The 57,671-nt window shown below is 45.5% G+C and carries 50 protein-coding genes (2 of these 50 cut by a window edge); 11 read left to right on the top strand and 39 right to left on the bottom strand.

What is annotated here, in order from left to right; genetic code table 11:
- The 6 genes in view from IGI69_RS00510 to flgB are tightly spaced (at most 27 nt apart) and all read right to left on the bottom strand, a layout consistent with a single transcriptional unit that may run on beyond the window.
- A protein-coding gene (locus tag IGI69_RS00510; RefSeq protein WP_438739328.1) for a hypothetical protein crosses the window boundary here: on the bottom strand, positions 1 to 715 show its 5' portion. Its footprint begins 44 nt before the window's first position; the window shows 715 of its 759 coding nt (coding positions 1–715); its start codon is at positions 713 to 715; its stop codon lies beyond the left edge, outside the window.
- The gene (fliG, locus tag IGI69_RS00505) at positions 699 to 1,703 is read right to left on the bottom strand and encodes a flagellar motor switch protein FliG (RefSeq protein ID WP_005226586.1); all 1,005 of its coding nucleotides are present in this window, start codon (positions 1,701 to 1,703) and stop codon (positions 699 to 701) included. Before fliG ends, IGI69_RS00510 begins: the two co-directional genes overlap by 17 nt.
- 10 nt (positions 1,704 to 1,713) lie before the next feature.
- A complete protein-coding gene (fliF, locus tag IGI69_RS00500) occupies positions 1,714 to 3,336 on the bottom strand; it encodes a flagellar basal-body MS-ring/collar protein FliF (protein WP_438739326.1) in 1,623 nt (540 codons plus the stop codon).
- A 27-nt stretch (positions 3,337 to 3,363) separates the two neighbouring features.
- Positions 3,364 to 3,687 carry a flagellar hook-basal body complex protein FliE gene (gene fliE / locus IGI69_RS00495; RefSeq protein ID WP_438739324.1) on the bottom strand — a complete coding sequence of 108 codons (324 nt, stop codon included), beginning with the start codon at positions 3,685 to 3,687 and terminating at the stop codon, positions 3,364 to 3,366.
- A gap of 7 nt (positions 3,688 to 3,694) precedes the next feature.
- Positions 3,695 to 4,111, bottom strand: a complete 417-nt coding sequence (gene flgC / locus IGI69_RS00490) for a flagellar basal body rod protein FlgC (protein ID WP_003129038.1) — start codon at positions 4,109 to 4,111, stop codon at positions 3,695 to 3,697.
- 21 nt (positions 4,112 to 4,132) lie between these two features.
- Complete coding sequence (gene flgB / locus IGI69_RS00485; protein ID WP_074535599.1) at positions 4,133 to 4,492, bottom strand: flagellar basal body rod protein FlgB; 360 nt, start codon at positions 4,490 to 4,492, stop codon at positions 4,133 to 4,135.
- Between the two features lie 620 nt (positions 4,493 to 5,112).
- Between flgB and motA the strand changes: the two genes are divergently transcribed.
- The gene (gene motA / locus IGI69_RS00480; RefSeq protein WP_221692625.1) at positions 5,113 to 5,877 is read left to right on the top strand and encodes a flagellar motor stator protein MotA; all 765 of its coding nucleotides are present in this window, start codon (positions 5,113 to 5,115) and stop codon (positions 5,875 to 5,877) included.
- Positions 5,878 to 5,890: 13 nt separating this feature from the next.
- Positions 5,891 to 6,655, top strand: a complete 765-nt coding sequence (locus IGI69_RS00475) for an OmpA/MotB family protein (protein ID WP_194193638.1) — start codon at positions 5,891 to 5,893, stop codon at positions 6,653 to 6,655.
- A gap of 146 nt (positions 6,656 to 6,801) precedes the next feature.
- Here the strand turns inward: IGI69_RS00475 and IGI69_RS00470 are convergent, their stop codons facing one another.
- Complete coding sequence (locus tag IGI69_RS00470; RefSeq protein ID WP_115231519.1) at positions 6,802 to 8,847, bottom strand: methyl-accepting chemotaxis protein; 2,046 nt, start codon at positions 8,845 to 8,847, stop codon at positions 6,802 to 6,804.
- Between the two features lie 285 nt (positions 8,848 to 9,132).
- Positions 9,133 to 9,942, bottom strand: coding sequence for an aldo/keto reductase family protein (locus IGI69_RS00465; protein WP_005226570.1), 810 nt, complete (start codon positions 9,940 to 9,942; stop codon positions 9,133 to 9,135).
- 172 nt (positions 9,943 to 10,114) lie between these two features.
- Here IGI69_RS00465 and IGI69_RS00460 point away from each other — a divergent pair, with 172 nt between their 5' ends.
- Positions 10,115 to 10,507, top strand: a complete 393-nt coding sequence (locus IGI69_RS00460; RefSeq protein WP_194193640.1) for a YbaN family protein — start codon at positions 10,115 to 10,117, stop codon at positions 10,505 to 10,507.
- A gap of 81 nt (positions 10,508 to 10,588) precedes the next feature.
- On the opposite strand, the gene ppdK is transcribed toward IGI69_RS00460, so the two are convergent.
- Positions 10,589 to 13,222, bottom strand: a complete 2,634-nt coding sequence (gene ppdK, locus IGI69_RS00455) for a pyruvate, phosphate dikinase (protein ID WP_438739320.1) — start codon at positions 13,220 to 13,222, stop codon at positions 10,589 to 10,591.
- A gap of 189 nt (positions 13,223 to 13,411) precedes the next feature.
- Between ppdK and IGI69_RS00450 the strand changes: the two genes are divergently transcribed.
- The 3 genes from IGI69_RS00450 to IGI69_RS00440 are packed head-to-tail and all read left to right on the top strand — an operon-like array spanning position 13,412 to position 16,739.
- On the top strand, positions 13,412 to 14,047 hold the full coding sequence (locus tag IGI69_RS00450; RefSeq protein ID WP_005226566.1) for a helix-turn-helix transcriptional regulator: 636 nt from the start codon (positions 13,412 to 13,414) through the stop codon (positions 14,045 to 14,047).
- A 12-nt stretch (positions 14,048 to 14,059) separates the two neighbouring features.
- Positions 14,060 to 14,878, top strand: a complete 819-nt coding sequence (locus IGI69_RS00445) for a pyruvate, water dikinase regulatory protein (RefSeq protein ID WP_005226564.1) — start codon at positions 14,060 to 14,062, stop codon at positions 14,876 to 14,878.
- Entirely contained in the window at positions 14,868 to 16,739 is a 1,872-nt protein-coding gene (locus IGI69_RS00440) for a fructose-1,6-bisphosphatase (protein ID WP_115231516.1), read from the top strand. The genes IGI69_RS00445 and IGI69_RS00440 overlap by 11 nt, the downstream gene beginning before the upstream one ends.
- Before the next feature lie 33 nt (positions 16,740 to 16,772).
- Here IGI69_RS00440 and IGI69_RS00435 read toward each other — a convergent pair whose 3' ends face one another.
- The 7 genes from IGI69_RS00435 to IGI69_RS00405 form a co-directional block, all read right to left on the bottom strand.
- Positions 16,773 to 17,186: a phosphate-starvation-inducible PsiE family protein gene (locus IGI69_RS00435; protein ID WP_010748527.1), complete on the bottom strand. Its 414-nt coding sequence runs from the start codon at positions 17,184 to 17,186 to the stop codon at positions 16,773 to 16,775.
- A gap of 290 nt (positions 17,187 to 17,476) precedes the next feature.
- Positions 17,477 to 18,043, bottom strand: a complete 567-nt coding sequence (locus IGI69_RS00430; protein ID WP_015508723.1) for a hypothetical protein — start codon at positions 18,041 to 18,043, stop codon at positions 17,477 to 17,479.
- A 268-nt stretch (positions 18,044 to 18,311) separates the two neighbouring features.
- Positions 18,312 to 18,815: a general stress protein gene (locus IGI69_RS00425; RefSeq protein WP_010748525.1), complete on the bottom strand. Its 504-nt coding sequence runs from the start codon at positions 18,813 to 18,815 to the stop codon at positions 18,312 to 18,314.
- A 241-nt stretch (positions 18,816 to 19,056) separates the two neighbouring features.
- On the bottom strand, positions 19,057 to 21,159 hold the full coding sequence (locus tag IGI69_RS00420) for an SH3 domain-containing protein (RefSeq protein ID WP_438739317.1): 2,103 nt from the start codon (positions 21,157 to 21,159) through the stop codon (positions 19,057 to 19,059).
- Positions 21,160 to 21,380: 221 nt separating this feature from the next.
- Complete coding sequence (locus IGI69_RS00415) at positions 21,381 to 22,610, bottom strand: L-lactate MFS transporter (RefSeq protein ID WP_438739315.1); 1,230 nt, start codon at positions 22,608 to 22,610, stop codon at positions 21,381 to 21,383.
- A gap of 91 nt (positions 22,611 to 22,701) precedes the next feature.
- Positions 22,702 to 25,128, bottom strand: a complete 2,427-nt coding sequence (locus IGI69_RS00410; RefSeq protein WP_438739313.1) for a flavocytochrome c — start codon at positions 25,126 to 25,128, stop codon at positions 22,702 to 22,704.
- Positions 25,129 to 25,146: 18 nt separating this feature from the next.
- Positions 25,147 to 25,752: an NADPH-dependent FMN reductase gene (locus IGI69_RS00405; RefSeq protein ID WP_438739311.1), complete on the bottom strand. Its 606-nt coding sequence runs from the start codon at positions 25,750 to 25,752 to the stop codon at positions 25,147 to 25,149.
- 263 nt (positions 25,753 to 26,015) lie between these two features.
- On the opposite strand from IGI69_RS00405, the gene IGI69_RS00400 reads away from it, so the two are divergent.
- Positions 26,016 to 26,930 (top strand): LysR family transcriptional regulator, encoded by a 915-nt coding sequence (locus tag IGI69_RS00400; protein WP_086372501.1) that lies wholly within the window; start codon positions 26,016 to 26,018, stop codon positions 26,928 to 26,930.
- Between the two features lie 66 nt (positions 26,931 to 26,996).
- Here IGI69_RS00400 and IGI69_RS00395 read toward each other — a convergent pair whose 3' ends face one another.
- The 3 genes from IGI69_RS00395 to IGI69_RS00385 form a co-directional block, all read right to left on the bottom strand.
- A complete protein-coding gene (locus tag IGI69_RS00395) occupies positions 26,997 to 27,938 on the bottom strand; it encodes an FAD:protein FMN transferase (RefSeq protein ID WP_218193005.1) in 942 nt (313 codons plus the stop codon).
- Between the two features lie 136 nt (positions 27,939 to 28,074).
- Positions 28,075 to 29,283, bottom strand: coding sequence for an NAD(P)/FAD-dependent oxidoreductase (locus IGI69_RS00390; protein ID WP_208788331.1), 1,209 nt, complete (start codon positions 29,281 to 29,283; stop codon positions 28,075 to 28,077).
- Between the two features lie 31 nt (positions 29,284 to 29,314).
- Positions 29,315 to 30,217 carry a prenyltransferase gene (locus IGI69_RS00385; RefSeq protein WP_005226546.1) on the bottom strand — a complete coding sequence of 301 codons (903 nt, stop codon included), beginning with the start codon at positions 30,215 to 30,217 and terminating at the stop codon, positions 29,315 to 29,317.
- 93 nt (positions 30,218 to 30,310) lie between these two features.
- Here IGI69_RS00385 and IGI69_RS00380 point away from each other — a divergent pair, with 93 nt between their 5' ends.
- The gene (locus IGI69_RS00380) at positions 30,311 to 31,291 is read left to right on the top strand and encodes a polyprenyl synthetase family protein (RefSeq protein WP_005226544.1); all 981 of its coding nucleotides are present in this window, start codon (positions 30,311 to 30,313) and stop codon (positions 31,289 to 31,291) included.
- A gap of 54 nt (positions 31,292 to 31,345) precedes the next feature.
- On the opposite strand, the gene cydC is transcribed toward IGI69_RS00380, so the two are convergent.
- The 5 genes from cydC to IGI69_RS00355 form a co-directional block, all read right to left on the bottom strand.
- Positions 31,346 to 33,106 (bottom strand): thiol reductant ABC exporter subunit CydC, encoded by a 1,761-nt coding sequence (cydC, locus tag IGI69_RS00375; RefSeq protein WP_438739308.1) that lies wholly within the window; start codon positions 33,104 to 33,106, stop codon positions 31,346 to 31,348.
- Complete coding sequence (gene cydD / locus IGI69_RS00370) at positions 33,099 to 34,820, bottom strand: thiol reductant ABC exporter subunit CydD (RefSeq protein WP_438739306.1); 1,722 nt, start codon at positions 34,818 to 34,820, stop codon at positions 33,099 to 33,101. Before cydD ends, cydC begins: the two co-directional genes overlap by 8 nt.
- Positions 34,817 to 35,836: a cytochrome d ubiquinol oxidase subunit II gene (gene cydB / locus IGI69_RS00365; RefSeq protein ID WP_005226530.1), complete on the bottom strand. Its 1,020-nt coding sequence runs from the start codon at positions 35,834 to 35,836 to the stop codon at positions 34,817 to 34,819. The genes cydD and cydB overlap by 4 nt, the downstream gene beginning before the upstream one ends.
- Positions 35,833 to 37,263, bottom strand: a complete 1,431-nt coding sequence (locus tag IGI69_RS00360) for a cytochrome ubiquinol oxidase subunit I (protein WP_005226527.1) — start codon at positions 37,261 to 37,263, stop codon at positions 35,833 to 35,835. Before IGI69_RS00360 ends, cydB begins: the two co-directional genes overlap by 4 nt.
- Positions 37,264 to 37,450: 187 nt before the next feature.
- Positions 37,451 to 38,410, bottom strand: coding sequence for a helix-turn-helix domain-containing protein (locus IGI69_RS00355; RefSeq protein ID WP_438739303.1), 960 nt, complete (start codon positions 38,408 to 38,410; stop codon positions 37,451 to 37,453).
- Positions 38,411 to 38,505: 95 nt separating this feature from the next.
- Between IGI69_RS00355 and IGI69_RS00350 the strand changes: the two genes are divergently transcribed.
- The 3 genes from IGI69_RS00350 to IGI69_RS00340 are packed head-to-tail and all read left to right on the top strand — an operon-like array spanning position 38,506 to position 40,613.
- Entirely contained in the window at positions 38,506 to 39,447 is a 942-nt protein-coding gene (locus IGI69_RS00350) for an ATP-binding cassette domain-containing protein (RefSeq protein ID WP_438739301.1), read from the top strand.
- Complete coding sequence (locus IGI69_RS00345) at positions 39,444 to 40,196, top strand: ABC transporter permease (protein WP_005226521.1); 753 nt, start codon at positions 39,444 to 39,446, stop codon at positions 40,194 to 40,196. The genes IGI69_RS00350 and IGI69_RS00345 overlap by 4 nt, the downstream gene beginning before the upstream one ends.
- Positions 40,197 to 40,256: 60 nt before the next feature.
- Positions 40,257 to 40,613: an MmcQ/YjbR family DNA-binding protein gene (locus tag IGI69_RS00340; protein WP_086294328.1), complete on the top strand. Its 357-nt coding sequence runs from the start codon at positions 40,257 to 40,259 to the stop codon at positions 40,611 to 40,613.
- Positions 40,614 to 40,720: 107 nt separating this feature from the next.
- On the opposite strand, the gene IGI69_RS00335 is transcribed toward IGI69_RS00340, so the two are convergent.
- The 15 genes from IGI69_RS00335 to IGI69_RS00265 form a co-directional block, all read right to left on the bottom strand.
- Positions 40,721 to 42,163, bottom strand: a complete 1,443-nt coding sequence (locus IGI69_RS00335; protein WP_438739299.1) for a glycoside hydrolase family 1 protein — start codon at positions 42,161 to 42,163, stop codon at positions 40,721 to 40,723.
- A 222-nt stretch (positions 42,164 to 42,385) separates the two neighbouring features.
- Positions 42,386 to 43,699, bottom strand: coding sequence for a PTS sugar transporter subunit IIC (locus IGI69_RS00330; RefSeq protein ID WP_438739297.1), 1,314 nt, complete (start codon positions 43,697 to 43,699; stop codon positions 42,386 to 42,388).
- Between the two features lie 7 nt (positions 43,700 to 43,706).
- Positions 43,707 to 44,987 (bottom strand): apiosidase-like domain-containing protein, encoded by a 1,281-nt coding sequence (locus IGI69_RS00325; RefSeq protein ID WP_438739294.1) that lies wholly within the window; start codon positions 44,985 to 44,987, stop codon positions 43,707 to 43,709.
- Between the two features lie 46 nt (positions 44,988 to 45,033).
- Positions 45,034 to 45,891, bottom strand: a complete 858-nt coding sequence (locus IGI69_RS00320) for an alpha/beta hydrolase (protein ID WP_438739292.1) — start codon at positions 45,889 to 45,891, stop codon at positions 45,034 to 45,036.
- Positions 45,892 to 45,903: 12 nt separating this feature from the next.
- Entirely contained in the window at positions 45,904 to 47,352 is a 1,449-nt protein-coding gene (locus IGI69_RS00315; protein WP_438739290.1) for an FGGY-family carbohydrate kinase, read from the bottom strand.
- A gap of 1 nt (position 47,353) precedes the next feature.
- The gene (locus tag IGI69_RS00310; RefSeq protein ID WP_438739288.1) at positions 47,354 to 48,295 is read right to left on the bottom strand and encodes a transketolase family protein; all 942 of its coding nucleotides are present in this window, start codon (positions 48,293 to 48,295) and stop codon (positions 47,354 to 47,356) included.
- Positions 48,282 to 49,118: a transketolase gene (locus IGI69_RS00305; RefSeq protein WP_005231740.1), complete on the bottom strand. Its 837-nt coding sequence runs from the start codon at positions 49,116 to 49,118 to the stop codon at positions 48,282 to 48,284. Before IGI69_RS00305 ends, IGI69_RS00310 begins: the two co-directional genes overlap by 14 nt.
- Complete coding sequence (locus IGI69_RS00300) at positions 49,109 to 50,527, bottom strand: L-fucose/L-arabinose isomerase family protein (RefSeq protein ID WP_438739286.1); 1,419 nt, start codon at positions 50,525 to 50,527, stop codon at positions 49,109 to 49,111. Before IGI69_RS00300 ends, IGI69_RS00305 begins: the two co-directional genes overlap by 10 nt.
- 31 nt (positions 50,528 to 50,558) lie before the next feature.
- Positions 50,559 to 50,846, bottom strand: a complete 288-nt coding sequence (locus IGI69_RS00295) for a hypothetical protein (protein WP_005226498.1) — start codon at positions 50,844 to 50,846, stop codon at positions 50,559 to 50,561.
- Positions 50,847 to 51,003: 157 nt separating this feature from the next.
- Entirely contained in the window at positions 51,004 to 52,011 is a 1,008-nt protein-coding gene (locus IGI69_RS00290; RefSeq protein ID WP_086338866.1) for a LacI family DNA-binding transcriptional regulator, read from the bottom strand.
- A gap of 117 nt (positions 52,012 to 52,128) precedes the next feature.
- Entirely contained in the window at positions 52,129 to 54,150 is a 2,022-nt protein-coding gene (gene pulA, locus IGI69_RS00285) for a type I pullulanase (RefSeq protein WP_438739283.1), read from the bottom strand.
- A gap of 40 nt (positions 54,151 to 54,190) precedes the next feature.
- Positions 54,191 to 54,829 carry a DUF624 domain-containing protein gene (locus IGI69_RS00280; RefSeq protein WP_430616030.1) on the bottom strand — a complete coding sequence of 213 codons (639 nt, stop codon included), beginning with the start codon at positions 54,827 to 54,829 and terminating at the stop codon, positions 54,191 to 54,193.
- Between the two features lie 6 nt (positions 54,830 to 54,835).
- Positions 54,836 to 55,723, bottom strand: a complete 888-nt coding sequence (locus tag IGI69_RS00275) for a carbohydrate ABC transporter permease (protein WP_438739281.1) — start codon at positions 55,721 to 55,723, stop codon at positions 54,836 to 54,838.
- Between the two features lie 16 nt (positions 55,724 to 55,739).
- On the bottom strand, positions 55,740 to 56,672 hold the full coding sequence (locus tag IGI69_RS00270) for an ABC transporter permease (protein ID WP_096742014.1): 933 nt from the start codon (positions 56,670 to 56,672) through the stop codon (positions 55,740 to 55,742).
- A gap of 148 nt (positions 56,673 to 56,820) precedes the next feature.
- A protein-coding gene (locus IGI69_RS00265) for an extracellular solute-binding protein (RefSeq protein WP_438739278.1) crosses the window boundary here: on the bottom strand, positions 56,821 to 57,671 show its 3' portion. 820 nt of this gene lie beyond the right edge of the window; 851 of the gene's 1,671 nt are visible here — the last part of the coding sequence; its start codon lies off the right edge, out of view — the gene reads right to left on this strand; its stop codon occupies positions 56,821 to 56,823.

The raw sequence follows: 57,671 nt of genomic DNA, 5'->3' as shown, positions 1-57,671 counted from the left end.
CGATTTCTTTCCTCAGTTCAAAAACCACCAAGGCATTTTCAGATTCGATACAAAAATCGTGTTCCGCCAAGCTGTCATCTGCCATGAGTAAATAGCGAAACCCGCTGATCGTCTGCTTTTTGGTTTCCAACAATTCTCGCAATCCTGTAAGATGCTGCTCTTGGCTGCGAACAGTCACAAATTGATCGGGTTGTTCAAATTGCCATAGCACAGACTCCACAAAAGGCAGGAAGCCTGCTTGCTCGTCTGTAAAACGTTGATTGATCAAGGCTTCAGCGATTGCCGTGCCATAAGCGATCATCTCTTGCTTTTTCTCTGAGCGAAAGGCGTTGATCTCAGAAACGGCTTCAGCGACATTGGCTTGGGCTTGTGCCATCAATGCTTGCGCGGCTTCTTTGCTGGCATTGAGTCCTTCTTGATAGCCTTGTTGAAAGCCGTCTGCTTGTCCTGCTTGAAAGCCTTCCGTTCTCGCTTCTGCTAGAATTTGCGCCGCTTGTTCTTGTGCATCGGTCAAAATCTGCTGCTTCAAGGCTTCCATTTGCTGCAGATGCCGTTCCTGCTCCAACTGGCGTGCACGTCTAGCCGCTTGCAGTTCTGGGTCTAAGCTTGGTTTCTCAATCGGCGCTTTGATGGTCGTATCCGTCAAAATACTGCGCGCAGCTTCGGTCGTTTTGACCGCCTGCTGCTTCAATAAACTGCTATTTGACCACTGCATCTTGGTCGCCCCTTCCGATGTAGATCTCACCGGTTTCATCTAGCCGTCGAATCACAGCCACCACACTTTGTTGGGCTTCTTCTACAGCAGACAAGCGGGTAGGACCCATAAATTGAATTTCTTCTTGCAGATTTTCCACCGCCCGTGATGAGAGGTTGGAGAAAATAAAGTTCTTGATGTCATCGGTCGTGCCTTTAAGCGCTAAGACTAACACATCGTTTTGAACATCTCGTAAGACTTTTTGAACATCCAAGCGATCGAGGGTCACGATATCCTCGAAAGTAAACAAGCTGGATTTCACTTCGTTGGAGAGTTCTGGTTGCCGCTTTTCTAAGTCGTTCAAAATGTTTTTTTCAGTGCTGCGGCTAACTGAGTTCAAGATTTCTACCAGTGTGTGCACACCACCGACATTTTCCGTATCGTTCTCAATGTAATTCGAGAATTTGTTCTCGATTACTTTTTCGATCCGTTCGATCACCAAAGGCGACGTACTGGAGATCGTCCCGATCCGTTCAGCGATCTCCACTTGCAAATGATCGGGAAACTGCGACAAGACGCTGGCCGCTTTGTCCGGCTGCATGTAGCACAAAATCAACGCTACCGTTTGTGGATGTTCGCCGATCAACAGATTGGTCAACTGTTGAACATCGGCTTTGCGAGCGATATTAAAGGGCCGTTCCCGCAGCTGGATCTGAGTCAATACGTCAATGACTTCTTTGGCTTTTTGAGGGCCTAATGCTTGGTTCAGCAAATTTTTGGCATAATCGATCCCGCCGTCTAAGACATATTTGCGGGCCGTGGCGGTATGAGAAAATTCCTCCAATACTTGATCCCGCTCTTCGGGACTGACAAAGTCGATATTGGCGATCTCATAGCTCACCTTTTGTATAAATGATTCTGGCAGCAGCTTCATGATCTTTGCAGAGGTATCTGATCCTAGAGAGATCAGAAGAATCGCTGCTTTTTTTACCCCGTCTATTGTATCCATGGCTGCCCCCTTATTTTTCTTTCATCCAAGCTTTGATCAATTCCGCCGCTACTTCAGGATTGCTTTCGGCATAATTTCTAGCCGTTTGATCCAATGTTGGTTCTCCTGAATGTTCTGCTGTGGCTTCTTGTGTGGATGCTTCTGGCACCGCTGGTTTCGTTTCAGCAGACCGATTGCCGACACCGCCAAAAACGACTTCTTGTGCAACTGACGGACTTGTACCAGTGCTAACTGCTGACGGTTGTGCAAAAGTGACCATTTCCTCCGTCACATCGACTTCCAGCTCGTCTTCTTTACGACGACGTCGGATCACGCCAACGATCATTAAAATCACTAAGAACAAGGTCAACACGATGCCGCCGATGATGGCATACTTGAGATAACCTTTGGCAGCTGCAATCGGTTCATTCCCTTGCGGATCAACGGCTGGATCAACCTCTGCTTGGGCAAAGTCAAATCCTTGGATCGCGATTTGATCACCACGGTCATTGTCATAGCCAACGGCACTAGCAATCAACTGCTGCAGTTCTGCTTGATCCGCTTGCGAAAGGTTCGCATTGATCACGATCGAGCTGGTCATTCGTTCGATCATGCCAGGGGCCGTAATGGTCGTGGTGGTCTCGGTATCCAATTCGTTTTCAACTGAACGGCTGTAGGAATTGTTTCCCTCTCCATCCGTGCCCGTCACATTGGAGACATTGTCATCCACCGTGCCTGTTTGGGCTTCTTGGACGGTCCCTTGCGAACCAGCAGCCTGCACTGTCTCACTCTTGATCTCAGGGTCATCATAGGTGACTTTCTTCCGCTCGATCGAGTCAAAATTCAAGTCTAAATTGATCGACACTTGGAATTTGTCTGCACCATAGATTGGTGTCAGCAGCTTCGCTACTTTTTCTTCTAGCGTTTTTTCATAGGAATCTTTGATGGCAATGTATTTATTGTTTAAGCCACTTAATTGACTGGCTTCATCTTCGGTTCTCGTCAAGGTATTGCCCGCGCTATCAACGACTTTTACATTTTCTGGCTTCAGCTTTTCCACTGCGCCGGAAGTCAAGGTAACGATCCCTTGCACGGACTCGTCTGAGATCTGCTGATTTTTCAAGGTCAACACGATGGAGGCGGTTGGCGCACTTTCCTCAGAAGAAAAGACACTTTCTTCTGGCATCACGAGTAAAACTTTGGCGGATTTGACCGCATCGATCGACTCGATTGCTCGTTGCAGTTCGCCCGTTACTGCCCGCTGATACATGATCTTGCGGTCTTCGTCCGTTGTCATCATGTTGGCATCATCAAATAATTCAAAGCCTGTACTGGTATTTGGTAACTTATTGTCCACGGCAAGATTGATGCGGTATTCATCGACTTGGTCCTTATCGATCAAAATCGTCGTCCCATTGTCGGCTAATTTGTAGGCAATCTGCTGTTCCTCTAAATCCTTGCTGATCGTTCCCGCATCGGCATCGCTTAGATCCGTAAACAAGATACCGTATTCAATTCGCGTATTTAAATAATAAACAGCTGCTGTGATTCCGAGAACGCTGATAACGGAAAGAACAACGATCATTTTCTTTAAAGAGCTTTGCATTTGCCAACGGTCTTTGAGTTGTTCTGTCCATTCTTTCACTTTATCCATCATTTATCCTTATTCCCTCACCCACTGCTAAAACTGCATATTTTTCACGTCATTGTAAGCTTCTAAACACTTGTTTCGTACTTGAACGGCTGTTTGTAACGCCAGTTGCGCCTCCGTCATGCGAATCATCACATTCCCTAGATCGCTTTCATCGCCGGTGATCAAATTTACAGTATCTTGATCCATGACCGCCGTTTTTTGATTCAACTGATCGACCGCATTGGTCAAGTAAGAAGAAAACTGATTTTTCTCGGCGCCTGCAGCACTGGTCTCGTTTGAAGCAGCCCCCGTGCCTAGTGTCCGCAAAACGTTTTGGTAGTCCGTTAATCCTGTCGGTAAAAGTCCATCCATTTTCTCGTTACCCCTTTGATATTTCTAATGCTTTTTTCAAGATCGTTTTATTCATTTCTGAAGCAGAAACATTGGCTTCGTACGTTCGAACCGCTTGCAACATTGCCACCATTTCATCGGCAATATCCACATTTGATTGACCGACATATCCCTCATCGTTGGCAGCGGGATTCGTAGGATCATAGGTCAGTTTTTCCGTTTCATCGGCAGCGATCCCCGTCACTTTGACACCATATGTAGCCGGTGTTCCTTCGCGACTATTTTTTAAATTTTCTGAAAAAAGAATACTCTTTTTTTGATAAGCAGCGGTTGTTTGTGTTTGATTCGTATTTACATTTGCGATATTGCTGGAGATCGTATCTAGTTTTAACCGTTCCAATGCTAGACCGCTCGCGTTGATCGTTAGTCCATTAAACATACCCATTTGTTTTTCCTGCGCTTTCTATCAATTACTCAATACAAGGTTCATCATTTGCAAGCGACCGTTGACTTGTGCGGTCAATGCACTGTAATATAACCCATTGGCTGCTTGATCCAACATCTCCACTTCAAGATCCACGTTATTGCCGTTGTCTTTGATGCTGGTAGTTGCATTTTCAGTGATTTTCGGTTTTACTTGAGAAACTGACGCTTCGGTTGCAGCGTCCGTCCCTGATGAAGTGAGTGCCTGCTTTAATTCGCTTTCAAACACGATGCGTTTTGCCTTGTACCCATCCGTGTTGACATTAGCGATATTAGACGAGATCAATTCTGCGCGTTGGGCAGAAACGTTCATGGCTGTTTTTAATAAATCATAGGTATCCAACAATAATTGCTCCTTCCACCTTCTGTACCAAACGTTTTTTTCAGCGATGGAACAGAAACAAATATATTTATTTATTTTTTTGTTATAGATTAAAAAAACAAGAAGACGTGATGTCATTATAGTAGAATTATTTTTATTTTACAATTTGATTTTTGCAACTTTACGGATATGACATTTAAGTTACAAGCATGTTATGTTATTTGTTAAACACTGTTTCATCGCAATTTCGTCCCCAGTTATAAAAAGCAAACGATCGATATAAAGCGTTTTACAAGCATATCTATGCCTTTTGATCAAAATCAGTTTTTTGATAAAAAAACAAGCATTATTCGAAAAATTGATTAAAACATTTTCATTTGTGCTGAATGACATGACAAACCCTGAGAAACGCTTCACGAAAAAAAACGGTACCATCTATAAATATTCACAAAAATTGCAAGCTGTACCATTTCAAAAATTTGCCGCAACTTGTCCAAAAAACAACAAAAAAAGAAGAAGTTGAAAATTTATTTTAGTTATTTTTAGGATTATTTTTTTTTGCTATTAAGAATGATTTTAATTCACCGATAAAATAAATGAGGGTTTAAAACCTGGAAATAGAATTTAGGAGGACGCAACAAATGGATTTTTTCTTGCTGATCGGTATTATTTTAGGATTGATATCTGTGGTGGTTGGGATGATTGTAAAAGGTGCCAATGTGGCCGTTTTGATCAATCCGGCAGCCGCGATCATCATTTTCGTCGGTGTGATCGCAGCCGTTATCAATTCATTTCCCAGCAGTGATATCAAAAAAATCCCGAAGATCTTCGGCGTTCTGCTGAAAAATAAAGAATACGACTTAAAAACAACCATCAATACCATCGTTGAATTAGCCAACCAAGCCCGGCGCGACGGGTTGTTATCTCTTGAAGGTGCCATCCAAAACTTAGAAGATCCTTTTTTAAAAAAGGGCTTAGAAATGGTGGTCGATGGCATCGCTGCCGAACAGATCCAAGAAATCATGGAGAATGAGATCTATGGGATCGAAGAACGGCATCGCATCGGCTCGGCTATTTTTAAAACCGCCGGCACGAGTTCCCCGACCTTAGGGGTGTTAGGAGCCGTGATCGGGCTGATTGGGGCGCTAGGTAATTTAGAGGATGTAGAAGCACTGGGGCACATGATCTCGGCCGCCTTTGTGGCGACCCTTTATGGTATTTTCTTCGGCTATGTCCTGTTCATTCCCTTTAGCTCACGACTGAATTTGAAATCGGAGCAAGAGGTCCAAATGATGTCGATCATCGTGGAAGGGGTCTTAGCGATCCAAGCCGGGCAATCGCCGAAAAGCATTGAGAAAAAATTATACAGCTTGATCGATCCGAAAAAACGGCAAGAACAATTATAAAGGGTGAAGCGACATGAAGCGAAAAAAGAAACATGAAGAACATGTAGACGAAGCGTGGCTTTTGCCTTACTCGGATATGTTGACCTTGCTGCTGGCTTTGTTCATCGTCATGTTTGCCATGGCAAAAGTCGATGATGAGAAGTTCCAAGAAATCAAAAGCGAATTTGGCACCATCCTTTCCAGCCACCACAGCAATTCATCTGTGATTGGGTCAGTGATCGATATGGGCGAGACCACGCCGCGAAAAAAAGCCGCCACTTCTGCCGAAGCACAAGCGCAAGAAGCAGCGGTTCGGACCCAACTGGAAAATCAGCAACTAGAAAAAATCAGCGACCAGCTGTCACAAGAGCTGGCAGCTTCTGGCTTAAAAGAGCAGACAGAAGTCCGCTTGGAATCCGATGGCTTGCATATCACGCTTGCTAGCAGTATCTTATTTGCCTCTGGCAGCGCCGAGATCACGGACACCACTCGTCAGTCACTGGATCTGCTATCGGACTCACTGAAAAAACTAAAAGCCAACAAAATCGTGATCGCCGGACATACCGATAACGTACCCGAAAAAGGCAATGGCCGCTACCAATCTAACTGGGATCTTAGTTCCGCTCGTGCGATTACCGTTATGGAATACTTCATCAGCAAAGGCGCTGTTTTAGAAAAAAATGCTGCCATCCAAGCCTTTGCCGATACCGAACCGAAAGCCGATAACAACACCCCCCAAGGCCGCTCGGAAAACCGGCGCGTGGAGATGATCATTCAGCGGACTGAAACGACACAATAGCCCGTAATAAGGTTTTATAAATATCATTATGAAAAGCCAAGATGAGCAACATTCGTCTTGGCTTTTTTGTAGTCTCCTATTCACTAAACAAAAATCACTCATCAGCCATTCTTGCGATTAGCTGATAAGTGATTTTTTTGCTTGATTTATTTTTCCACTTCAAACCGATTGGTCAATCGCTTCAACTCTTCTGCAATGTCTCTGAGGTCTGCCACATGGTTGGTAAATTCATCCATGGTTGCCAAGACTTCTTCTGCATTTGCGGAAACTTCTTGTGTACCAGCGGCATTTTCTTCCGTTGATGCGGAAATGTTTTCTAAGTTTTCCAGCACACTGTTTTGAATATTTTCGATACGAGCACTGGCTGCTTCAATATGATGGATGCCTTCGATCATATAGCTACTGCGTTGGAAAACTTCTTTTGAAGACGAGATCGCTTCTTTGATCAAGTTGGTTTGGCGAACGCCGCCTTTGACAGACGCCGACGTTTGTTTGACCATTTGACTAGACTGCTCACGAATTTCTTCAATGATCGCTTCGATCTCTTTGGTAGAAGCCTTGCTTTGTTCCGCCAATTTACGGATCTCAGCAGCCACAACGGCAAAGCCTTTGCCCGACTCACCTGCACTTGCGGCTTCGATCGATGCATTCAAGGCTAGCAAGTTGGTTTGGTAAGAAATATCGTTGATGACCCCAATGATCGAGTTGATGTTTTGGATACTATCATTCATTCCCGTCATGTTCGACATCAAACGCTCCATCTGTGCCAACTCTTGTCGCCAGCTGTCATCGACTTGATCCATGATCGTTAAGTTTTCTTGATTGATCTTCGTAGATTCTTGCGACTTGCTGCTCATGCCGCCAACATTTTCTCGTAATTCTTTCACGACCTGCGACAGATTTTGCATTTGGGACACGCTGTATTCTGTTTCTTGGGCTTGAGCACCGGTCACTTCAGCAATCCCCGTAATGGTTTGAGAGACTTCTTCTGTCGCAATATTGGTTTGTTTTGACAATTCTAATAAAGAATCCGACATTCCTGCGACACTGTTGCTTTCTTTTTGGACTTTTTGGATCAATGCACCCGTGCCTTCGATCATCACATTGTAATTGTCCGCCATTTGCTGGATCTCATTGCCTGCTTTGTCTGGATAAACAACTCGGCGTGCCAGTTGCTCCCATGTCCATTTTTCGCCTTTGGCTCTTTTGGTTTTGCTCATCTTCTCTAGTTTGCCTTCACCGACTTTTCTAAAGTAACGATTGAAGCAATCGATGATCGCTGCAACTACTTTGATCGCGGCATAAGAAACCAGTCCTACAAAGAGCAGCATCAAGATCGTAACGATAATGGTGGTACGGACCAACGCTCCTAACTCTTTGTCTAGATCACTAGCTTTGACTTCGGAGTACGCCCAAACATTGGAATCAGCAGACTTGTCATACAACACATCGTTGACTTTATTCGAGTCGCCTAAACCAACCATGCCTGTCGGGTTTTTAGCTTCTTTGATTTTTTGGAATACTTCTTCTTCTTTGATATTCTTACCGATTTGTTTGGTGTTTTTTGAGGTCACGATGACCCCAGATTCTGAAACTAAGGTGACATTCCCAGTCCGCCCTACGGTAAAGGAAGACAAGATGTTTTGAATGCTTTCATAGGAAACATCGACGCTTAAAACCCCCACTTGATTATGGGAATTTTTGACCCTGATCGAAGCCGACGTCACAAATTGATTCGACACTGTATCTAAATAAGGTGCTGTCCAATAGACTTCTCCTTCGGCTTTTACGGCCCCTTTGTACCATGGCCGAATCGTGGGCTTATAATCATCTGGTAAGGGATTGAAGGTCACATACTCATCATCTTCTGTTCCAAAAGTCACCGCTAAGAAGCTGTTGCTTCCAGCAATCGCTAAAGAAAGATCTGAACGGATGCGTCCCATACTGAATTCTGTTTTCATCGCTGGCAGTTCAGCCATTGATTTCAATTTGCTTTCCGTCGATCGGCGCAAACTCTTTTCTTCCGCCAAGATCAAATTGACGGCACTTTCTTTGTTCAAATCATTTCGTTCAATCAATAAGTTCTTGGTGGTTAAATAGGAACTTGTCAGCATGACAATGATCGGGATCCCCGCAACCAGCATCAAGGTGATCATCACATAAATTCCTATCGTCTTTTTTCTTTTTTTCACAACTGTGCCACTCCTTCATTTCCAATTTCACACGATCCAATGAAGACTCGTCCGTAGACGACCCTTAGTAAGGATAATCGGTTATTTCTTTGAATGATTAAGAGGGTTCATTGGCAGAAACGGCTGCAAGCGCATTTTCTTTTTTGCTAAGGCTTACGGTTGCTGATCTAACGAATAGAAAAGCTCCTCAGTCATGAAGGAGCGTTGCGACTGCATAAAAATAGCCAGCACGGAAGTTTCCGCACTGGCTGTAGGGGCCCCTTTAATGGGACTGCTTTTTATTGCCTATAATTCTTTGATGACGGCTTTTTCTTCCGCCGTCAAAGCGAAATCAAAGAGCGCTAAATTTTCGGCTTGATGTTTTTCTGAATGGGATTTCGGAATCACGATCACCCCACGCTCGATTTGGTAACGCAAGACCACTTGGCTCCAGGTTTTTTGATACGCTTCACCGATTTGGGTCAAGGTTTCCCGAGCCGCTTCTGAAATCCGTGAAAGTGGCCCCCAGGCTTCTGGAACTACCTGATTGGCTAAGGAATAGGCGATGATCGCATCGTTCCACTTGCCTGGATGCGATTCGATTTGATTGACCGCTGGTTTGATCCGACTGTTTGCCAATAAATAGCTAAGTTCTTCTTCTTGGAAATTGGACACCCCGATCGCTTTTAAGACTCCTTTATCGACATAAGCCTCAAGAACCGCCCAGACAGCGGCGATCTCTGCCAAGTTGTCCCACGGATGATGGATCAAATAAAGATCGATCGATTCCGTCTGCAGGGCTGCTAAACTCGCTTCGACAGACGCTTTCACGGCAGCTGCATCTTGCGTATGCTCTGGTTTGCCAGGAATCTTAGAAGTCAGGAAAAATTCGCTGCGGTCGATCCCGCTTTCCTTGATGGCTTTGCCTACCACGGCTTCGTTGCGGTAAGAAATCGCCGTATCAAAATGCCGATACCCAAGCTTGATGGCAGTCAACAGCTCTGTCGTATCATCATTGATCGCACCTTGGTATTCTCGGTTTTCTTTCCCAAATGTATTCGTCCCACTGCCGATCACTGGAATCTGAATGCCGGTATTCAATTCAATCGTTTCCATGCTGCTTCCCCCTTTGTGTTGTTTCTAGTCTATCAAAAAAGCAGGAGTATGGGGAAGAAAAACTCTTATTGCCGCGAAAAAACGGGGAAAAACACAAAACGCATGTTCAAGCTGCCCCTCCTCCGTTATACTGAGGGTAAGACACGAAACACCCAAATAAGGAGAGTTACTTTTGAAAAAAACACTATTTTTTCTTTGTGGATCACTGACATTCGGTCTAGGTACTTTAGGAATCTTTTTACCTTTCTTACCCACAACGGTCTTTTACTTGCTGACGGCTTATTTCTGGCTGCGGAGTTCCGATACCTATTATCAACGCTTGGTTCAATCAGAAAATTATCAAAAATACATTGAAAAACCACTCGTACAAAAACAGCTGAGCACCAAGGGAATGGTTCGGATGTTTGCCATGATGCTGGTAGTCTTTGCCATTCCTGCACTATTGATCCCTAATCTGCTGGTACGTTTCGTCCTCGCTGCCATCTACCTCGCCCATGTCATTGGGATCACTTGGTATTTAAAAGGACGCAAACCTGTGATCCAAAAAACGGATCAGCCCCTGTAAGGCGAAGCTGCACGAACACACCGTAATCCACCAAGCAAGCGAGCCTTGCTAGTGGACTGCGGTGTATTTTTTTCTCCTATTTTAGCGGGAGCCCACTGACGCCTCTTCGATGATGGGGGCTGATTGGGCGATCGCTAACCAGGCAGCAGGGATTCGGTATGGGGAGCAAGAAACATAGTCGATGCCGATCTCTCGCAAAAATGCAATGGAATAGGGATCGCTGCCGACTTCGCCACAAACACCGATCGAGTGCTCTGGCTGACGATCTCTTACGCCAGTGATCGCTTGGCGCATCAAGGTGCCAACACCCGCCTGATCTAAGTGCTGGTAAGGATCTTCTTGTAAGATCCCCGACTGCAAATAGGCTTGAATAAAGCTGCCTGCATCATCCCGCGAAAAGCCAAACGTCATTTGGGTCAAGTCATTGGTACCAAAACTAAAGAACGCCGCCTCTTCAGCACACTCCCCAGCGATCAAGCACGCTCTAGGTGTCTCGATCATCATGCCGATCTCGATGTGCAACGGTTGCTGCAGGGTTGCTTCTGCTTGAGCGATCACCTGCGTCAACGTCGCTTTCAACACCTGCAGTTCTGCTGGCAAACTGATCAGGGGCAATAAGATCGCCGCCTCTACCTCGACTCCTTGCTGCCGCAATTCCACAGCCGCTTCACAAATCGCCGCTGTTTGCATTTCATAAATTTCTGGATAGCTCAGTCCTAAACGGCTGCCGCGATGCCCCATCATGGGATTGACCTCTTGCAGCTCGTCAATTCGCCGCTCGATCACTGCCAATGATTTTTGACTACGGCGAGCCATTTCAAGGCGTTCATGCTCATGGGGCAAAAATTCATGAAGTGGTGGATCCAATAAACGAATCGTGCACTTCTTTCCTTGCGCGGCCTGCAGCATTTCTTGGAAATCGGCTTTTTGATAAGCCTTGATCTCAGCCAACGCCTTCAATCGTTCCGCCTTCGTTTCCGCCAAAATGACTTCCCGCATTTTCCACAAACGCTCTTCTCCAAAAAACATATGCTCCGTCCGTGCCAGACCGATGCCCGCTGCCCCAAAGGCCAGCGCAGCCTCAATGTCATTTTTCGTTTCCGCATTTGCGTAAACCTTTAGATCTGCCTGGCCTTGTGCCCACGTCAAAAGCTGATCCAGCAAGACACGCTCCTGGACACTGGTCATAGGCAGCTGCCCTTGATACAGTTTGCCAGTGCTGCCGTCTACCGAAAGCACGTCACCTTCTTCAATCAGCAGCTCACCACAGCGAGCCTGCTTCAAAAATACATCGACACTTAATGCCTCGCACCCTACCACACAGCAGACCCCCAGACCACGGGCGACCACCGCCGCATGCGAAGTCATCCCCCCACGAGCGGTAATGATCGCTTCACTCACCACCATGCCTTCAATATCTTCAGGTGAGGTTTCTTGTCGCAGCAGCAGGACTTTTTCTCCTGCGCGGTTGGCTTTTTCCGCCGCCTCTGCAGTGAAATAGACATGTCCTGAAGCTGCTCCTGGACTAGCCGGCAAGCCCTGCGCAAAGGCTTTGGCTTGCTGTAAGGCTTCGGGGGCAAATAACGGGTGTAGCAATTGATCGATCATTTCTGGTGTGATGCGATCTAGTGCTTGCCTGATAGTGATCCGACCTTCTGCGACCATATCCGTTGCGATTTGCGCTGCGGCAGCGGCGGTTCGTTTGCCGTTTCTTGTTTGCAAGACAAACAGCTGGCCGTCATCGATGGTAAACTCAATGTCTTGCATGTCTTGATAGTGATCCTCCAAACGCTCAGCCAGTTGCTTTAATTCCTGATAGATCATGGGATGCTGCTGTGCCAACGCTTGGATCGGTTGCGGTGTACGAATCCCTGCAACCACATCTTCCCCTTGGGCACACACTAAAAATTCGCCGAAAAGTCCCGGTTCCCCGGTTGCTGGATTGCGGGTGAAGGCGACACCCGTCCCACTATTTATACCGCTGTTACCAAAAACCATTTCTTGAATCGTTACGGCAGTCCCTAGATCGTCAGGGATGCGATGGAGAGATCGGTAGGTCTTTGCCCGTGGGTTGTTCCATGAGCGAAAAACCGCCGTGATGGCTGCCAACAATTGCTGAAACGGGTCTTGCGGAAACGCTTCTTGAGTATGTTCCATATAAATACTTTGAAACACGCGGCAGATCATTTGCCAATCATTGCCAGTCATCATTTGGTCTGACGCATAATTCTGCTGTTTCTTATAGTCTGTCAAGTAGGCTTCAAAGTGCTCTTTTGCTACACCTTTCACCACATCCCCATACATTTGGATCAAACGGCGGTAACAATCATAAGCAAAAACGGGGTCCCCCGTCTGCTGAGCCAACCCTTGGACGGTTTCATCATTCAACCCAAGGTTTAAGATCGTATCCATCATCCCTGGCATGGAAAACTTAGCACCACTGCGGACAGAAACCAACAACGGCGACTGCAGTCCGCCAAATGTTTTGTTCCTGCGGACTGCCAATTCTTCGATGGCAGCTTTGACTTGCTTGATGATCGCCTCAGGAAGAACCTGTTCTTCTAAATAGGTCAGGCAAATAGTCGCAGGGACGATAAATCCCTGGGGAACAGGCAAACCCAAATTGGTCATCTCCGCAAGATTTGCCCCTTTCCCGCCTAATAGTGCTTTTTGCTCTTTTGTGCCTTCTGAAAACCATACGACTGCTTTTTCCATCATGTTCCTCCTTTTAAATGTTGTATACTATTTCGATTAATTAGCAGTATATAGTATGACACATTTAATCGTCAAGCTGAAAAAAGAAAACTTTTAAGGGATTTATCCTTTTAAAAGAGAAGGATTGCCTTTTTATTCGGAAAATCATATAATCAATAGCGTAGCACATAAAAGAAAGAAGGTGACACATTGGAATTAAGCCAAAGACAAATGAAAATCATTGAGATCGTCAAAGAGCATCAGCCGATCAGTGGGGAGACCATTGCGAAGCAGTTGGGCTTGAGCCGCGCAACCTTGCGGAATGACTTATCGATTTTGACCATGACCGGTTTATTAGACGCCCGACCGAAAGTCGGCTATTTCTATACAGGACAAACCGTTGAGCCTTTGCTTTTCGAAAAACTCTATCATACCAAAGTTGCAGAAATCATGATCCCACCGTTGCTGATCTCACAAACGGTCTCCGTTTATGAAGCGGTCACGACTTTGTTTATGTACGATGTCGGTTCCCTCTATGTCAAAAATGACCAAGACGAGCTGATTGGGGTCCTCTCCCGCAAAGACCTACTGCGCTTTGCGATCAGCAATGCCGCACCAGAAAAAACACCTGTAGCGATGATCATGACTCGCATGCCAAACATCGTGACCATCACACCCGAAGAAACGATTTTGACGGCTGGTACGTTGTTAGGGCGACATGAAGTCGATACCTTGCCTGTGGTCGATCCGCAGGAACCAAAAAAAGTCATCGGCAAAATCACGAAGACACGGCTGATGAATTACTTTATTCAAGCAGGCAATGACAGTGACAACACACACTTTTAGGGGGCAAAAACAATGAAGAACGTTCGAATATATTTGATTTCAGATTCCGTAGGCGAAACGGCACAAAAGCTGATCGCAGCCGTTTCCGCGCAGTTTCCCACGATCGACCTTTCAGACATCCAGCTCTTTCCCTTTACTAATGATGAAGAGAGCTTAGGCGAGATCCTCAAAGATGCCTTGCTAGACAAATCGATCGTCGTTACCACCTTAGTCAATAAAGAGTTAGTCGCCTTTGTTGATGCCTTTGCCAAGCGGACTGGTTTGCAGTATGTCGACTTTATGTCGCCCTTGACCACGATGCTGGAAAAAACATTCGGTGTAGAAGCCGTCCAAGAGCCTGGTGCCTTGCATCGCTTGAACCAAGCATATTTCAGCCGGGTGGCAGCGATGGAATTTGCGGTGAAATACGACGACGGCAAAGACCCACGGGGATTTCTCGATGCTGACTTTGTCCTCTTAGGGGTTTCGCGAACCTCGAAGACACCATTGAGTTTATACATGGCAAACCGCGGCTACAAAGTGGCAAATCTGCCTTTGATTCCTGAAGTTGCTTTGCCAGCCGAAGTGCACCAAGTCGACCCGCGGAAAATGGTCGGTTTGACCACGAATCCAGAATCCCTTACCGAGATTCGGAGATCCCGAATGCATTCATTGGGCTTAAAAGAAGAGACCCATTACACCAATTGTGAACGAATCGAAGCAGAATTAGCTTACGCGAATGAATGGTTCAAAAAGCTGAACATTCCGGTGATCGATGTCAGCAAACGTTCCATTGAAGAAAGCGCGATGCTGATTGAAGAACAAGCCAAAGAACAGGCCCATGTTCAATAAAGACGCCTTGGCAAACCTGACCGAGATCATCAACTTGGAAGCCATCCAGCAGCTGCCGAAAGCCACCGAGCACTTTGTCAGCGATCTGCATGGTGAATACGATGCCTTTGACCATATTTTGCGGAATGGTTCTGGCAGTATCCGAGAAAAAGTCGAGATTTTGTTTACTGGCGTCTTGACGAAAGAAGAACAGACCGAACTTTGTTTTGTCATTTATTATCCAGAGGAGCTATTACAAGAACAGGCATGGACCCCTGCCGATTGGCGCTTAAAGATGGCACAGCTAGTGAAAGTTGCCCGCTTTACTTCCAGTAAATACACACGCTCCAAGGTACGCAAAGCACTGCCGTCTTCTTTTGCTTATATCTTAGAAGAACTGTTGTACCAATATGATGCTGACTTCAATAAAGAAGCTTACTATCGTGCGATTTTTGATAAGATCATTGAATTAGAGGCAGCCCCGCTTTTTTGCCAAGAACTGGCGTACTTGATTCAGCGCTTCGTAGTGGATCATCTCCACGTCTTAGGCGATATTTATGATCGCGGACCAGCGCCAGACAAAATCGTCGATCGCTTGATGACTTTGCCCTCACTGGATATTCAGCTAGGCAACCATGATATTTTGTGGATCGGCAGCTTTTGCGGCTCGCTGCCCTGTTTGGCCAATACGATCCGCATCGCTGCTCGCTACGGCAATCTGGCATTATTACAAGATGGTTATGGCATCGATCTATCAAAAGCACTGGCTTTTAGCCAAAAATATTACACAGAAAATGAAGGCTTTTATCCGCAAAAAACAGTGGACCCTTTATCAAGCCAGCAAAAAAAAGCAGCCATGCTTTTGCAACAGGCGTTTGCCATCATCCAATTCAAAGTCGAAGCAGCCGTGATCCAGCGGCGACCAGCATTTGCGATGGCAGAGCGCTGCTTGTTGCATCGCTTGTCTCAAGATCGGCAACAAATCCAGCTAGACCAGACCTATCCTTTGATCAACGGCTGTTTTCAACTAGTAGATCCCGATGATCCTTACCGTTTGACAGCAGAAGAACATGAGGTACTGCAAGATTTGCTGAGCCAATTTCAACGCTCGCCCCGTTTAGCTGCGCATATGCGCTTTTTAGTTGAGCATGGCACCTTGTACCAGCGCTTCAACGACAACCTGCTGTATCACGGCTGCCTGCCTTGTCAGGAAAACGGCGATTTCCTGGCCTTTACTTTCCAGCAGCAGCCCTTAGCAGGCAAAGCGTTGATGGACTTTTTTCAGCAATGTTTGCAGGAAAGCTTTGCCCAACCAGAAAAGCAAACAGACCTTGCCACCGATATGATCTGGTATCTTTGGTGCGGCGAAGGCTCTTCCCTCTTCGGCAAAAAAGCCATGAAAACCTTTGAGCGCTACTTTATAGCAGATCGCAACACCCATACGGAACAAAAAAATGCCTATTATTCTTTAAGGGAAAACGAAGACTTCTGCTGCCGTGTCCTAGCTGCCTTCGGTCTGCCGCCGACAGGCCACATCATCAATGGCCACACCCCTGTCAAAGTGCGTAAAGGTGAGACGCCCATCAAGGCAAATGGTCGCTTATTGGTGATCGATGGCGGACTCTCTCGCTCCTATCAATCCGTCACAGGCATTGCTGGTTACACGCTGTTGTCAAATTCCTTCGGCATGACCTTAGCAGCCCATCAACCCTTTACAGATCGCCAGCAAGCCATCCAGCAGCGACGTGACATCGTCACTCAGAAAAAAATCGTCGTGCGGCAAACGGAAAGAACAACGGTAGGGCAAACAGATATCGGCAAGCGGCTACAGCAAGAAAGCCGAGTGCTTTTTGAAGAATTAAAAAATCATCCGATCCCTTGACGAGTCATTCGTCAACCAATCGGATGATTTTTTTTACAGTCCTTTAGAACTATGAAAGGCTTTGAGTTTTTCCAACGCCTGCAGCACAATGATCAAGACCAAGATCGCTAAGGCCAAAAAGAGCGTTTCTAACCCTTTTCCTTGTGCCAAAAGTAGCTCTCTTAAAATTGCTGTAATACTGATCAAAATCAAGTAACGCACCGGAATATGGTGACCTTCTTTTACGTAACGCAATAACATCAAAATAATTTCCAGTAAAATAAACAATGTCGCGATCTCTTCGATCAATAAGGAAAGATCGCTAACTTCATGCAGTGGGATCACATGGACAACGATTTTGTAGATCGCTTCCGCCATCACCACCAAAACCAAAAGAACCAACAGTCCTAACATAATATCAACAATCACACTAATCATTTTTTCGAAGTGCTTAAAATACTTTCCCATAACACCCCTCCTCGCACTTATTATAGCGAAACTGTTCAAAATCACTTTACGATATGCTTGCAAGTGCAGCTTTTTTTAGGAAGGAAGGAAATAAACACGCAGGACTGAGGGTAGTCGCTTTGATCATTAGTCAAAAGGGATAGCTGCTTTATGGGGACGCAGCCACGAAAAAGCCTGTTTATGGCAATGGTGGGGCGTGACTCCTTCACGCAAGCAAATAAAAAAGCTAGGCATAAAGCCTAGCTGAAATGGTGCCTTTGGATTGGACTGGTTTTCCTTATAAACTGGGATCAGTTGACCCCTTCGACTGTTAGATCAACGTTTTCACTCGTATCTTCCGCAGCTTCGTCATCGCTATTGGAGGTTTCCGAAGACGGTTCAGTCGTTTCACTACTGGAGCTGCTTGTTGTAGTACTGGTCGAACTCGTAGACGAAGAGCTTGAAGAACTGCTGCTAGCGCTACTGCTGGAGGTATCGCTGGTGGTCGTTGAGCCGCCACTCGGCGCTGTACTCGAACTGCTTTCGCTACTTGCAGAAGTACTGACGCTAGGCTCTGTCTCTACTTCGCTTACAGAAACAGACGTGCCTTCATTTGTCGACGCTTCGATCGAGCGACTAGTCGTTGAAGACGGTGTATACGAACTAACACTGGCTTCATAAAAAATCTGACTGGAATCAGAGGTTTCTTCGATACTGCTGCTTGCGGTCTGGTAAGGTGGCTCGGAGGAACTACTGGAAGAATCTCGAACAAAGGGCGCGGCAACAAAGGCATTGGCATCTTGATTGATCGCCACACTCAAAAAAACCGCAACAAAACAACTGACTAATGCCGACTGCATATTGAACTTGAATTTCATCGCACTCCCCATCCTTTCCCAAAAATATGGTTGGACCTTCCGTCAATGATCTATCTCATTCTTATATTATACAAAAAAAAGCAATCGTCAACAAATTAAGTTTTATTTTCAAAGATGACAAAGACATGAATGCCCGTTGCGCAACAAAAAAAGCCCGAGGGCGACGGTCGATCACCTGCGGGCCCATCCCTTTACTAAGGGTTGGCAGGTGCGACGGATGCTCGTTCCTCTGGCTTTAATAGTTCCTTTACTTAAGAAATTCTTTTACTTATAAGTTTCGCAGATGATTCGGGTCATGGATCGGTGCTTCAATATCACTGTCTCCCATGCGCGGTGTTGGATGAACGGACTCATCGGGCATCGCCGTTTCACCTGGTAACGGTTGATCGATGATTGGCTCAGTATCTGCAGCACGATCCGTTATTTTGTCCATCGGCTGATAATCGTAGACGCCGACAACGAGTTTGTCTCGTTCGATGTCATCTCGGTAGCCGTATAATGGATCATGTTCATCGTCTCTGTGATCTGAATCGCCAAAAGAAAACGCATCTTTGATTTTTTCCCAAAGCGAACGATCTTCGTCTTCACTAGCAGCATGCTCCACTTCCACATCATCGATGGATTCTAACCCAAATTGATCGATGACTGTTTGATTCGCATACAGCACGATATCGTCTTTGCCATAGCCTTCGTTTGTCAATTGCTCAATAACCGGTAATACTTCTGTTCGAGTGTCGTAACTGCCAATAATCGTTAGGTTTCTGTTGTGCATGTGAAATCCTCCTTATTTTGTGTACGCTTCGATTGTTCTGGTTCTGAAGCAATTCTTTTAAAACTAGCAATTTCTATTGCTTCTTTCATTCTAACGCAGGGTTCTATGATTGACCAAATAGTTTGATTGCGCTTACGAAAAACAAGTAGTTTCTTGATAAACCGCTAGCAGCTTAGTGAACGCTTGATCCAGCATAAAAAACCGCGTGAGCCAATGGCATACACGCGGTTGCTTTTGCTTATTATTTGGAAACGATCAGCTTTTGCCCGACATAGATCGTATAGCTGCTGTTGATCTTGTTCCATGATGCGATTTGGCTGATGCTGGTGTTGTATTTTTGTGCCAGTGACCATAGGCTGTCACCTGATTTCACCGTGTGCGTCTTCGTTGAACTACTGCTGGTATTCGTATTAGAAGACCCACTGCTAGCAGCTGTCAAGTAGGCACCGCTGACCCAGCCTTTGCCAGAAACATAATACCATTTGTTCGTGCCATTGACGGTCGTCCCGGTTTTTGTTGCGGTAACCGTGACGGTTGCCCCTTTACTTAAAGAACCAGTAATACTGCTGCTGGTAGAAGCATCGGAACGAACATTTAAAATCTCGGTGGTTTTCATTTTCTGATTTGTCGTCGTTGAACCGCTGTTATTGGAAGAACTGCTGGTTGTTGTCAAGTAGGCACCACTGACCCAACCTTTGCCAGAAACATAGTACCACGTTTTATTGCCTTCCACTGAAGTGCCGTTCTTTTTCGCTGTCACGGAAACGGTCACCCCTTGACCAAGCGTCGTCACGACACGGCTGCTGGTAGAAGCATCCGAGCGGACATTCAATGCGGCCGTCGTCTTCATTTTTTGATTGATGCTTGAACTGTTGTCTTCTTTTTCTGCTTCAGAAGCATTATTGTTGGTCACTTCAGTAAGGTAGGCACCGCTGACCCAACCTTTGCCAGAGACATAGTACCAATTTTTGTTGCCGTTGACTGATGTGCCGGTTTTCATAGAAGTGGCTGTAAAGGTCGTGCCTTTGCTAAGTGATCCTACCACTGATCCGCTAGTAGAAGCGCTGGAACGAATATTCATCGCTTCCGTCGTCTTCATTTTTTTGTTGATCGTCGTGCCAGAATTGCTATTGTCAGAACCGGTGTTGCCTGATCCGCTATTGTTATTTGAAGCATCGGTCGAAACCTTCGTCAAATATGCACCGCTGACCCAGCCTTTGCCAGAAATTTTATACCACGTGGTGTTGCCGTTGACGCTGGTGCCCGTTTTGGTCGCCGTTGCCGTAAACGTCGTATTGGCTGCTAACGAACCAGTAATAGAGGCACTGGTGGAGGCATCCGAACGAATATTCATGGATGACGTGGTTTTCATTTGCTGATTGATCGCTGTTTCATCACTGACGATCGTTTCATTGCTATTGCCGCCGCCTGCATTTGAGCTGCCAGTGTCATATTGCGTTAAATTATACGTACTGATCAAATTGTTTAATTTGCTGGCATAAGAAGTATCGGTTGCATACCGCCCTTGCAGCCAAGCGGTCGCTTGCGTGTAAGAGGTCGTATTGCTTTTCCACGCACCGCTGTAATAGTAGTTGCCGCTAGAAAAACTCGTGTTGCGCAACACATACGCATTGTCTTCAAAAGACTCTTTTAATGATGGGTATTTCCGAAACTTGGCGCTGATCAAATAATAATTGCCTGAACCATCATCTTCATACGTATCCATTGTCACGTATTGGCCATTATAGCTACCTTTGATCCCAAACATATTGTTGGCCGTGGTCGTCAAAGTTGATGCGCCCCAGCCAGATTCCAAAATCGCTTGTGCCATCATAACAGAGGCATACAGATCGTTTGCTGCCGCTACTTCCGTTGCATAGCCGCAAATCTGACTGATAAAGGCAGCCGGATCGATCGTTGCCCGTGAAAATAATGCCCGACTGGTCAAATCCGAAAGGGCTGATGGTACTTCATCTGCTTCTAAGACTTCATCACTAGCGACTGTTGTGCTTTCTGTCGTCGCTGTTTCTGATCCCTCAGTGACTACTTCCGTCCCTGACTCCTCCGTCGTTTCCGAAGTTTCTTCGGTCACAACAGGTGCTGTCGTCGATTCTGTCGTTTCCTCAACCGGTGTGCTGTCGGTTTCTGGTGTAGTGTTTGTTGTTTGTTCAACGATCTTTAGGTCATTGCTAGTTTCTGTCGTTGCCGTTTCAGCCGCATGCCCTAAGGTCGGGATAAACGTTGATCCCGCTACTAAAGTAGTAGCCATCGTAATACTTTTTTGGGTATATTGTGTGCGCTTCAAGCGCTTTTCTAAGCGGCGTCGTTCTTTACGAATTGTCATTTAATCCCTCCGTCGTAATAGCCTTTTTTTATTGTAACACGATTTATTAAAAAATGGGGGGTTAAGATGAAAAAACAGTGAAATCAACGAGATAATTTCTTGCTATGAAACAATTTTCTCTTTTGCTTCATCCGCCAATCCTCTGTTTTAAAAAAAGAAAAAAGAGTGGTTTTGGCACCAAAAAAGCAGCCTTTATCAAAAAGACTGCTTTGGTTGAATTGTTATTTAATAACAGGTGCGGGCTTTTTGGCTTTTTTCAGCATCGCATAGCCAATGTTGAGAACGAGCCCAAAAACCGCCAAGAAAATTGCTGTATAAAAGGCTTTTGTATAATCTCCTTGGTTGCTTTCAGCGATTGCTGCTGCCACTCTAGGCCCAAAGAATGCCGCCGTAGAATAACCAATAAAGACGATTCCATAGTTGACTCCTTGATTGATCGGTCCGTAATTTTCCATAACGATCGATGGGAAAACCCCCATCACGCCCCCGAAGCACAGTCCTAAACCGATGATCCCGACAGTGAAGATCACGGTTGTTTGACCAAGCGTTAATAAGAATAAGGACAATGCCACCACGCCATAGATGATCATCAACGTATTCGTCCGACCAATTTTATCAGAAACGGTGCCCCAAAGGACACGACCAAAACAGTTGCTCAATGAGTACAAGCTGACATAAAAAGCAGCGGCGGCTGCCGTCAAACCGAACATACTTTGCCCGATCACTGATGCGTTAGAAGCAATCATCAAACCTGAGAAAGCCCCTGCCCCTAACATAACGATAATCAAGTAGAAGGTTGGTGTCTTTAGCATGTCCAACCAATTCAGATTGATTTGTGGGCCATTTTTCCCTTGCACCGCTGGTTGCCAACCTGCTGGGCGATAATCTTCTGGTGCCTTGCGAATAAACAGACTAGCCACTAAGACGATCACGATATAGGCGATCCCTAAAATCCGAAACGCTGCTAGTACATCTTGTGATTCGATCAAACGATTTGCAATCGGTGCGGCAATAATCGCTGCCCCACCCATACCTGCTGTGATCAAGCCAGAAGCCAGTCCCCGTTTATCTGGGAATAGCCGAATCGTATTGCTTAAACAAGCCGAATAGGCCAAGCCTTGCCCTAAACCAGCAAAGACTCCATAGGTCAGGTACAGCATGGCGGGTGAGTTGACCAATCCCGTCAGGAAGAAGCCCGCTCCGAACAACACGCCTCCACCAGCGATGACCCATCTAGCGGCTCCTCGGTCTGTCAGCAAACCACCCAAAATCATGGTAATCGGGCCAACTGCGGCATTGATGGTAAAGGCTAACATGATCTCTTCCATGGACCAGCCTTTTAATTGACTAAGAGGTCCTGCAAAAACACTAAAGGCGTAAACAGCGCCCGTACACAGCAATACCGCGGTCGAAGCGATCAGAATCAGCCAACGATTGATTTTTGTTTCCATTTTTTCTCTCCTTTGCTTTAAGCATGTTACTTTATTCACATGTTTTTTTCAAAAGCTAGCGCGCGTGTCGAGACACAACGCGCAAGGCTTTTTATTCGAGATGTTCTGCGACTGCTGTTTTTCCAGCAATTCGGCCAAAAGTAAAGATGTCTGTCAACGAGTTGCCGCCTAAGCGATTGCCAGCATGGATCCCCCCAGCAACTTCCCCTGCTGCATACAGCCCTTCAATGATTTGATCTTCCTTCGTCAACACATGGGTTTGCGGATCGATCTTCAATCCCCCCATCGTGTGGTGAACCGCTGGTTTTCTTGGTGTGGCATAGAAAGGCGCTTTTTCCACTTTCAAGTCGAAGACATCTTTGCCAAACTCTGGGTCCTTCCCAGCATCCACATAGCTGTTGTATTTCGCAACGGTCGCCTCTAAGACGGCTGGATCAACATTGATCTGCTCTGCCAGGCCAGCCAAGGTCTCACTGCGGAACAGCGTACCAGCAGCTACTTGCTTATCGATTTTTTCTTGGCTCGTGTTATAAGCGGTTTTCTTGATCTCTTCATCCGCGATCAAATAGAACAATCCGCCATTATCGATCGCCGCTTGGGTCAATACATCGCGGCTTTCGTATTCATTGACAAAGCGTTCACCCTTTTGATTGACCATCACAAAGTTAGCAGGTGGCACTTGCAGGCCACTGAACAAAGCCCCTGTGTTTGGATCAGATACGGGCATCATTTGCGAAAAGCCCATGCCAACAAGGTCCGCGCCAGCACTTTCCCCTAGTTTGATCCCGTCACCAGTGATCGCTGGTGAATTTGACGTTTTGATATCGTCTTCGATCTCTGTCCAATAGGTATTGTATTGTTTCAACATTTTCGTATTCGCTCCGAACCCACCAGAAGCTAAAATCACTGCTTTGGCATGGATCGTGACTTTTTGACCGTTACGGCCTTCCCCGATGATTCCAGTAACCTTGCCATCTTCGATCAATAATTCTTTGACAGGCATATCGGTTAAGATCGTTCCCCCATGTTCTTTCACGAATTGATGCAAAGCAGAGACAAAGGCATACCCTTCGTTTTTGACTGGTTTATGTCCTCGGCGCCATTTCGCTCCTACTGGCATATCGACATTGTTCATATCAAATTCTACGCCGATTTCTTCTAGCCATTTCACTGAGTCCAATGCTTGATCCGTCAAGATCTTCACTAGCTCGTATTTTCCATAGATCGGTTGACCATTCAAATCTTTGCGTTTTCCGCCTAAATAGGTTTGAATTCGATGCCACAAAGCAGAATCAAACAAGTATTCTTTTTCTGGCGTCGTTTCTGAAAGATACGCAGTGATTTGTGCCTTCAAAGCTTTGAAGTCTGGTAAGTATTCTGCATCGATCTCTTGCTCATCGATCGTCAGCACTTCTTCTAAAGCACTGCGTTCGCCAGGCAATGCGGAAAAGCCGTTTTGCCATTTTGGATCCGCGGCATTCATCGGTCCGCCAGTACGTACAGTATTGCCACCGATCGCTGGGAATTTTTCTACTAAGATCACATCTTTATTAGCTTGCAGCACACTGGCAGCCGCACTCAGACCCGCGCCGCCACCACCTACGACAACGACATCGGTGGTATATGTTTCATCTTCTGTTTGCAAAGCACTGGCGGCTTTTGGACGTTTGCGCAAGACATCTGGGTTCGCACCAGCCATTTTCACGGCTTTTGCTACACCATCAACGACACCGTTACTAGTAACCGAAGCACCAGAGATCGCATCGACATTTAAGGTTTGCCCTTCGATGATCTCTTGAGGAATCCGTACGAAAACGACATCAGCGATCCCTTCGGATTCACCAGAAGTATCGATATCGATAGCTTCGATCCGTTCTTCACTCAATTTGACGACCATTGGTAGATCCCCGTTATGTCCTGGTGCTGTGACGGTGTATTCGCCAGGCTCATAAACGACTTCTTCTGGTACGTTCAACAAATTAGCGACTTCCGTAAACCGAACAAACTTGCGGAAACAGCTTTCCAAAAAATCGACCGTTCGTTGATCTTTTAAATTGCCTTGTTCATCAAAGGCTTGATGCGCACGTCCCAACAAGAACTCATTTCCTGGCATGACTGTCGCATTGACACCCGGTGCATCAAGGATTTGGCGCAAATGAAGCTGTGCTCGCGAAGAGCCTTGTACATCGTAGGATGCACCGACGATCATCACTGGTTTGCCATCAAAGGGATGGAGATTGAAGGAGAGCCATTCCAAGACGCTTTTCAATGCGGAAGGAATCGAATGGTTATGCTCTGGTGTCGCAATGATCACCCCATCGGCTGCTAAAATCTTGCTATTTAACCGTTGGATCACTTCACTATTGGTTTGATCTTGTGTTTCATTGAACATTGGGACATCCTTGATTTCCAGTAGTTCAATTTCTGCTAGGGCAGCAAATTCTCGCTGCATAAACGCCACTAATTGGCGATTGGTGGATTTTTTGGCGTTCGTTCCGATTAGGCCGACAAATTTCATGACTGGTTCCTCTCTTTCTTATGCTTGTTCCCACGAAAATTTCTTTGCTCGTTCTTTAGCCGTTGAATATTCACTGACCAGACGGTTCGTGATTTCGACAAACAAGACAAATTCATTGAAACAATCTTCTAGTTCGGCAACTTTTTCGCTATCGATCAAGTTTCCTTGTTCATCGAAGGCTTGCATGGAGTGCCCTAATAAAAATTCTGCACTCGGCATGATTCGAGCTTTTACTTCTGGCGCATCCAAGATCTGACGCAAGTGGGCTTGGGCTCTCGATGAACCTAATGCACCAAGAGAAGCACCTGTGATCATCACTGGTTTATCGATCAAAGGCCGCGTCGTATAAGAAAGCCATTCAATCATGCTTTTTAGCACCGCTGGGATCGAGTGATCGTATTCTGGTGTACTGATGATCACCCCATCCGCTGCTTCGATCTTCTCTGACAAGGCTTGGACTGCCGCTGGTGCCATCCGATCTTCTGGTTCATTAAATGCCGGCAGATCACTGATTTCGCAAAGTTCGATCTCCGCTTGGTCACTAAAATGGCTTTGAATAAATTGCAGTAAGCGACGGTTGGTCGAACGCGTCGAGTTGGTTCCTACGATTCCAATCAATTTCATTATCATCTCTCCTAATTGTGAATAATTTAACATTTAACAATAAATAAAAAGTTTTTGACCATTGGCTTTGATTTCTTTTTTCAATCGTTTCTCAAGTTGATTTTTACGACCTACTGAGATGAAAGGCTTCTTCCTAAACAAAAAAATCTTCCCCAAGTACCCATTTAGTGTACGACTGAATTCTTTATTTGTGAAATATTTATTTAACTATCTATCGATAACAAATTTGTTATAATGAGAAAAATGACTAGGAGGACCACGCAATGGCACTTAAAGACTCCCATCTGATGCTGCAATACCTCGATACCTTGTTAAAGCATAGCAACTACACCAAAGCCGCCAAAGATCTCTACATCTCACAGCCTTACTTGACGCAAACCGTGAAACGAGCCGAGCAAGAGCTGGGGACCCCCATCATCAATCGGCAGCCGGGACATTTTCAACTGACGGAAGCTGGTAAAATCTATTATCAATATCTGGAAACCTTGGAAACAGAATCTGCCAAATTGAAAAGTCGGCTGTCTTGGTATACCGCGACCGAGAAGCGTTCTTTGCGCTTAGGCATCTTGCCAAGCCTTGGTTCTTACCTGCTGCCGCTCTTTTTGCCTGCGTATTATGAACACTATCCCAACGTGCACTTTTTCTTGCGGGAAGACCTGCCGAAGCACAATGAAAAACGCCTGCTGAATGGGCAGCTGGACTTTTTTATCGGACAAAACCCTGAGACGATCGCACCGAATCTAACGGTCCACAGTACCAATCAAGAACGGTATCTAGCGATCATTCCGCCTTGTTCTTCCCTGTATCAACCAGGGAAGCGGTATTTAGCGCCTGATTCATTGGCCGTCAAAGACTTGCTGCAAAGTCCATTGATTTTGACCGCCAGCGGCTCGGCGATTCGGCGCCAAATCGATCAATTGCTGCAAAAATACAAAGTAGAGGCGACGGTTCTCATAGAAAGCAGCAATATTTATACAGCAGCGGCATTGGCAGAAAACAACCTTGGGATTGCGATCGTACCAGAAAGCGTGCTGCAAGCTGCTACTGCGACCCCTTTTAATCTTTATCCAATGCCAGAGGAACTCTTGTCCCTCACCTATTTTATTGCCCACCAAGCCGAACGGGCATTGTCAAACAGCGAAGCCGCCTTGATCGAGGCCTTTTTGCACCACGTCTAGCTTTCCTTTTTTACAAAAAAAAACAAGCAGCGATCACCTATATTCCTAGGTGATCGCTGCTTGCTTTCATTCTGCTGTTGGCGTTTCGATCAAACGTGCTAATTCTTGCGGATAGATCAATTCACCTTGTTTGGTAATGACTAATCCAGTGATCCCTTCTAACGGCGCCAGCTCCTGCAAGATGGCTGGTGGCTCTTTGCCGAATAAGCGGGTCGTCCAAATCTCTCCATCAACCGATTTGTCGGATAGAATCGTGACACTGGCAATGGCTGACTCTAACGGATAGCCCGTTTCTCGATCAAAGATATGATGATAGGTCTTGCCCGCTACCTGATAGGTTCGTTCATAGATCCCTGATGTAACGACTGACTGATTGTGTACCTTCAACGCGGCGACAAAATTCCCTCTTGGCAAGAAAGGATTTTGGATCCCTATCCGCCAATAGCCATCAGCATGGCTCGGGGCATCGCCGTAAGTCACCACATTGCCCCCAAGATCGATCAAAGCGGCTGTGACACCGACCTGCTTGAAATACGCCATCAACAAATCAGCAAAATACCCTTTCGCAACGGCCCCTAGATCAAGCTTCATGCCGGCAGCTAACCCAACGGTCTGCAGTGTTTCATCCAAAACGATCTTGGCGGGATCAGTCTTTGGCAGCAGTTCAGCGATTTTCTCAGGCGTTGGTAGATGGGCATCTTGAAACCCGATTCGCCATTCCTGCACTAAAGGACCGATGGCAATATTTAAGTAGCTATCTTTTGGCAAGCTATGGGTTTTCCCTAGTGCGATCAATTCAACCAATTCCGGTGTGGCGGCGATCGCTCCTTGTCCTGCCTGCTGATTGATCTGCATCAACTCCGACGTAGGGTCATTGGCACTAAAACGCTGTTCAAAGGCCACGGCTCTTTTCGCTGCTTCCTCTAAGATCACTTCTGGGGTTTCATGCTGCACCCAAATCGTGATCACCGTTCCCATTCCCTGTAACACTCGTTGACCTTCTGCCATTGTCCTTGCTCCTTTGTCCTCTTCTTTTGGCTATCATAGCAGTTTCTGGGAGAAAAAAGTAGTCTGCGGGATGCCGCCACTGCTTTTTTTGAAAAAAAACTGCGAGGTCACCCTCGCAGTCTGCTGTTTCTATTGCTCAATGATAAAAGTCGAAGCGGCCTTTCGCCAATACTTCTTTGACCCCACCGGTTTGGTACAAGGAACGGTCCATAATGGCTTTTTTCACCACGGAAGCGGGATAGCCTTTGATGCCCATTTTCCCTACTAAGCCAAAGGCATGGGTATTGCCGATCGATGCCACTGAACCTAATGATTCAAAGTGGAAATCTGCTGGTTTTTCTCCGTTCATTTGACGTAAGATGTTTTTACCCGCATGCTGCCCCATCTTCAAAGCGATTTGAGCCGTTGTTGGATACGGGCGATTGGTCGCTGGGTCCATGACTGCTGAAACATCACCGACAACATAGACGTTACTATGATCAGGGTCTGTTAGGTCTTGATTGACCATCACGCGACCACGACGAGCAGAAAAGTCTGATTCAGCCATCACATGGCTGCCGCTGACGCCCGTGGTCCAAACGATGGTTTTGGCTGATAATTCTGCTGTTGCTCCTGTATCGGCATCATTTTGATAGACAACGACACCTGGTTTGATTGCTTTGATGGGTTTACCAGTCAGGAAGTTTACGCCCCATTTAACGAGATTTTTGATCCCGTAATCCGATAGTTTTTCATCAAACATCGGTAATAAACGAGTCACTGCTTCGACACAGTACAGTTTGATCTCTTCTGGTTTGACACCTGCTGCTTTCGCGAAGGTTTTACGGTTTTCCACCAATGAACCTAGCAATTCAATTCCAGTGAAACCAGCACCGCAGACAACGATTTTTAGGTAGTCAGGATTTTGTGTTTCTTTGTATGCCTTCATTTGTTTCAACAAATGATGATAGATGTTTTCTGCGGAGTCGACATCCACCATTTCCAACGCATGCTCCTCGACACCAGGGATCCCAAACGATTCTGATTCAAAGCCTAACGCCACGATCAAATAATCATACGTGCACGTGGATTGATCTTTAAAAACGATCACTTGCTGGTTACGATCGATCGACGCCACTTCCTTTTGAACAAAGGTGGTCTTTTGGGGACGAACGACATCATTGATGGGATAGCAAATGCGGTCTCTTGGTTGCGTACCGGCCGCAACTTCATGAAGATCGGTTGCCTCATAATGATAATCGTTTTTGTCGATCAATGTGATGTGAAACGCTTCTTTTGCTCCTTGCAGTACGTGCAATGCTCGCAATCCAGCATACCCTGCTCCTAAAATGACAACTTCCTTCATGTTTCCTTACTTCCTTTCTTTGCTGTAAAAATTATAAAATCAAACCAATCGCAAAACTCAGCACTTGTACGCATGCTCCGACCGCAAGGATCCGAACGGCACAAATGAAGGTCTCTCTTTTGATTTGTTTTTGCATAAATCGTTTTGTCTGTTGCCAGACAAAGGGCGCCGCGAAAAAGGTCAGAACCAGTGACCAAGGCGCAATGTTGAGGGCAACTGAGGCAATGATCGCAACAAACGCCAAGACGTTCATTGTGATAAATAATTTCAACGCACGGGCTTTACCAAGGTAATGCACTAGCGTATAGCGCTCATTTTTTTCATCCTCTTCCAGATCACAAATGTTGTTTGCCAGCATCAAGTTGGCGATCCATAATGTGTTGGGTAATGAGATCAAGAAAATACTGCCAATCGTGGCAATATTCCATTCAAAGGTTTGATAGGCATTAAGGTAGACACAGATCAACGAGATCATAAAGCCCATCGTAAAGCCAGAAAAGAACTCGCCTAAAGGCAAACTAGAAAGCGGCCGTGGACCAGAGGAATAAAAGATCCCGACTAGGTAACAATACAGCCCCATCCAAAAGAGCGGCCAACCAACTACCATTGCCAAGGCGATTCCCATGGCGGCGGAAACGATGATCATGGAGACCATCAACCAAAAAACCAATTTGACAGACAACTGTTCCCGACCAATGATATTGGTTTTTTCTTTGTAGTCATGCCCTTCTGTGGCATGATGGTAATCGTTGTAGTTATCTAAAATATCCACCGCCATATTGAAGATCAGCATGGCAATGAAATACAATAGGACATAGCCAAGATGAATCGTTTGATAATTGTACCAGCTGTAGCAGACACCAATGAAAAATGGCAAAATACTGGCGGTTTTTGCTTTAAATTCGACAAGTTCTAAAAATACAGGTAGCGTCACAACTTCACCTCCTTTAGCGAGTGCATTAAACTAGTCAATCACGCCCCTTTACGCTAGAATAAGGGCTGAATGACTGTTAGAAAGGGTTATACTATGTTTGACTTTTGGATCGATTATCCGACGATCGAACAACGATTGAAAACCGTATGTTCCATCATTGAAGAACACGTTACTGTTCGTAACAAAGAGATACAAGATGTTTTGATCGACTTTACTTATTCAGGTGGAAAAATGCTGCGGCCAGCGCTCTTTTTTTTGTTTGCTGACTTAGGCGATCCCCATTATAAAAAAACCGACCAATTAACAAAAATTGCTGCTTCTCTAGAAATTTTACACATGGCCACTTTGATCCACGACGACATCATTGACGATTCGCCGCTGCGGCGCAGTCAAGTCACTGTTCAAGCCAAATACGGCAAGGATATCGCGGTCTACACGGGTGATCTTTTGTTCACCCAATTTTTTGAGCTTTTGATCGAAAGTATGAATGGCTCCCCGTTTTTAAAAACCAACGCACAAGCCATGAAACGACTCCTTTTAGGTGAACTTGATCAAATGCACACTCGCTACAACATCCATGAATCGATTGACGACTATCTGCAAAGCATCAACGGCAAAACCGCTGAACTGTTTTGGCTCGCTTGTCTCGAAGGCGCTCATTTTGGCGGCCTCGACACAGAAAACCAAGAGCGGGCGGGTGAAATCGGGCGCAACATCGGGATCGCCTTTCAAGTATTCGACGATATTCTCGACTACACCTCTGATAGCGGCACTTTGAAAAAACCGATTCTAGAAGATTTGGCGCAAGGGGTCTATACCTTACCGCTGCTATTTGCCAAAGAACAGGCACCTGCAGCATTCGCTCCTTATTTGAATAAAAAAGCAGCACTCTCCTTGGCAGAAGCCCAAGAAGTTGCGGATCTTGTCGTTCGTTACGGCGGTGTCGAAAAAGCGCGCGCTTTCGCGGTCACCTACACGCAAAAAGCCTTAGACGACATCGATCTGCTGCCCGAAGCACCTAGCAAAGCCAAAATTCGTTCATTAACTGAACTGCTCTTGCAGCGCAATTACTGAGCCATAGAGCAATGAGAAGAAAAGCGTCCATCACTGATTGATGGACGCTCTTTTTTATCGTCGTCCTTGGTCAATGGCCAATAAGTGTTGAAAATGTTTATTTTCTGCTGCCAATTCGGCAGGTGTTCCGCTCATGGTCAACTGACCATCTTCAATAAAGAGCACACGGTCCATCATCGAAATTCCTTGCAAGTGGTGGGTGATCCAAATGATCGTTTTGTTCTCCAGCACTTGGAAAAAGGTTTCGAGCACGCCTTGCTCCGTGATCGGGTCTAAGCCGACGGTTGGCTCATCCAATAAGATGATCGGGGTGTCTTTTAGCAAGATCCGCGCCAATGCCAAACGATGCCGTTCTCCACCAGAAAAACGCAAGCCGGCTTCATCCACCATCGTCGCCAAGCCGTTAGGCAAAGCTGCCACCATTTCTTTCAACCCGACTTGCTCCAGTACGCGCCAGACTTCTTCTTCCGAAGCCGACTCATTGCCTAGCCGAATATTATTCAAGACGGTCGTATGGAAAAGATAGGGACTTTGATTGATGACACCGATCAAGTCACTGATCGACTCACTCAATGCCGTCACAGGCACGTCGTTTAAGGTGATCGACCCTTGCGTCGGTTGCAGATCGCCTCGCAACAAGGAGGCAAATGTACTTTTCCCAGAACCGCTGCGACCAAGGATCGCTAGTTTTTGATGCGCAGGAATCGTTAGATCCAACCCATGAAGCACTTCTTTGCCTTCAGGATACTGAAAATGCAAGTCCTTGACTGTGATCGACACGAGGCCCGTCACTTCAGGTACTGACGGTTGCTCCATGGAGACCTCTTGGCGATTTTCTTCTGGCAGTGCATTGAAGCGATCGATGGAGTCTTTGTAGCGATTGGTTTCTTGAGCAGCTGAAGGTAATGGCGCAAATGCATCAACTAAAGGAAAGACACACAGGACAAAGGCAGCGATCCAGTTGGCTGCTCCTCCGTGGTTACCTGGAAAGCGAATGCTGGTCCAAAGCAGCAATGCGACAGCGATCACTCCAAAGATGCTTTGTAAAAGAAAATCACGCCGGCGATCAAAGGACAGCATCTGTTCATCCACCGCCCGCAACTGCGTTTCCAGTTCCTTATGGGCAGCCACGTACTCGCTGCCTCTTTGAGAGAAGACCCAATCAGAAACCCCTAATACATTATCCGTCAGTGTCGTATACAAGTTGTTTTTCATGTGTTTTTGCTTTTCTTGCCGCGCGCCGTTGATGATCACCGACCAAAGCGGCAAGACAAAGACGATGATTCCTAATAGCAGCAGCATCACCAAAGCAAACCACCAAGAAAAATAGCCGAGTCCGATGATCAAGAACGCATACAAGATCCAAGCGATCACGGTAGGAAAGATCGTGCGCAAATACAGGTTTTGAATATGGTTGATATCTTCTGCCAATAAGCCCAAGATATCCCCCGTGCGATACGCTTGCTTAAAGAAGATCGCATCTTTTTCTACTACGTTATACAATTTCAATCGCAAATTAGAAGTCATGCGCAAGACCCAGCTATGACTGGTCAACCGTTCCAAATAGCGAAAGACTGGACGGCCGATCCCAAACGCTCGGGTCAGTACGATGGGGATGTAAACCAATAGAATGTTTTCTGGGATCGATGCCGAGCGGCTGATCAGGTACCCAGAATTAAACATCAGTGCCCCACCACAGAAAAAGGTCAAGAAGCCTAGGAATAAGGCCAGCGCCAAAACGTTTTTGTATTTTGACAAGAAAGGCTTGACCCACGTATCAGTTTTCAATGAGCGCAATAAGCCGATTTTATTCAAGCTGTTCCCTCCTCATTCCGTTGACTAGTTCTGTAAAAGCACCTTGCTTTTGCTGCAGTTGTGCCAAGGTTCCTTGTTCCACGATTCTTCCTTGATCCATCACGATGATTTCATCCATTTCTTCCATCCAGTGCAAGCGATGGGTTGCAAAAAAGACTAAACGGTTTTCCATCAGCGGCAGCATCCGTTCCTTTAAGGCAACTTCGGTTTCAATATCCAAATGAGCCGTTGGTTCATCAAACAAAAGAATCTTTCGTTGCTGGTCTAAAAAGGCACGGGCTAGAGCGATCCGTTGGGCTTGTCCGCCACTTAGATGCCGTTCCCCTTCTCCTAACATCGTGTCCAACCCTTGCGGCAGCTCTGCTAAAAGCTCAGTCAAGCCTGCCACTTCAATGGCTTTCAGTACGGCTTCTTTGGTAGCTGTCGGCTGATAAAACGCGACATTTTCCTGCAAGGTCAACCGATAGATATAAGGATTTTGCGGAATATAAATCAGCTGTTCTTGCCAGCTTGCTTGGCGAAAGGCCGTGGTCTTGGCCCCTCCGAGAGTGATCTCGCCACTGTCTGGCACGAGAAAGCCACTCAAGGTATTGACCAAGGTAGACTTGCCAGAACCGCTCAAACCGATGATCCCGATCTTTTTGAAGCCAGTCACGTTCAAGTTGATATCCGTCAAAGCCGCTTTTTCCTCGTAGGAAAACGCCAGCTGATCGATCGTTAACTGGGCGTCTTCCTGCCAACGAGGCACCGTTACTGCCGGTACTTGGGCTTCGGGCTGATGCAAGATCTCCGTCACCGCAGTCATCGCATTTTTCCCGTCTAAGGTTGCATGGTAATCACTGGAAAAGTCGCGGATCGGCAAGAAGTATTCTGGTGCTAAAATCAAGATGGTTAACGCTGGAAACAGCAAGATTCCTTCATTGATCAGCCGCAAGCCTAGCAAGACTGCCACGACGGCAATCGATAAGGTCGTGAAAAAGTCTAAGGCGAAGGTCGATAAAATACCGACTTTTAATGAAGCCATCGTCGCTTTCCGAAACCGTTCGCTGGAAGCAAAGATACTCTTGCCATATTTTTTACTGACCCCAAACAATTTCAGCGTGTCGATCCCTCGCAGGGAGTCGATGAAATGATTGGACAGTAATTGAAACGTTCGGTATTGTTTTTCCGCTTTGCTTTGCGCGGCATAGCCCAAGATGATCATAAAAATGATGATCAAGGGGAACACCAACAGCAAGACCAAGCCCGACTCCCAATCCAGATAAAAAACGAGTGCCAAAATGACCCAAGGAATGATCGACATATTCATGATTTTGGCAAGAATCAATTTCAAGTAGTTTTCGACTTGGTTGATCCCTTCCAAGACCATCGTTGTTACATTCCCCGTCCCTTGCTGTTGTGCGATCTGAGGACCGACCCGAAACAATTTCTCCAACAATTGATCCCGCAGATCGGCGGCTTGCTGGTAACTGTAATCATCGAGTCTTTTGGAACGGAAATAGATAACGGCTTGTCGGGCGATAAACGAACAAAAGAACAGCAGAATCCAGCCCCACTGTTCCTCTAATGGTCGTCCTTCCCATAAGCCAGTGATGGCACGTGCCAATCCATACGCCTGCCCAATAATGAAGAGCGCCTGCAGGAACGAAAGTCCCGCAAGCAGCCCTAAAAGTTGTTTCATTCCTGGGAGCTTCATGATTTGTTTATCAATCATTTATACCCCTCCAACGCCTCCGTATGACTGATCCGTTTACGGAAGATATAGTAACTCCAAGCCGTATAGGCCAAGACGAAAGGCAAGATCGTCAGTGAAAGATAACTCATGATCTTCAATGTGTAGCGGCTTGAAGACGCATCAGCGATCAACAGGTCATAGCTTGAATCAATCGAACTGATCAAGACTCTTGGGAATAACCCTGTGAAGATCAATGCCACCAAAGCGATCAACGTCAAGCCGCTCGCAATGAAAGCCATCATTTCTTTGCCTTTAAAGACGCCGATATTTGCAATCAGTGTCAGTACAACGATCACGAGCAACAAACCAAGCGTTGTCGCAAAATGATTTTCGAAGAAATCCGTTTGGAAATAAAGCATCACAGCAAAGACGACTAAGCCTGCATATAAGATGCCATAAAAAATACTTGCATAGTTGCGTGCCCGTGCCCGAATCGGACCTTCCGTTTTCAAAGCGATATAGTTTAATCCGTGCAAGTAGCACAACAAAGTCAACGCGATCCCGCCAACGATTGAAAAGGGATTGACGTAATCCGTAAAGGTTGCCGTCATGTTGCCATCTTCACCCAAAGGCATTCCTTGGATCATGCTGACAAACATCAGACCGAAGAAAAACGGTACGATCGTACTGCCGATCGTCAACGTCCAGTTCCAAATGTTTTTGTGTTCTTTCGGGAAGTTTGCTCGAAACTCAAAGGAAACACCGCGAATGATCAACCCGACTAAGATCAATAACAAAATCAAATAAAAACCGCTGAACAAAGAAGCATACCAGTATGGAAACGAGGCGAACATCGCTCCGCCAGCGGTCAATAGCCACACTTCATTGCCATCCCAGACAGGCCCGATCGTTTTAACGATCTGGTCTTTTTCCTCTTCATTGTGGGCCAATGTCTGCACAGACATCCCCACACCAAAGTCAAACCCTTCTAAGAAGAAGAAGCCAGAAAATAAAAGCCCAATCAACGTGAACCATAGTAATTGCAGACCGGTCATCCTTCAAACGCCTCCTTATCAAATGGGTCTTCGTACCCTTCTTGGTTGTCTCCTTGGCTGATTTCGCCGAAGGCTTCTTTTTCAGGTCCATGATCCATTTCCCGTTTCACCAGATAGACCATCGTTCCGCCTAAGCCAGAGAACAAGAGGAAGTAAACGATGTTTGAGATCAAGAGTGAGGTCACGGAAACGTTTGGTGACACACTATCTTCGATCGTAAACAAGCCGTATACCGTCCATGGGTAACGTCCTAACTCCGTGATCAACCAACCAGCTGTATTGGCAATAAATGGGGTGAACAAAGTGATCGCCACTACCCAAAGCAGCCAGCGTTTTTCAAAGAGCCACGGTTTCTTCTTACGCGTAAAATACAACCCCAGACCAGAAACCAACAGCATCAAGGCACCAAAACCAGCCATGATCCGGAAGCTCCAAAAGAGTGTGTTGACCGGCGGGTAGTAATTACGATCGCCGTAGGTTTCAATCAATTGCTGATTGACCGTATCCATCCCGTCGATGGAGCCGAAGGGTTCATTGAAGGCTAAGATACTCAACATATAGGGAATCGAAATACCGAAGACTTGGTGATGTTCCGCTTCATTCGCCCAAGCAACGACAGTCCAAGCCGCAGGACTCCCGGTATCTTCATAAGTTCCTTCCATTGCGGCAAATTTCATTGGTTGTTCTTCAACCAAGTATTTCATTTGTTCATCCCCAGCTAGCAAGACGGTGAATGAACCGAACAATGCCACCGCAAAACCGATCCGCATTGATTTTTTGAAGAAGTCGCGGTCAATGTCTTTGTCTTTCTTCAACAGACGAAAGGCTGATAAACCAGCAACAATGATCCCACCCATCGTGATGGCAGCGGTGATCACGTGTAAAAACTCATACCACACTTGTGGATTTGCCAATAATGCACCGAAGTCAGTCATTTCTGCCCGGCCATTGTTCAAGGTATACCCCACTGGATGCTGCATAAAACTATTGGCAGCTAAGATCCAAAACGCCGATAGCATCGAACCTAGCGTCACCAACCAGAAAAAGGTGGCGTGCAGCTTGGGACTGACCCGATCCCATGTAAAGATCCACAGTCCTAAGAACGTCGATTCTAAGAAGAACGCCAACAAAGCTTCTAAAGCCAAGGGCGCACCAAAAATATCCCCGACAAAACGAGAATAGTCTGACCAGTTCATCCCAAATTGAAATTCTTGAATGATCCCTGTCACGACCCCGACAGCAAAACTCAATAGAAAAATATTCCCCCAAAACTTCGTCATCCGGCGATATTTTTCATCTTTTTTGATCACATAAAGTGTCTCCATAATTGCAACGACGACACCAGTTCCGATCGAAAACGGTACAAAGAAAAAGTGAAAAATCGTCGTCATCGCAAACTGGATTCGCGCTAGTGTCACAATATCCATCCTACATCCTCCTATTTCATAAAAAGTACATTAAAATAATTCTAAATAAAGAAAAATTCCAACTTCGAATATACTCCTCTAATCAGTAAAAAAGAAGCAAATTGCTTGCATTTACTGATTTTTAATCACTTCCTCTCCGATTCTTAAACATAAGGCGCTTTCATCGGCGGGAAACAGCTTTTTCTAGCTACTCCCAGCCAAAACGGGTTCCTTCAGAAAGCAATGGATCACTCAATAAAATCCCTGGAAACTCTTCCTTCAATACAGATGTGCTTAATAATTGATACATAGCAAACGTGTTCTTCATCCCTAATCTTTCCAGCTGATCTAACGTTTGCTGCATCAAGTCCGCCGCTTGTGCCTTATTTTGTTTTAATAGACATGTCCAGCCTTCAAAAAACGGCATAAAGATCGCTTGTTCAATGTGTTCTTTTTCATAAACATGATCTCGCCATAAATGAAAGGTCTTTTCCGCATAATTCGCCTCGTCGAAAACAGCAAAGACAGAAAATACCGTCTCAAACGTGTTGTACAAAATATCTTCATTGCCAGGAATTTTTGCAAAGCGCTGACTCTTTTTGATGGCGATCGTCAAGCAGCGCCAAAGCAAAGCTGGCTCCATCGAAATTGCTACGCGGGCAAACAGCCGCAGCTCATAAACACCCCATGTATCGGTATTCAGCAAGTAATGCTTGGCAGAGTCCAAACAGTAATTGTGTTTCAGGTAAGCCTCCTCGATGGGCACCCCTTTAAAAAGCTCCTCTTTCATCAAGTAGTCAAAACGGATCAGTTGTAAGAAGTGGTCCAGCTCCAAGGAGTAATGCTGTTGAAAGTACGTGGTCAGCTTTTGATATTTCTTTTTTAATTTAGGTACTTCATCAATGGATTCGATCCCCATCGAACGGACATAGTCAACCATTAGATTTTGAGCCTCCGAATGATGCTCCCCCGTATGCAGCAGCTGAAATTCGGCAAAACTCACTTCCAATTTATCTAGCAAGCGATGAAATCGTTCGCAGGAAATCGTCGTTTTGCCATTTTCAAATTGCGATAGCAAAGACATCGACAATTGTTCATCCACTAATTCCTTCAACAGCAAGCCTTTGCTTTTGCGAAGCTCTTTCACTGTCGCACCATAATTGTTCATTTTTTCACCTTCTTTTTCAATATATTGAAATAAGCAGTTGCTTTTCCCGAAGAGCCTTTATAGTTGAATTATCTTATAGAAACGAGGGAAAAGCTATGGATACCCATATAAAAAAGAAAATGCTTCACGTGAAACATTTACAAAAAAGCTTCAAAGACAAAACCGTTTTGAAAGAGGTCACTTTTGACGTCACTCCTGGCGAAGTATTTGTCTTACTAGGATCAAACGGCGCTGGAAAAACCACTTTAGTCAAAATTTTGTCCACTATCCTACCTTTTGACCAAGGAACCGCGCTGATCGATGGGATCGACTTGACCAAAGATCCAGCAGCGATTCGCGAAAAAATCAGTCTGACAGGGCAATTTTCCGCCGTCGATCAAGAACTGACCGGACGAGAAAACTTGCTGATGATTGCTGCCTTGCGCCATGTCAAAAACAAACAGTTTATCGTCCAACATTTGTTAGAGCGTTTTGATTTGGTGGATGCCAGCAACCGACTAGTCAAAAGTTATTCTGGTGGCATGCGACGACGCTTAGACATCGCCATGAGTTTTATCGGCGAACCTGACCTGCTCTTTTTGGATGAACCAACGACCGGGTTAGACCCGCAAAACCGCTTAGCCACATGGCACATGATCAAAGAGATCGCCGCTCAAGGACGAACGATTTTCCTGACGACTCAATACCTCGAAGAAGCTGAATTTTTAGCAGATCAAGTCGCCATCTTGCATGAAGGGAAAATCATCTTGCAAGGAACACCAACGGAAGTCAAAGCACTGCATCCTTCACAAACGATGGAAATCAGCGTATTGACGAAAGAACACTTGCAGACCGTGCGACAGCATCTGTCTGACTTTCCGCTGCAAGTCAATGAGTCCAGTCTCTCTCTGGCATTTCCCGTCAGTCAAGACTTCCAGCATTCCTTCACGCTGTTGCAGGAACTCAATCAACTACCGATCACCATCACCAGTTTTAATCAAAAGAATGCTTCGTTAGAAGATATTTTTCTAACACTTGTCCAAGGAGGAAACCAATGAAAGCAATTATAGAAACCAACACCTTATTCAAACGCAATCTCTTGCTATCGATTCGCAGTATGGAGACTTTGCTAAGTGGGATTTTGACCCCAGCGATTTTAATGATCCTCTTCGTCTATGTTTTTGGGGGAGCCATGAACGTCGGCGATACCTCTTATGTCGATTTTGTCGTTCCTGGTGTTCTCGTCCAATGTATCGCCCAAAGCGCCTCCTCCGTTGGGGTAACGGTGACGGAAGATTTGAAATCCGGCATGGTGGAACGGCTGATGACCTTGAATATTTCTAACTCAGCCTTTTTAAACGGCCATGTCTTCGCCGCGACCCTTCGAAGTTTGATCAGCACCTTGGTCGTGTTGATCGTTGCCATGGTCATCGGTTTTCGCCCTCAAGCCACAGTTGCAGGCTGGGGACTCGCCTTCCTATTGATCTTTTGCTTCACCTTCGCCTTTACTTGGGTCTCAGTTCTGGTTGGGCTCATCGCCAAAAGCCCCGAGACAGCTACCTTGTTTACTGTCTTGATCACCCTTTTGCCCTACTTAAGCTCTGGTTTCGTCCCTACGGAAACCATGCCGCGTCCGTTAGCCGTTTTTGCTGAATACCAACCAATGTCGCCGATCATCCATTCTTTGCGCGGGCTTTTGTTAAACTTGAAAGATACCACCTTGATCAGTGCCTTTAGCTGGTGCGGCGGTATCGTAGTGGTGAGCTGGTTCTTGGCACGGATGCTTTATCAGAAACGGTTACGCTAGATAAGAGGAACCAGTGGTATAATATAAGTAGTTTTCTATTATGAAAAGGCAGGGATACCCATGGATCTTAAAAACCGTCTGATCGCCTTCGCTCAGACCTTCAATGATGTTCAGATCGACCATCCATTTGCAAAGTTTCCCGAGTACCAAGTCTTGCGGCACCGTAAAAGCGGCAAATGGTTTGGCTTGCTGATGACTATAGAAAAGCAAAAATTAGGCTTGGAAGGAACGGAAATGATCGAAATTTTAGATGTCAAAGCAGCGCCCGAAATGGTTTCGATCATCAATCAAAGTCGCGGCTATTTACCCGCTTATCACATGAATAAAAACCATTGGCTCACCGCATTACTAGATGGCTCTGTATCAGAAAAACAACTCCAATCTTTGTTACGAGACAGCTATGAACGTACCCGTTAAAACCAAATATCAAAAAAAAACGATCAACGATGCGCCTGTATAGGAGCACCGTTGATCGGTTTTCTTTTATAACGGATCCTGTGTCATCCGTGAGTCTAACGAAACACTTAGGCCAACTCTTCTCCGTTTGTTGCAATGACTTGTTTGTACCAATCGAAGGATTTTTTCTTGGAACGATCCATCGTGCCGTTGCCTTCGTCATCAAAGTCAACATAAATAAAGCCATAGCGTTTGCTCATTTCGCCTGTTGAAGCACTGACAAGGTCGATACAGCCCCATGGCGTGTAACCGATCAAGTCTACGCCATCAGCGATCGCTTCGCCCATTGCTTCAATGTGGCGGCGCAAGTAATCGATACGATAATCATCTTCGATCTTACCTTCTTCGTTAAAGGTATCAATGGCTCCTAAGCCGTTTTCCACGATAAACAACGGTTTTTGGTAACGATCATACAGTTCATTTAACGCGATGCGCAGCCCTTCTGGGTCGATTTGCCAGCCCCATTCACTTGCTTCTAAGAATGGATTGCGGACGCCGCCCAACAAGTTTCCTTGCACTTCATCGGCTTCTTCTGTGGTGATATCCACGGCAGAAGACATGTAGTAGCTGAAGCCAACATAGTCAACAGTATGTTCAGCGATCAAGGCTAAGTCTTCTTCGGTAATCTCAAGATCCTCTTTATTGACGCCGTGTTCTTTGTACAAACGATCCGTAAAGGATGGGTATTTTCCACGTACTTGCACGTCGGCACAGTAGTAGTTGAAGGCTTGATTATGGATCATCGTCGCCACTTGGTTGACTGGGTTCGCATCAATGCTGTAAGTCGTTGCATAAATGATCATACAACCGATCTGTAACTCTGGGTTTAATTCATGGCCGATTTTGACTGCTTTACTGCTGGCAACAAATTGATTGTGCCACGCTTGGATCACGTTTGTAAAGTCGCTGGCACCCGTGCTGTTGACCATTCCTTGACTCAATGCGGAGAAATGGAAAGCAGAGTTGATCTCATTAAAGGTCATCCAGTATTTGACTTTGCTGTGGAAACGTTCCAAGACGACTTTTGCAAAACGTTCATAGAAATCGATCAATGCTCGATTTTTCCAGCCACCATATTCTTTGGCTAAATGCAGAGGCATTTCATAGTGGGAGATCGTAACCACTGGCTCGATCCCGTATTTCAAACATTCATCGATCAGCGCATCGTAAAATGCTAGCCCAGCTTCGTTTGGTGTCGTTTCATCGCCTTTTGGAAAAATACGTGTCCATGCGATAGAAAAACGATAGCTCTTGAAGCCCATTTCTGCAAACAACGCAATGTCTTCTTTGAAACGGTCATAATTGTCGATCCCGCGATGATTTGGGTAGGTGTATTTGTCCTCATCGATCGTCCAATCAAACGTATCACTGCCTAAAATCGCTAAACGCTGTTTGCCGCCAGGCATTGCATCCGCCACTGACAAGCCTTTGCCATCGCGATCGAACGCCCCTTCTAATTGATTCGCTGCGGTCGCGCCGCCCCATAAGAAATTTTCTGGAAATTTTGCCATTTGCTCGTTCTCCTTTTGTTTTCTTTTGATAAACCTACCTAGCTGATTACTGAAAAATCCCCGATAAAAAACAAAAAAACCTAAATAAGAGCCGCTGCTAAAACGAGAAGAGCGCTTTCTTATTTAGGTCTTGCCTGATCGAGTCAGTAACAATCCACGTGGGTTTTCTTTCTTTAACTATAGCACTAACTCGTTGGCTTGTCATCATAAAATCGGTTTCTTTTAAACCGTTTCCCCCGTTGCATCGATACTTTCAGTTTGACCCTCAGCTTGCGCAGCTTCTGCTTCGGTTTTTAATTTTCCTTTATCTAAGACTTTAACAAAAGGAATGTACAGCAAGCAGCCTGCCAAAACGCAAACAACTTGTAGAACTGCAATTTGCCAACCACCAGCGATAAAGCCGTTTAAAAAGATCGGTGTACCAAAAGGAACTTGTACCCCACTAAGTCGTGGAACGATACCACTCCAAATGGCTAGATAAGCAACTAGGGTTTGTACCAGTGGTGTTAAAATAAATGGAATCGCCATAATCGGATTTAAAATCAACGGCAATCCAAAAATAATTGGTTCATTGATCGTAAATAAACTAGGGACAGCACTTAAATTCGCTACTGTTCTGGATTGCTTGGATTTTGCTAATAAAAGCAAAACGATTACTAATGATAATGTTCCTCCGGCACCACCAATACCAGAAAATAAGTTATAGAAGGACTGACTTAAAATATTCGGCAGCTCGGAACGAGCAACACCACTAGCTAAAGCATCCATATTTTCCACATCCATTGGTAAGTACAAAGCGGTGACAAAGCTACCCACCACCAACGAACCATGGATACCGAAGAACCATAGCACCATTTGGATCAGTACAATAAATAACAACGAACCTACACTAGAAGACAAGCTTTGCAGCGGCATTGCCAAGATTTGATAGATGAAATCTGAGAATGAGCCATAAGAAGTAAAACTGAATGCCCAGCTAATGACGATCGCGGCAAACCCAGAAATAATTGCTGGAATCAAACCGGCGAAGGTATCCGTCACAAATTGCGGCACGCCTGCTGGCATTTTGATGGCGATATTTTTTTCTAAAATAAAGCAGTACAAACGAGCAAAGACTAAGCCGCAGATCATAGCGGTAAACAAGCCTTGAGCGCCGAGTTTGCTCATGTCGAGGGTCGTTGTTTCCTCTAAGGTAACCATTGGCGTCATCATCAAAAAGGCAAACAGTGAAACGATGCCGGCAGGGACTGCCGACTGCTTAAATTCTGTCGCTAAACGGTGACCGACCAGAAAGGAAGCGTACACTGAGATAACCCCAACGGTCATACTGTAACCGACGGAAAAATAGCCGCCAATATTGATCGAATTGATAAAGTCTGTCCATCCTTGAATCGGCAAAACTGCTAACAATAAGGCGATCGAGCCAATAATGTTGATCGGCAGCGTCGCCATCAACCCGTTTGAAATTGCCTTTAAATACCGATTGTTGGAGATTTTATCTGCAAATACTAACACCTTATCCATATATTTATCCATTTTCTTTTCACTCCTTTATTTGGATGACAAACAATACATCTTCATGACAATTGTGGGGATGGAAAACAGTGATACCATCGGTAACTGTCAGTTTTGGTTTCAAGAAACGATTGGTATTCAAATCGATCAATGTGACGGTCGCTGTAGAAAGATCTCCTTGCAGGCGAACTGTTGTATTGCTTGGCAAGTAAAGCAACGCATCCTTCGATCCTGCGATGGCTGCCATACGAATCTGTTCATCTGCATCGATCAAGCGCTCTTGGCAAGGCACAAGCTCCTGAATATTTAATAATTCGAATAATTGCTTGATAAAGCCATAGTCATCTGCCCCAGGAAAAGATAAAGCTTCTGGCCAAATCATCGGACGATCAAACGCTTCCCCGATTTCTTCCGCAAAGGTCGCCGTCGGGGTTTGCCAACTCCAGATGCCGTGGGCACCGTACGTGATCCCAGCCGAGCCGCCGGCTAAGAGTGATTGCCATGCCGCTTTGCGGACATCCTTTTGACCAAATCGACCATATACATGACGGGCATAGCCCATTTGTTCATAACAAGGTTCTGAGTTGATGATCGGCAGCTGCGGTTCTCGTTGATAAAAACGCTCTGCCAAATAATAAGGCATATTCAAAAAGGCGCTGTTATGACCTGATTGGTATAAAAATAAGTCCAAATGTTCGACGATAGGTTCAGGGATTTCTTCAAAACGTCCCTTGATATGAATCGTTTTCAGAGTATTGGGCGAATGCTTTTCAAAGAAAGCAAAGGCTTCTAGATACGTATCGATGGTTGGCTGCGTTGGGAAATCCGTATCGCCACCAATAAAGTAGATCGGATGGAAGGCATCAAAAGTCGCAATCACTTTTTGATAGTAGGCCTGGCGGCAATCCTCCGGCAACACGTTGCGTTCTTTGTCCAACTGGCTAGCCCACGTGCCGGCGACATAGTTTGACCACAAGACGACCAATGCTAAAGTAAAGCCTTTCTCGTCGGCAATTTTACAAAGACGCTGAGCCCGTTCGAAATAGGCATCCTCCCAAACAGTAAAATCAAAGACGCCCGCATCAACAGGAAACGGCAAGCAGTCAAATTGACCACGGCTGCGATCCCATTGCGGTAACACATTGATTTGTAGGGTATTGAAGCCCTGCTCTTTGCGTTTGTCTAAGTAGGTGATCCAGTCATTTTCTTGAATACTAGTAAAGGCACTCCAGCAAGTATCGGCTAAATAAAAGAAATGCTGTCCGTCTCGCAATAAGGTGCGTTTGTTTTGGCTCACGGTGATTTTCACGGTGGTGCTCTCCTTTCATCGGCACAAGTTGTGCACTGGCGGTTTTTTAATCAATATAACTGCTGAGCCAGCCTTCGCACAGCTCAAACCATTTGGCGACATGGGTATTGAGGTGACTTGGCTTGCGTGCCGTTGTTCGATCCGCTAATGCCAGTCCGTGTTCGCCTTTTTCAAAAATATGCAGTTCAAATGGAATCTCGGCTTCTCTTAATTTGATCGCCAGCTTCAACGAGTGTGCCACATCGACTAAGACGTCTTCCGTCGTATGCCAGAGAAACATCGGAGGTGTCCACTGATCGACATGATGCAAAATGTTCATGGATTGAATGGCTTCTTCCGTCGGTTGTTTACTCCCAAAAAAGCGTTCGTTGGCAGTTAAAGGTGCTTCGATCAGACTAGCAGCAAAGCCTAGCTCATCGATTGGGAAGGCGTGCTCTTGATAAACCAATGGGTAGCCGGCGATCGCCAGATTCACTTTCAATAAGTCACTGCTAACGCCCAACGCTTCTGCCAGCTCAGCATCGTGCCAGCGCGTCGCTAACTGCAACGCTAGATGACCACCTGCTGAAAAACCGCAAACGATGATTTGTTCCTCATCCACCAACCATTCTTGGGCATGCGCACGAATGATTTTGACGGTTTGGGCGGCTTCCATCAAGGCATTATGGGGAACGTTTTTCACTTGGTCACCGGTGGTGTACCATAAAACAACACTATTTAGCCCGATACTATTGAATTTCAAGGCAATGACTTCCGCCTCTCGATCACTGGTAAATGCGTAGCCGCCGCCTGGACAGACGATCACTAGCGGTCGTTTCTTGCCGACATTGTACTCTTTGGATTGGTGCAATAAATAGGTATCCACGTAAGCTGTTTGATTCAATTGGATTCGTTGGGTCTCCATATAGTTCCTCCTTTATCCTTCACTAAAAGCAGCTGATTTCTCAATGAACCGTTTCCATTTTTCATATTTCAAACGGATCACGGCCTGTTCGGCTTGCGGAACGATCGTGGTTTGCTGAATAGCTGGTTCATTCATGGTTGGTTTGGCAACAAGCATTGTGCCGATGGCTGAAAATTCTTCGACTTCGCTGACGATGACGGGTTTATTGATCAAAGTCGCCAATAAGCTCATCAAGGCGCGGTTTTTCGAAACACCGCCATCGATCATTACCTGATTGATCAGTCGTTCAGCGACTTCTTCCATCACATCGATCACTGCTTTGATTTGAAAAATGATGCTTTCTAAAACGGCTTTCAACAGCTCATGAGTCGTCGTTGTGCGTTTCATGCCGACAAAGCTGGCAGTCATCGTATTATCCCAAAAAGGGGCACCCATTCCTTGCAATGCTGGGATAAAATAGATGTCTTCTTGACTGTCACTGGTCAGCACTTCTTGACAGATCTCAGCTACATCTGGCAGCGGAGCCACTTGCTCACTGAACCAGTTGATGGCGTCACCACAGGAACGGATGATGCCTTCTAGCGCAAACGCTGTTTCCTGGCTAGTTTGCCAGCCGACCGTCGTCAAAATGCGGCGATCTCGCAACGTCTGCTCCTGCTGCACTTGCATCATAATCGAACAACCGGTGCCCATCGTGATTTTTACATCCCCAAGGCTTTGACAACCTTCCCCAAATAATGCCGCTTGTGAATCGGCTAAGATCCCTTTGATAGGGATTCCGTGATAGCTACCGAAAACCGTATCAGCAGGTTTGATCGCTGGCAAGTCTGCTAGATGGATGCCAAAAAGTTTGACGAGCTCTGCATCCCAACAGCCCTCTTCAATATTGTAAAACAATGTCCGGCACGCGTTGCTGGCTTCTGTCGCAAATACTGTCCCTTGCGTTAAATTCCACAACAGCCAGCTGTCCATCGTACCGATCGCCAACTCGCCAGTTCCCGACTTTTCTTTGATGGCCGATAATTCTTGGGCCAACCATTTGACCTTGGTACCAGAAAAATACGGGTCTAAGCGCAAACCGGTCTTTTGATTGATCGTCCTTTCCCAGCCTTGTGCCGTCAATTCTTCACAAATCGCGGCGCTGCGGTTGCATTGCCACACGATCGCATTGTACAGGGGATTGCCAGTCAATCGGTCCCATGCAACGATCGTTTCTCGCTGATTGGTCAAGGACAAGGAAACGATTTGATCTGCAGTGATCGCTTGTTCTTGAAACACTTGTGCCAGCAATTCTTGGACATTTTGCCAAATCTCGAGGGGATCATGTTCGACCCACCCGACTTTTGGATAAATTTGGCGGTGTTTTTTATCGTAACGTTGCAGGATTTTCCCTTCTTGAAACAGTAAGAGCTTGGTACCGGATGTACTCTGATCTAAAACCAGCTGATAGGTCTTGTCCATCTTAAGCTCCTAGAAACGCAACCGCTGTTTTCGCTATGGAGGAACCGTCTAAGCCATAATGGGCAAACAGTTCTGACGAAGAACCAGTAATCAAGGCTTCATCCGGAAAAGCAATGATTTTTTGTCGAATGTCCGTTTCTTCTGTCAGTGTTTCCGCCACGGCAGCTCCTAAGCCGTTGCATTGGCTGTGTTCTTCCACAGTGATCACGGTGCCTGTTTCTTTCGCCACTCGTTTGACCGTTTCTGAATCAAAAGGCTTCAAGGAATGAACATTTAAAACGGTAGCAGTGATGCCTTGTTTTTCCAATAGCTCAGCAGCATCCAACGCTTGGCGCACGGTTTCGCCGGTGGCGATCAATGCGACATCTTGGCCGCTTCTCAGCTCAATGGCTTTGCCAATCTCAAAAGGATAATCTGCAGAATCATAACAATCTTCAACAGGATTGCGACCGAGACGGATATAGGCTGGTTGATTTGATGCCGCTAAGGCTTTAAACATTTGGATCGTTTCAAAGCGATCTGCTGGCAACAGCACTTGCAAATTAGGGATCGCTCGTGCCACTGCGATGTCTTGCAAGGAATGATGACTCATGCCTAATGCCCCATAACTGACACCGCCGCTGATACCTACGAGTTTGACATTTTTATTCGAATACGCGACATCGACTTTGATCTGCTCGATACTGCGCATGCTGAGAAAACAAGCTGGAGATGCAACGAAAGGGCGTTTGCCCATATGGGCTAAGCCAGCCGCAATACTGACGATGTTTTGCTCTGCGATCCCTACTTCCACCAATTGTGTCGGTAATTCCTTGGCAAAAGGTGCTAACGAAGCGGAACCACGAGAATCACTGGTCAACACCGTGATCGCAGGATTCTTTTTTCCTTCTTCAATCAATACGTCGCACATCGCTTGGCGATTGGCAATATTATTTTTTCCCATGAGTCAAAACCTCCATTTGCTGATCAAGTTCGGCAATAGCTTGTGCAAGCTCTTCTGCCGTTGGCACTTTATGATGCCATTGCGCTTGATTTTCGGCTGCAGAATAGCCTTTGCCTTTGATGGTTTTAGCAATGATCAGCTTCGGTTGATTGGGCTGATGCGGTTTTTCTAATGCAGCCACCAAGGCAGCCATATCATTGCCATCAACGATATGCACATCCCAACCAAAGGCACGCCATTTTTCATCTAGCGGCTCCACTGCCATCACATCTTCCGAGGCTCCAGTGATCTGCAAGCCGTTGCGATCAATGATGGCGGTCAAATTGTCCAGCTGGTAGTTGGCAGCCGCCATGGCTCCTTCCCATACCGAGCCTTCTGCTAATTCGCCATCTCCCAACAACGTATAGGTTTGATACGTGCGGTGATCCAGTTTGCCTGCCAAGGCGATCCCTACTGCGACAGGTAAGCCGTGGCCTAGCGAACCAGTATTCATCTCAACACCAGCTACTTTATTGTTTGGATGACCGATCAGTCGTGAACCAAATTGCGAAAAGGTGGCTAATTCTTCTTTCGGCAAAAAACCTTTGTCCGCTAAAACGGCCCATAGTACTTCTGCAGCATGTCCTTTACTTTGGATATACTGGTCACGATCTTGCTTTTGAGGATCTTTCGCATCGACATTCATTATCCGATAATACAAGGCCACTAAAATATCGGTACAAGAAAGATCCGAACCAGTATGACCCGTTTTTGCTTGATAGATCAGCTCTAACACGGATTTTCGAATCGTTAAAGCCTTCATCTCCAGCTCGTTTATTTCCATGATTGATCCCCTCTCAAGTATGCTTTGACGTCTTCTTCGATTGGATCATAAAAATCTGGCTGCACGCCGATGTATTTGCACGCTTCATACAAGATCGGCACCACATTTTTTCTAACCGCCGCAACGTGATGAATATAAGGGCCCTCAACGAGTTTGAATTCCAAGCGATTCAAATTCGCAAATTCCAGGTAGAGATAGGTCCCTTGATTGTATGGGCCATCGATCCCTTTACCAGTACCCATCAGTAGGGAGTACTCGCCGTTGTCCCCATCAAAGCGACACAGCGTATACTCGTCTTTGATTGCCCGAAAAGCGACTGATCCTGGATAGTCAAAAACAAAATGTCGTTGCGGCAAAATTGGTTTGGTCTCCGCGGTGGAATAAGCAAAAACTCCTAAGTGCTGCAGCAATTCGCCATTCTCGTTTTCTGGATGGCGGCAGTTGACATCCGCAAAGATCGCACGGTGTTCCCCCAACGAAGCGGCTTCGACCAACAGTTCCGAGATTGCCCCATGGACATCCGTCTCACAGACAAAAGGCAAGCCTTCTTCTTGTAGCAGCGACAAGGAGGCATACGGTAAAATACCGATTTCGTCTTGTAAGGCCGTCCAACACTGGATGACTCCTGCATTGCAGCCGTAGCTTTCACATAAGTTTTGCAAAGCCACTTTAAGGGCTGCCACCATCTCCAAATCTTTCGCCGAAATTTGGACTTCCGTATTGGTTTCGAAATAATCAATGACTGCTTGCAATTTATCTGGCTGCTGTTCTTTGACTTTCTTGATTTCTTGCACCACTTCTTGGATCGGTACTGGTGATAGCGAGATATTGAAACGCTCCAATAGTTCGCCTTCGTTGCAGATCACGGTCCAAAAATCAAAGGGGCGTGGGCCAACTTGCAAGATTCGTGTTTGTTTGAAGGTCTTGACGACATTGCAAACTTTGATAAAGTCTTGCAAGCCGCGGGCAAATTCTGGTGAATCAATATCAGAATTTTTGACATAGGTGAAAGGTACCTTGAAACGGCGCAAGACTTTCCCAATAGCGAAAAGACCGCATTGCGTATCCCGCAAACGTGAACCGTCGGCGGCTGGCGTCTCATCTTTAGGTCCCCACAGTAAGACGGGGACATCTAGTTTTTTGGCTAAACGAGCACAGGCATATTCCGTACCAAAGTTTTCATTGGCTAGAAAAAGACCGTCGATCTTCACTGCTTTGAATTTTTCGGCGATTTTTTCAACCCCTTCATCATCGTATAGTAAGCCGTCTTCGTTGATATCTAAAATATCTACATAATCAATGGCGAGTTCGTCCATTTTTTGTCGTGTCAGATTGGCGTACTCAATGGCTGCTTCTGCACTAAACAAATTTCTTCTAGTCGGGGCGAACCCGATGGTTACTTTATCCATAAAACCACCCTTTGCGTTTTAGTATATTTAGCTAAATTTTTATTTCTTCGACGATTCGTGCTACATTTTTGCTCAGAAATTCCTCATCCGTCAGTAAAACGATTTTTTTATCAGGAAAGGCTGCTGCGACTTTCGCTTGATTGAAGCGGGTTTGAGGAGCTAAAATCAAAAAATCATAGTCATTCCCCACCATAAATATTTCTGAAAAAGGCGCGGAATTGACTTGGTAATGCTGATCATCCGCTAGTTGTTCTTTGATCGCTTTGACGAGCAGTGCGCTGGAGAGCCCAGTGGCACAAAAGAGACCGATCTGTGTCATCTATTCACTTCCTCAAAATGTAATCCCTTACTTTTTACACCTTAAATATAGCACAAGCTAAATATTTTGCAATAGTTTTAGATAAATATTTTTGTTAAATAACTAAAAAAGGACAAAACGCTTGCTAAACGTTTTGTCCTTTTTCATATTTTTCTTCTTAATTGATGCTTTCGCGTTCGACGATCGTCGTGGCGACCAGCATTTTCAGATGGTTTTCATCTTCACTCGTGATTTTCTCGATCAAGCGTCGCACGGCTTGGCGACCAAGATACACTTTATCTACTTTGACGGTGGTCAGCGGTGGGTTGCAAAATTCCGCCAAAGGAATATCATCGAACCCAACGATGGTCAACGGATGATCGGGAAACACTTCGCGAATGGCTTTCATTGCACCGATGGCGATATTGTCATTGACCGCAAAAAAGGCGCTTGGTAACGGCCGCTGATCGGCACGCAAGGATTCCAAATAGACCTTCATGTCTTGATATGAACCCTCTAAGGTAGGTTCTACTAAGGCTTCCGTCTCTTCATAATGGATCAGATCATGCTCTTGGATCGCTTGAATAAACCCTTGCTTGCGTTCACGGAAGTTGTTGATTTGAAAGGTTGAATTGATGATGCCGATGTCACGGTGGCCTTTTTCGATCATCTTTTCAACGATCTCATAGGCACTGTCACGATTATTGATGGCGACAAAATCAAAGTCCTGCGAATTAAACACCGTATCTAAAATCACTAACGGTACTTCCAAATGGCGAAAGACTGCTAAATCTTGTTTTTCCAATTCCGTACCTAACAATAGCAAACCATCTGCTAATTCTGGACGGATCTTTTCAATCGGGTCTTCTTCTGGTGCCAGTGTGATATGGGAAATGACCAGTTCATAGCCTAACGCACTGCACTCCATTTCGATTCCTCGGATCAATTCAGAAAAGAAAGGCGTATCCCCTACGACATTTCCTTGTTTGTTCATTATGACAAATTTGATTTTTTGGCTTTCCGTTTTTTTAATTTCTCGCTGATCAAAGTACCCCATCTCACGAGCGATCTTCAAGATCGCTTGCCGTTTTTGTTCACTGATCCCCTTCCGATTGTTGATCGCATTAGAGACTGTTCCGCTGGAAACGCCAGCTTTTCGGGCAATATCAGAGATCACAACTTTCATTTGCTCACCGCTTTCTGCTTCTCATTCTGTTAAAAGTATAGCAAAAGAATTGTTTTTTTACTACCAAAAAAGCTAAAACAAACTAAAATTTTTAGTTTGTTTTAGCTTCTACTTTGATTAGTTACTTTGTTCCGCCAAAATGCAGAAGGACAATGGGTCGATGGTTATCCTTGACGCTGTTACGCCGCGAGAAGCGATCCCAGCTCCTTTGGGGTCAGCAACAATGTGCCAAGAAGCATTTTCTGTTGTCGTCGGTAAGTCAAAGGACCAGCTTTCTTCCGTGCTGTTGAGTAAAACGAACAAGGAACGCCATGGATGCTGTTTGTCACGATTGGGTACTTGATACGCCAAGCGATTTTCATCCTTTGTCTCATAAAAGACCATGCTTTCAGCCGTTTGGGTCGTGGCATCTCTCAATGGTGCATAGGACTGCCGCAATGCCCACAAGCCCCGATACAGCTCGCGCAACTCTTTGAAGGTTTTGGCACGTGCCCAATCCAGCTGATTGACTGCCAGTGGCGAACGGAAGGAATTTTCATCGCCTTCTTTGGTACGTCCAAATTCTTCCCCAGCTTGGGTCAGCACGGCTCCTTGGCTAGTAAACAAAATGGCTGCTGCTAGTTTGTTACGGGCTAAAAGCTCAGGATCAAACTCATAATTTCTTTCCTTCACTGAAGCCTGCATGGTTGCCACCAGCTTGTCCCATAAGGTCAAATTATCATGGACTGACGCATAGGCGATCACTTGGCGGGGCGATTTTGCCCAGCGCTCGGCGCCTTCTTGCCCAGCAACTTTCATATTTCCTTGAATCGCCGTTGCCAAATTTGCTGCATAAAAGGTTTGCTTGACTTGCGGTTGACCATTCATTCCTTGAATAAATGCGCCGTCTGTTTCTTCAAAGACATCGCCTTTGATACTGTCTCTTAAATCATTGCTAAAAACCGCAACGCCTTCTGACAGTGCCCAAACATTGCTTTTATTTGCTGGGATATTCGGCTGAATGATTTGATTGCTGCCGGCATCCCATGGCTCGCCGTATAAAATCACATGGCTGAAGCCGGCATCATCTAGGCGTTGACGCAATTGGTTCATGGTTTCCACATCGATCAGGCCCATCAAATCAAAGCGAAAGCCGTCGATTTTGTATTCTTGCGCCCAATATAAAACTGAATCAATGATAAATTTACGCATCATTTTCCGTTCAGAAGCCACTTCATTGCCGCAAGCAGAACCGTCCGCAAAATTCCCTGCATCATCTTGACGGTAGTAATAATCAGGCACCGTCAAATTAAACCATGATTCTTCTGTGATCGCAGTGTGATTAAAGACCACATCCATCACAACGCCGATGGCTTCTTCGTGCAGCGATTGGATCATTTGCTTGCATTCACGAATCCGTGTCTTGGGATCACTAGGATCAGAAGCGTATCGTCCTTCAGGGACATTGTAATTTTTCGGATCATAGCCCCAGTTGTAGGCAGACGAAGTTTCATCATTGTCAAAATCGAAGATCGGCAGCAGATGAACATAATTGATCCCCAGCTCTTTTAAATAAGCCATACCAGTTGGTTGACTTTCATCTCCCACCAGATGGGTCTTTTTTTCAGTGAAGGCTAAATATTTTCCGCGATTTTCTGGTGAAATCCCGCTGTTTTCGGCGCCGCTGAAATCTTCGACATGTAATTCCCAAATATAGGCATCTGTGATCGATTGCTGACCGACGCCGTGAGTCTCTTGCCAGCCTTCAGGATCTGTTTCCTTTAAATCAATGATGGCCCCACGGTTTCCGTTGATCCCTACTGCCTTGGCATAAAGATCCACCGCTTCGACTTTTTGACCGTCTCGTTGAAACTCAAAGGTATAAAACAGCTCCTTGACGTTTTCTTCCGTCGTGACTTGCCAACAGTTGTCTTCTTGAACCATTGGCAGCGTCAGCAGGCGATCGTCAGTCCCAGCGACACCGCTTTGATAAAGCAATACTGAAACGGCCTCTGCCTCTGGTGACCAGCATTTGAACGTGGTTTGCTGTCCTTGAAAAGTCACACCAAGATCATTCCCGTGATACGTATGTTCTTCTAAAAAACCGATCCTGCGATCGATCGCAATCTTTTTTTCTCCATACTGCGTGTTTTGTCCCATCAAAATTCCTCCATTCAACGTTTCTAACTATAAAAGCCAGTTACTTTTCTGCTATTTCTACCTTCTCATATTTCTTGAAAATTGCCAACAATAACTGACAACGTGCATACAAAAAACTGCTAAGACCAAAAAAGCAGGCAATGTACATGCTGAAAACCAGCGCATAGGGTGAAAGAAGCATGATGAAAATAGGGGCTGCAGTCAGAATATGAAGATAAAGTATTTTAAAAGGGTGCTTTGCGGCGACTTTGATGCTGTTCAAAAGGATCGTTTTGATTCCGCTATCGTAACGGGCGAGTAAGAAAAACGAAACTTGGAAAAACTGAAGCCACATGAACGTACAAATTACTAAGCCTACGGTAAAAAGATCAGGCGTCCCTTTTAGTTGGAAATAATACAACCAATCAGCAGTCAAAAGCCACAAAGAAAAAAGTAGACTAAGCCAGATGAGAGTGCTCTTTCGAAAGCTTTGACAAAAGGTCGACCAAAACTGCTGAACAACAGCCGGTGCTTTTCCTTCTATCAGGTCAGTCGCCACTTTTGAGCCCGCAGTGATGGCTGCGCCGATCGTAAAGATCGGCAAACTAAAAAACAAGAGTAGTACATTCAATAAGAGCAACTGGCTGAATTTCCAAGCGATTCGTGCGAAGAAGTTTTCTGAATGAAAAAAGTGTATCATGTGGGTTTACTCCTTTACTGATCCGACAACGATTCCTTGAACGAAATATTTTTGTAGAAGCGGATAAATAATCAATAACGGCACCACTGCCACCACGATCTTCGCTGCATTCAAGTTTCGATCAGAGACCGCTAGCAGACTTTGTAGCTGCTCGGAAGTCAAATTCCCAGCTTGTTGCATTGTTTCAGCAATGTTGACTGATAGTGTTTGGATATAGGTCATTAAAGGATAGTTTTCAGTCTTGGTCATATAGATCAGTCCACTGAAAAAATCATTCCAACTGCCGACAATACTGAATAGAGAAACTGTTGCCAAACAAGGCAATGACATTGGGATATAGATTCGTCCCAAAATCTGCAGTGGGTTGGCACCATCGATCCGAGCAGATTCTTCCAATGATTTGGGGATTCCCCGAAAGAAATTCATCACCAAGATCACACTGCCGATAGGGACTGCACTAGGTAAAATCAGGGACCAAATCGTATTCAATAACCCTAGATTGCGAACGACTAAATACGTTGGGATCATGCCGCCGCTGAAGAGCATAGCAAAAACCATCACGCCCATGAATAATTTTCTCGTTCGAAATACTTTTTTTGATTTAGACAGCGGGTAAGCCATCGTTACGATCATCAAGAGGTTCAACAGCAGCGAAACGATCACACGAATGATCGAGATCCCAAAAGAACGCCAAAACTGCTGATCGCTCATGATGCGCTCATAAGCCGCTAAGGTCAGATCCACTGGCCATAGCCCCACAGCATTTGCAGCGACCGCACTGCTGCTGCTTAAAGAAAGTGCCACGACATTCAACATCGGTACTAAACAAGAAAGAGCCAAAACAATGACGATCAAATAAATTACTGCATGCCGTATACTAAATTTTTCTTTCATCTCTTTTTTCCTTTCCTTAAAACATCACTCTGTCAGTCTTCTTCTCCGCAATTTTGTTGGAAGACCAAATCAAGAATAGACCGATCACCGATTTGACCAGACCAACGGCGGTTCCTAAGCTATAGTCTCTACCGATCAGACCGATTCGGTAGACATAGGTATCGATAATATCGCCGCTTTGATACACAACCGGAGAATACAGGTTATAAATTTGGTCGAAGCCGGCATTCAAGATATTAGGCAGCGACAAAATCGTCATCAGCAAAATAAAAGGCAGCATCCCCGGCAGGGTTACGTGCCAGACTTTTTTTGACCAAGAAGCACCATCCATCGTTGCTGCTTCATATAATCCCGGATCAATCGAGGTAATGGCAGCAAGGTACACGATTGAACTGTAACCGAAACTTTTCCAAACATCGGTCCCGATCAGCAAACGAGGAAACAGCTGATTACTACCCAAAAAGTTTAATGGTTCTACACCAAAGTTTTGTAAAATCTGATTCACCGTTCCATCAAGACTGAATAAATTGACCACTACTGAAGCCAATATGACCCATGAAAGAAAATGGGGCAAATATACGATGGTCTGAATGGAGCGTTTCATCCACTTTACACGTACTTCATTTAATAGAATCGCAAAAAGAATCGGTACGATCGTATTAAAGACAATTTTCCAGAAAGCGATGAAAATCGTGTTTTTAGTTACTAAGAAAATATCCGGTAAACTGAACAGGTAGCGAAAGTGCTCGAATCCCACGAATTCAGAACCAAATACACCTTTCGCTGGCACATAATCTTGAAATGCCATCAACAACCCAAACATAGGACCATAAGAAAAAATCAAAATAAAAATGATGCCTGGTAAAATCATCCCTAGAAAGAAAAGCTGATCTCGAGAAAACCACTTTTTCTTTTCTTTTTTGCTTTCTTTTTCAACAGAAAGTTCCATTTACTTACTCCTCCATAAATTTTTTGCCTCACCAGCCGCTTGATGAAAAAATTCGAACAAAGAAAAGGCACCTGCAGTCGGTTTTCCTGCATACAACCTTGCTTTTCTTTGTTCGAAAGACGAGTGTCAGAACCGCTGGAGTGGCCGCTTAATTATCTGCTCGCTGATCTACTACTTCTTGCATTTCTTCAAGTATGGCTGTCCCACCTTGGCTATTCCAGGTTTCAACATAGTTGTCGAAGTTTTCCAGGGGTTCTTCTCCAGTGATAAACTTAATGAAGGTCTCTTCCTCCAGTTTCCCTACTTGTGCGCCGTTTCGTTCATTGGCTTTGATCGAATCAAAACGCGGTGGTTTCACTTCATTCAAGCGTCCTTGCTCTCTGATACCGCCCATCACATTATTGACGGCTAAATAGCGGGAGGCATAGCGGGTCCAGTCCACCGGATCAGTTTCTTCAGGGCTATCCAGATATTGCTTGATTTTTTCGGCGTTTTCTTTGATGAAGAAGTTGGAGATATCCTCGATAGATGTTTCGCCAACCGCCGCCTTGGAAGCTTCTACTGCATCATCAATCTCACTATAGGCTTTTAAGAAAACAACATTCCATGGACGAACCGTCCCATCGACATCCACTTTCGCATAGTCATAAATTTCCGGAAACTCGGCTTCAATATTTTCCGAGTTGGCAACTTCACCATAAATCAGATTGATCATCTCCATGATTTTTTCCGGCTCAGAAAAACCTTTGCGCACCACGATGTATTGCCCAGTGCCACGGTTAGCCACGGCATTGACCCCTCCATCGCCGTTAGCATTTTCAAGGGCATAAGGAACAAATTCAGCATTTGGATCATTTTGTTTGGCTTGTACTAAGCCCCAGTCAGGCATGTGCCAAGGACCAAAAGCGATGCCCGTTTCTCCATTAACCATCATGGCATGGATATCGTCATACGTGCGGGTACCAAATTGCGGATCCATGAACCCTTCATCTTGCCAGT

Origin of the sequence: Enterococcus sp. DIV1083b (genome assembly GCF_051713705.1) — a bacterium.
GTDB lineage: Bacteria > Bacillota > Bacilli > Lactobacillales > Enterococcaceae > Enterococcus_D > Enterococcus_D casseliflavus.
This window is presented reverse-complemented; position numbering and strand designations above follow the sequence as displayed.

Bases quoted from the DNA above. Each gene is read 5' to 3' on its own strand.
- fliG (WP_005226586.1), bottom strand. From the start codon at position 1,703: ATGGATACAATAGACGGGGTAAAAAAAGCAGCGATTCTTCTGATCTCT.
- fliF (WP_438739326.1), bottom strand. From the start codon at position 3,336: ATGGATAAAGTGAAAGAATGGACAGAACAACTCAAAGACCGTTGGCAA.
- fliE (WP_438739324.1), bottom strand. From the start codon at position 3,687: ATGGATGGACTTTTACCGACAGGATTAACGGACTACCAAAACGTTTTG.
- flgC (WP_003129038.1), bottom strand. From the start codon at position 4,111: ATGGGTATGTTTAATGGACTAACGATCAACGCGAGCGGTCTAGCATTG.
- motA (WP_221692625.1), top strand. From the start codon at position 5,113: ATGGATTTTTTCTTGCTGATCGGTATTATTTTAGGATTGATATCTGTG.
- IGI69_RS00475 (WP_194193638.1), top strand. From the start codon at position 5,891: ATGAAGCGAAAAAAGAAACATGAAGAACATGTAGACGAAGCGTGGCTT.
- IGI69_RS00465 (WP_005226570.1), bottom strand. From the start codon at position 9,942: ATGGAAACGATTGAATTGAATACCGGCATTCAGATTCCAGTGATCGGC.
- ppdK (WP_438739320.1), bottom strand. From the start codon at position 13,222: ATGGAAAAAGCAGTCGTATGGTTTTCAGAAGGCACAAAAGAGCAAAAA.
- IGI69_RS00445 (WP_005226564.1), top strand. From the start codon at position 14,060: ATGAAGAACGTTCGAATATATTTGATTTCAGATTCCGTAGGCGAAACG.
- IGI69_RS00440 (WP_115231516.1), top strand. From the start codon at position 14,868: ATGTTCAATAAAGACGCCTTGGCAAACCTGACCGAGATCATCAACTTG.
- IGI69_RS00435 (WP_010748527.1), bottom strand. From the start codon at position 17,186: ATGGGAAAGTATTTTAAGCACTTCGAAAAAATGATTAGTGTGATTGTT.
- IGI69_RS00430 (WP_015508723.1), bottom strand. From the start codon at position 18,043: ATGAAATTCAAGTTCAATATGCAGTCGGCATTAGTCAGTTGTTTTGTT.
- IGI69_RS00425 (WP_010748525.1), bottom strand. From the start codon at position 18,815: ATGCACAACAGAAACCTAACGATTATTGGCAGTTACGACACTCGAACA.
- IGI69_RS00420 (WP_438739317.1), bottom strand. From the start codon at position 21,159: ATGACAATTCGTAAAGAACGACGCCGCTTAGAAAAGCGCTTGAAGCGC.
- IGI69_RS00415 (WP_438739315.1), bottom strand. From the start codon at position 22,610: ATGGAAACAAAAATCAATCGTTGGCTGATTCTGATCGCTTCGACCGCG.
- IGI69_RS00410 (WP_438739313.1), bottom strand. From the start codon at position 25,128: ATGAAATTTGTCGGCCTAATCGGAACGAACGCCAAAAAATCCACCAAT.
- IGI69_RS00405 (WP_438739311.1), bottom strand. From the start codon at position 25,752: ATGAAATTGATTGGAATCGTAGGAACCAACTCGACGCGTTCGACCAAC.
- IGI69_RS00400 (WP_086372501.1), top strand. From the start codon at position 26,016: ATGGCACTTAAAGACTCCCATCTGATGCTGCAATACCTCGATACCTTG.
- IGI69_RS00395 (WP_218193005.1), bottom strand. From the start codon at position 27,938: ATGGCAGAAGGTCAACGAGTGTTACAGGGAATGGGAACGGTGATCACG.
- IGI69_RS00390 (WP_208788331.1), bottom strand. From the start codon at position 29,283: ATGAAGGAAGTTGTCATTTTAGGAGCAGGGTATGCTGGATTGCGAGCA.
- IGI69_RS00380 (WP_005226544.1), top strand. From the start codon at position 30,311: ATGTTTGACTTTTGGATCGATTATCCGACGATCGAACAACGATTGAAA.
- cydD (WP_438739306.1), bottom strand. From the start codon at position 34,820: ATGATTGATAAACAAATCATGAAGCTCCCAGGAATGAAACAACTTTTA.
- cydB (WP_005226530.1), bottom strand. From the start codon at position 35,836: ATGACCGGTCTGCAATTACTATGGTTCACGTTGATTGGGCTTTTATTT.
- IGI69_RS00360 (WP_005226527.1), bottom strand. From the start codon at position 37,263: ATGGATATTGTGACACTAGCGCGAATCCAGTTTGCGATGACGACGATT.
- IGI69_RS00355 (WP_438739303.1), bottom strand. From the start codon at position 38,410: ATGAACAATTATGGTGCGACAGTGAAAGAGCTTCGCAAAAGCAAAGGC.
- IGI69_RS00350 (WP_438739301.1), top strand. From the start codon at position 38,506: ATGGATACCCATATAAAAAAGAAAATGCTTCACGTGAAACATTTACAA.
- IGI69_RS00345 (WP_005226521.1), top strand. From the start codon at position 39,444: ATGAAAGCAATTATAGAAACCAACACCTTATTCAAACGCAATCTCTTG.
- IGI69_RS00340 (WP_086294328.1), top strand. From the start codon at position 40,257: ATGGATCTTAAAAACCGTCTGATCGCCTTCGCTCAGACCTTCAATGAT.
- IGI69_RS00335 (WP_438739299.1), bottom strand. From the start codon at position 42,163: ATGGCAAAATTTCCAGAAAATTTCTTATGGGGCGGCGCGACCGCAGCG.
- IGI69_RS00330 (WP_438739297.1), bottom strand. From the start codon at position 43,699: ATGGATAAATATATGGATAAGGTGTTAGTATTTGCAGATAAAATCTCC.
- IGI69_RS00320 (WP_438739292.1), bottom strand. From the start codon at position 45,891: ATGGAGACCCAACGAATCCAATTGAATCAAACAGCTTACGTGGATACC.
- IGI69_RS00315 (WP_438739290.1), bottom strand. From the start codon at position 47,352: ATGGACAAGACCTATCAGCTGGTTTTAGATCAGAGTACATCCGGTACC.
- IGI69_RS00310 (WP_438739288.1), bottom strand. From the start codon at position 48,295: ATGGGAAAAAATAATATTGCCAATCGCCAAGCGATGTGCGACGTATTG.
- IGI69_RS00305 (WP_005231740.1), bottom strand. From the start codon at position 49,118: ATGGAAATAAACGAGCTGGAGATGAAGGCTTTAACGATTCGAAAATCC.
- IGI69_RS00300 (WP_438739286.1), bottom strand. From the start codon at position 50,527: ATGGATAAAGTAACCATCGGGTTCGCCCCGACTAGAAGAAATTTGTTT.
- IGI69_RS00295 (WP_005226498.1), bottom strand. From the start codon at position 50,846: ATGACACAGATCGGTCTCTTTTGTGCCACTGGGCTCTCCAGCGCACTG.
- IGI69_RS00290 (WP_086338866.1), bottom strand. From the start codon at position 52,011: ATGAAAGTTGTGATCTCTGATATTGCCCGAAAAGCTGGCGTTTCCAGC.
- pulA (WP_438739283.1), bottom strand. From the start codon at position 54,150: ATGGGACAAAACACGCAGTATGGAGAAAAAAAGATTGCGATCGATCGC.
- IGI69_RS00280 (WP_430616030.1), bottom strand. From the start codon at position 54,829: ATGATACACTTTTTTCATTCAGAAAACTTCTTCGCACGAATCGCTTGG.
- IGI69_RS00275 (WP_438739281.1), bottom strand. From the start codon at position 55,723: ATGAAAGAAAAATTTAGTATACGGCATGCAGTAATTTATTTGATCGTC.
- IGI69_RS00270 (WP_096742014.1), bottom strand. From the start codon at position 56,672: ATGGAACTTTCTGTTGAAAAAGAAAGCAAAAAAGAAAAGAAAAAGTGG.